At 55.4% G+C, this 57,671-nt stretch carries 51 protein-coding genes (2 of these 51 running past the window's edge); 26 read left to right on the top strand and 25 right to left on the bottom strand.

The annotated features are described in order from the left end of the window. From N6P30_RS04510 to N6P30_RS04520, 3 genes are all read left to right on the top strand, one after another. Positions 1 to 647, top strand: the final stretch of a protein-coding gene (locus N6P30_RS04510) for a valine--tRNA ligase (RefSeq protein ID WP_023294670.1). 2,209 nt of this gene lie to the left of the window's left edge; only the last 647 of its 2,856 coding nucleotides appear in the window; the start codon falls outside the window, past its left edge; it ends in the stop codon at positions 645 to 647. A gap of 123 nt (positions 648 to 770) precedes the next feature. Next, a complete protein-coding gene (locus tag N6P30_RS04515) occupies positions 771 to 1,274 on the top strand; it encodes a GNAT family N-acetyltransferase (RefSeq protein WP_008502817.1) in 504 nt (167 codons plus the stop codon). Positions 1,275 to 1,357: 83 nt separating this feature from the next. Continuing rightward, positions 1,358 to 2,377 (top strand): NAD(P)-dependent alcohol dehydrogenase, encoded by a 1,020-nt coding sequence (locus N6P30_RS04520; protein WP_008502818.1) that lies wholly within the window; start codon positions 1,358 to 1,360, stop codon positions 2,375 to 2,377. A 43-nt stretch (positions 2,378 to 2,420) separates the two neighbouring features. On the opposite strand, the gene N6P30_RS04525 is transcribed toward N6P30_RS04520, so the two are convergent. Next, positions 2,421 to 4,061 carry a dihydroxyacetone kinase subunit DhaK gene (locus N6P30_RS04525; RefSeq protein ID WP_023294671.1) on the bottom strand — a complete coding sequence of 547 codons (1,641 nt, stop codon included), beginning with the start codon at positions 4,059 to 4,061 and terminating at the stop codon, positions 2,421 to 2,423. Positions 4,062 to 4,198: 137 nt separating this feature from the next. Between N6P30_RS04525 and N6P30_RS04530 the strand changes: the two genes are divergently transcribed. After that, the gene (locus N6P30_RS04530) at positions 4,199 to 5,701 is read left to right on the top strand and encodes a helicase HerA-like C-terminal domain-containing protein (RefSeq protein WP_023294672.1); all 1,503 of its coding nucleotides are present in this window, start codon (positions 4,199 to 4,201) and stop codon (positions 5,699 to 5,701) included. Here the strand turns inward: N6P30_RS04530 and N6P30_RS04535 are convergent. After that, positions 5,681 to 6,622 carry a TIGR01212 family radical SAM protein gene (locus tag N6P30_RS04535; protein ID WP_100122167.1) on the bottom strand — a complete coding sequence of 314 codons (942 nt, stop codon included), beginning with the start codon at positions 6,620 to 6,622 and terminating at the stop codon, positions 5,681 to 5,683. The two genes, N6P30_RS04530 and N6P30_RS04535, sit on opposite strands and share 21 nt — an antisense overlap. 687 nt (positions 6,623 to 7,309) lie before the next feature. Between N6P30_RS04535 and gltB the strand changes: the two genes are divergently transcribed. Together gltB and gltD are read left to right on the top strand one after the other, a co-directional pair. Continuing rightward, complete coding sequence (gltB, locus tag N6P30_RS04540) at positions 7,310 to 11,770, top strand: glutamate synthase large subunit (protein WP_023326177.1); 4,461 nt, start codon at positions 7,310 to 7,312, stop codon at positions 11,768 to 11,770. 9 nt (positions 11,771 to 11,779) lie between these two features. After that, positions 11,780 to 13,198: a glutamate synthase subunit GltD gene (gene gltD / locus N6P30_RS04545; RefSeq protein WP_021242274.1), complete on the top strand. Its 1,419-nt coding sequence runs from the start codon at positions 11,780 to 11,782 to the stop codon at positions 13,196 to 13,198. A gap of 181 nt (positions 13,199 to 13,379) precedes the next feature. On the opposite strand, the gene N6P30_RS04550 is transcribed toward gltD, so the two are convergent. The 9 genes from N6P30_RS04550 to zapE form a co-directional block, all read right to left on the bottom strand. Next, positions 13,380 to 13,940, bottom strand: a complete 561-nt coding sequence (locus N6P30_RS04550) for an outer membrane protein (protein WP_023294675.1) — start codon at positions 13,938 to 13,940, stop codon at positions 13,380 to 13,382. Then, positions 13,937 to 16,351: a fimbrial biogenesis outer membrane usher protein gene (locus N6P30_RS04555; protein ID WP_023294676.1), complete on the bottom strand. Its 2,415-nt coding sequence runs from the start codon at positions 16,349 to 16,351 to the stop codon at positions 13,937 to 13,939. The genes N6P30_RS04550 and N6P30_RS04555 overlap by 4 nt, the downstream gene beginning before the upstream one ends. A 15-nt stretch (positions 16,352 to 16,366) precedes the next feature. Then, complete coding sequence (locus N6P30_RS04560) at positions 16,367 to 17,071, bottom strand: fimbria/pilus chaperone family protein (protein ID WP_023294677.1); 705 nt, start codon at positions 17,069 to 17,071, stop codon at positions 16,367 to 16,369. Between the two features lie 120 nt (positions 17,072 to 17,191). Beyond that, the gene (locus tag N6P30_RS04565; RefSeq protein WP_008502828.1) at positions 17,192 to 17,869 is read right to left on the bottom strand and encodes a DUF1120 domain-containing protein; all 678 of its coding nucleotides are present in this window, start codon (positions 17,867 to 17,869) and stop codon (positions 17,192 to 17,194) included. A 450-nt stretch (positions 17,870 to 18,319) separates the two neighbouring features. Continuing rightward, complete coding sequence (gene sspB / locus N6P30_RS04570) at positions 18,320 to 18,817, bottom strand: ClpXP protease specificity-enhancing factor (RefSeq protein WP_025912562.1); 498 nt, start codon at positions 18,815 to 18,817, stop codon at positions 18,320 to 18,322. A 5-nt stretch (positions 18,818 to 18,822) separates the two neighbouring features. Beyond that, a complete protein-coding gene (gene sspA, locus N6P30_RS04575) occupies positions 18,823 to 19,461 on the bottom strand; it encodes a stringent starvation protein SspA (protein ID WP_008502830.1) in 639 nt (212 codons plus the stop codon). A gap of 308 nt (positions 19,462 to 19,769) precedes the next feature. After that, positions 19,770 to 20,162 carry a 30S ribosomal protein S9 gene (gene rpsI, locus N6P30_RS04580; protein ID WP_003860436.1) on the bottom strand — a complete coding sequence of 131 codons (393 nt, stop codon included), beginning with the start codon at positions 20,160 to 20,162 and terminating at the stop codon, positions 19,770 to 19,772. Positions 20,163 to 20,177: 15 nt separating this feature from the next. Further along, positions 20,178 to 20,606: a 50S ribosomal protein L13 gene (rplM, locus tag N6P30_RS04585; protein ID WP_003860434.1), complete on the bottom strand. Its 429-nt coding sequence runs from the start codon at positions 20,604 to 20,606 to the stop codon at positions 20,178 to 20,180. A gap of 299 nt (positions 20,607 to 20,905) precedes the next feature. Beyond that, positions 20,906 to 22,030 (bottom strand): cell division protein ZapE, encoded by a 1,125-nt coding sequence (gene zapE, locus N6P30_RS04590; protein WP_023294678.1) that lies wholly within the window; start codon positions 22,028 to 22,030, stop codon positions 20,906 to 20,908. Positions 22,031 to 22,219: 189 nt separating this feature from the next. On the opposite strand from zapE, the gene zapG reads away from it, so the two are divergent. From zapG to degS, 3 genes are all read left to right on the top strand, one after another. Continuing rightward, a complete protein-coding gene (zapG, locus tag N6P30_RS04595) occupies positions 22,220 to 22,618 on the top strand; it encodes a Z-ring associated protein ZapG (protein WP_008502832.1) in 399 nt (132 codons plus the stop codon). A 171-nt stretch (positions 22,619 to 22,789) separates the two neighbouring features. Further along, entirely contained in the window at positions 22,790 to 24,157 is a 1,368-nt protein-coding gene (gene degQ / locus N6P30_RS04600; RefSeq protein WP_021242281.1) for a serine endoprotease DegQ, read from the top strand. 91 nt (positions 24,158 to 24,248) lie between these two features. Beyond that, on the top strand, positions 24,249 to 25,316 hold the full coding sequence (gene degS / locus N6P30_RS04605) for an outer membrane-stress sensor serine endopeptidase DegS (RefSeq protein ID WP_008502834.1): 1,068 nt from the start codon (positions 24,249 to 24,251) through the stop codon (positions 25,314 to 25,316). A gap of 56 nt (positions 25,317 to 25,372) precedes the next feature. On the opposite strand, the gene mdh is transcribed toward degS, so the two are convergent. Next, entirely contained in the window at positions 25,373 to 26,311 is a 939-nt protein-coding gene (gene mdh, locus N6P30_RS04610) for a malate dehydrogenase (protein ID WP_008502835.1), read from the bottom strand. A gap of 397 nt (positions 26,312 to 26,708) precedes the next feature. Between mdh and argR the strand changes: the two genes are divergently transcribed. From argR to yhcN (N6P30_RS04625), 3 genes are all read left to right on the top strand, one after another. Next, positions 26,709 to 27,179: a transcriptional regulator ArgR gene (gene argR / locus N6P30_RS04615; RefSeq protein ID WP_008502836.1), complete on the top strand. Its 471-nt coding sequence runs from the start codon at positions 26,709 to 26,711 to the stop codon at positions 27,177 to 27,179. A gap of 375 nt (positions 27,180 to 27,554) precedes the next feature. Next, positions 27,555 to 27,818 carry a peroxide/acid stress response protein YhcN gene (gene yhcN, locus N6P30_RS04620; protein ID WP_008502837.1) on the top strand — a complete coding sequence of 88 codons (264 nt, stop codon included), beginning with the start codon at positions 27,555 to 27,557 and terminating at the stop codon, positions 27,816 to 27,818. Between the two features lie 110 nt (positions 27,819 to 27,928). Continuing rightward, positions 27,929 to 28,195: a peroxide/acid stress response protein YhcN gene (yhcN, locus tag N6P30_RS04625; protein WP_008502838.1), complete on the top strand. Its 267-nt coding sequence runs from the start codon at positions 27,929 to 27,931 to the stop codon at positions 28,193 to 28,195. Positions 28,196 to 28,256: 61 nt separating this feature from the next. On the opposite strand, the gene N6P30_RS04630 is transcribed toward yhcN (N6P30_RS04625), so the two are convergent. From N6P30_RS04630 to aaeX, 5 genes are all read right to left on the bottom strand, one after another. Beyond that, positions 28,257 to 28,529: a barstar family protein gene (locus N6P30_RS04630; protein ID WP_008502839.1), complete on the bottom strand. Its 273-nt coding sequence runs from the start codon at positions 28,527 to 28,529 to the stop codon at positions 28,257 to 28,259. A gap of 45 nt (positions 28,530 to 28,574) precedes the next feature. Further along, positions 28,575 to 30,029, bottom strand: coding sequence for an NAD-dependent succinate-semialdehyde dehydrogenase (locus tag N6P30_RS04635; protein ID WP_023294680.1), 1,455 nt, complete (start codon positions 30,027 to 30,029; stop codon positions 28,575 to 28,577). Between the two features lie 90 nt (positions 30,030 to 30,119). Next, positions 30,120 to 32,087, bottom strand: coding sequence for a p-hydroxybenzoic acid efflux pump subunit AaeB (gene aaeB / locus N6P30_RS04640; protein WP_008502841.1), 1,968 nt, complete (start codon positions 32,085 to 32,087; stop codon positions 30,120 to 30,122). A gap of 5 nt (positions 32,088 to 32,092) precedes the next feature. Continuing rightward, entirely contained in the window at positions 32,093 to 33,025 is a 933-nt protein-coding gene (gene aaeA / locus N6P30_RS04645; RefSeq protein WP_023294681.1) for a p-hydroxybenzoic acid efflux pump subunit AaeA, read from the bottom strand. A gap of 7 nt (positions 33,026 to 33,032) precedes the next feature. Then, positions 33,033 to 33,236 carry a p-hydroxybenzoic acid efflux pump operon protein AaeX gene (gene aaeX, locus N6P30_RS04650; protein WP_003860416.1) on the bottom strand — a complete coding sequence of 68 codons (204 nt, stop codon included), beginning with the start codon at positions 33,234 to 33,236 and terminating at the stop codon, positions 33,033 to 33,035. Positions 33,237 to 33,415: 179 nt separating this feature from the next. On the opposite strand from aaeX, the gene aaeR reads away from it, so the two are divergent. After that, on the top strand, positions 33,416 to 34,342 hold the full coding sequence (gene aaeR / locus N6P30_RS04655) for an HTH-type transcriptional activator AaeR (protein ID WP_008502843.1): 927 nt from the start codon (positions 33,416 to 33,418) through the stop codon (positions 34,340 to 34,342). A 219-nt stretch (positions 34,343 to 34,561) separates the two neighbouring features. Beyond that, the gene (locus tag N6P30_RS04660; RefSeq protein WP_023294682.1) at positions 34,562 to 35,176 is read left to right on the top strand and encodes a YagU family protein; all 615 of its coding nucleotides are present in this window, start codon (positions 34,562 to 34,564) and stop codon (positions 35,174 to 35,176) included. Positions 35,177 to 35,222: 46 nt separating this feature from the next. Here the strand turns inward: N6P30_RS04660 and tldD are convergent, their stop codons facing one another. From tldD to mreB, 7 genes are all read right to left on the bottom strand, one after another. After that, entirely contained in the window at positions 35,223 to 36,668 is a 1,446-nt protein-coding gene (gene tldD / locus N6P30_RS04665) for a metalloprotease TldD (RefSeq protein ID WP_021242283.1), read from the bottom strand. A gap of 84 nt (positions 36,669 to 36,752) precedes the next feature. Next, positions 36,753 to 40,550: an AsmA2 domain-containing protein YhdP gene (gene yhdP, locus N6P30_RS04670; protein ID WP_023294683.1), complete on the bottom strand. Its 3,798-nt coding sequence runs from the start codon at positions 40,548 to 40,550 to the stop codon at positions 36,753 to 36,755. Positions 40,551 to 40,591: 41 nt separating this feature from the next. After that, positions 40,592 to 42,061, bottom strand: a complete 1,470-nt coding sequence (rng, locus tag N6P30_RS04675) for a ribonuclease G (protein ID WP_008502847.1) — start codon at positions 42,059 to 42,061, stop codon at positions 40,592 to 40,594. Then, positions 42,051 to 42,644: a Maf family protein gene (locus tag N6P30_RS04680; protein ID WP_008502848.1), complete on the bottom strand. Its 594-nt coding sequence runs from the start codon at positions 42,642 to 42,644 to the stop codon at positions 42,051 to 42,053. The genes rng and N6P30_RS04680 overlap by 11 nt, the downstream gene beginning before the upstream one ends. 9 nt (positions 42,645 to 42,653) lie before the next feature. Beyond that, on the bottom strand, positions 42,654 to 43,142 hold the full coding sequence (gene mreD / locus N6P30_RS04685) for a rod shape-determining protein MreD (RefSeq protein WP_008502849.1): 489 nt from the start codon (positions 43,140 to 43,142) through the stop codon (positions 42,654 to 42,656). After that, the gene (mreC, locus tag N6P30_RS04690) at positions 43,142 to 44,158 is read right to left on the bottom strand and encodes a rod shape-determining protein MreC (protein WP_008502850.1); all 1,017 of its coding nucleotides are present in this window, start codon (positions 44,156 to 44,158) and stop codon (positions 43,142 to 43,144) included. Before mreC ends, mreD begins: the two co-directional genes overlap by 1 nt. A gap of 62 nt (positions 44,159 to 44,220) precedes the next feature. Further along, positions 44,221 to 45,264, bottom strand: coding sequence for a rod shape-determining protein MreB (mreB, locus tag N6P30_RS04695; RefSeq protein WP_000913396.1), 1,044 nt, complete (start codon positions 45,262 to 45,264; stop codon positions 44,221 to 44,223). Between mreB and N6P30_RS04700 the strand changes: the two genes are divergently transcribed. After that, positions 45,233 to 45,466 carry a hypothetical protein gene (locus tag N6P30_RS04700; protein WP_162230876.1) on the top strand — a complete coding sequence of 78 codons (234 nt, stop codon included), beginning with the start codon at positions 45,233 to 45,235 and terminating at the stop codon, positions 45,464 to 45,466. The two genes, mreB and N6P30_RS04700, sit on opposite strands and share 32 nt — an antisense overlap. 80 nt (positions 45,467 to 45,546) lie before the next feature. On the opposite strand, the gene csrD is transcribed toward N6P30_RS04700, so the two are convergent. Beyond that, entirely contained in the window at positions 45,547 to 47,487 is a 1,941-nt protein-coding gene (gene csrD / locus N6P30_RS04705) for an RNase E specificity factor CsrD (RefSeq protein WP_008502851.1), read from the bottom strand. Between the two features lie 182 nt (positions 47,488 to 47,669). Between csrD and N6P30_RS04710 the strand changes: the two genes are divergently transcribed. From N6P30_RS04710 to dusB, 11 genes are all read left to right on the top strand, one after another. After that, positions 47,670 to 48,644, top strand: a complete 975-nt coding sequence (locus N6P30_RS04710) for an MDR family oxidoreductase (protein ID WP_023294684.1) — start codon at positions 47,670 to 47,672, stop codon at positions 48,642 to 48,644. A 77-nt stretch (positions 48,645 to 48,721) separates the two neighbouring features. Beyond that, the gene (msrP, locus tag N6P30_RS04715; RefSeq protein WP_008502853.1) at positions 48,722 to 49,723 is read left to right on the top strand and encodes a protein-methionine-sulfoxide reductase catalytic subunit MsrP; all 1,002 of its coding nucleotides are present in this window, start codon (positions 48,722 to 48,724) and stop codon (positions 49,721 to 49,723) included. Beyond that, the gene (gene msrQ / locus N6P30_RS04720) at positions 49,724 to 50,323 is read left to right on the top strand and encodes a protein-methionine-sulfoxide reductase heme-binding subunit MsrQ (protein ID WP_023294685.1); all 600 of its coding nucleotides are present in this window, start codon (positions 49,724 to 49,726) and stop codon (positions 50,321 to 50,323) included. A 234-nt stretch (positions 50,324 to 50,557) separates the two neighbouring features. Next, entirely contained in the window at positions 50,558 to 51,010 is a 453-nt protein-coding gene (gene aroQ, locus N6P30_RS04725) for a type II 3-dehydroquinate dehydratase (protein WP_023294686.1), read from the top strand. Positions 51,011 to 51,031: 21 nt separating this feature from the next. Beyond that, complete coding sequence (accB, locus tag N6P30_RS04730) at positions 51,032 to 51,496, top strand: acetyl-CoA carboxylase biotin carboxyl carrier protein (RefSeq protein ID WP_008502856.1); 465 nt, start codon at positions 51,032 to 51,034, stop codon at positions 51,494 to 51,496. A 10-nt stretch (positions 51,497 to 51,506) separates the two neighbouring features. Then, positions 51,507 to 52,856 (top strand): acetyl-CoA carboxylase biotin carboxylase subunit, encoded by a 1,350-nt coding sequence (accC, locus tag N6P30_RS04735; protein WP_003860388.1) that lies wholly within the window; start codon positions 51,507 to 51,509, stop codon positions 52,854 to 52,856. Between the two features lie 108 nt (positions 52,857 to 52,964). After that, positions 52,965 to 53,207 (top strand): YhdT family protein, encoded by a 243-nt coding sequence (locus N6P30_RS04740; RefSeq protein ID WP_021242290.1) that lies wholly within the window; start codon positions 52,965 to 52,967, stop codon positions 53,205 to 53,207. Further along, a complete protein-coding gene (gene panF / locus N6P30_RS04745; RefSeq protein ID WP_023294687.1) occupies positions 53,197 to 54,648 on the top strand; it encodes a sodium/pantothenate symporter in 1,452 nt (483 codons plus the stop codon). The genes N6P30_RS04740 and panF overlap by 11 nt, the downstream gene beginning before the upstream one ends. An 11-nt stretch (positions 54,649 to 54,659) precedes the next feature. Next, on the top strand, positions 54,660 to 55,541 hold the full coding sequence (prmA, locus tag N6P30_RS04750) for a 50S ribosomal protein L11 methyltransferase (RefSeq protein WP_023294688.1): 882 nt from the start codon (positions 54,660 to 54,662) through the stop codon (positions 55,539 to 55,541). 127 nt (positions 55,542 to 55,668) lie between these two features. Beyond that, positions 55,669 to 56,409 carry a carbonic anhydrase gene (locus N6P30_RS04755; RefSeq protein WP_021242291.1) on the top strand — a complete coding sequence of 247 codons (741 nt, stop codon included), beginning with the start codon at positions 55,669 to 55,671 and terminating at the stop codon, positions 56,407 to 56,409. Positions 56,410 to 56,739: 330 nt separating this feature from the next. Then, positions 56,740 to 57,671, top strand: partial view of a tRNA dihydrouridine synthase DusB gene (gene dusB / locus N6P30_RS04760; RefSeq protein ID WP_008502861.1) — the 5' portion only. It continues 34 nt past the right edge of the window; the window shows 932 of its 966 coding nt (coding positions 1-932); the start codon lies at positions 56,740 to 56,742; the stop codon falls past the right edge of the window.

Genomic DNA, 57,671 nt, shown 5'->3' on the forward strand with positions numbered 1-57,671 from the left:
ACACGCTGATTACCGTTCTGGAAGGCCTGCTGCGCCTGGCGCATCCGGTTATTCCATTCATCACCGAGACCATCTGGCAGCGCGTGAAGGTGATTGCAGGCATCAACGCCGACACCATCATGCTGCAGCCGTTCCCGGCATTCGATGCGGCTAAGGTTGATGAAGCGGCGTCTGCGGATACCGAGTGGCTGAAGCAGGCGATCGTGGCGGTACGTAACATTCGTGCTGAAATGAACATCGCGCCGGGCAAACCGCTGGAGCTGCTGCTGCGCGGCTGTAGCGAAGCGGCCGTTCGTCGCGTCACCGAGAACAACACCTTCCTGAAAACCATGGCGCGTCTGGAAAGCATCACCGTGCTGCCTGCTGATGACAAAGGTCCGGTTTCCGTGACCAAAATCATCGACGGTGCCGAGCTGCTGATCCCGATGGCGGGTCTGATCGACAAAGACGCTGAGCTGGCTCGTCTGGCGAAAGAAGTGGCGAAAGTCGACGTGGAAATTGGCAAAATCGAAAGCAAGCTGGCGAACGAAGGCTTTGTTGCCCGCGCGCCGGAAGCGGTCATCGCGAAAGAGCGTGAGCGTCTGGTTGCCTTCGCCGATGCGAAGACCAAGCTGATTGAGCAGCAGGCGGTTATCGCTGCCCTGTAATGCTTTTACCCCTTACGCTTCAGGGCGTAAGGGGTAACCTTCCTGAAAACTCCTCGCTTGCACTCCCCTTTCTGCGGTGCTATTAACAGCAGTTATGTGTCAATTTTTGTAATGAGTAATGCTATGAGCGTGATTACCCCCGTCGCGACGACGATGCGCCGGATCGCTGAGCAGGATAACCCGGCTATCGCCGCCGTTATTCGCACCGTTTCTGCCGAATATGGACTGACGGCTGACAAGGGCTACACGGTTGCCGACCCGAATCTGGACGCGCTTTTCCAGCTCTACAGCCAGCCTGGTCATGCCTACTGGGTCATCGAGCAGAACGGTCAGGTCGTGGGCGGCGGCGGCGTGGCACCCCTCAGCTGCAGCGAGCCGGATATCTGCGAACTGCAGAAAATGTATTTCCTGCCAACGGCACGCGGACAAGGACTGGCAAAAAAGCTGGCGCTGATGGCGCTGGACCACGCGCGCAAACAGGGTTTTACCCGCTGCTACCTTGAAACGACCGCCTTCCTCAAAGAGGCCATCGGCCTGTATGAACATCTGGGCTTTGAGCATATCGATGCGCCGCTGGGCTGTACCGGCCACGTTGATTGCGAAGTCAGAATGCTGAAAAGTCTGTAACTTTCGTTCCTGCCCTCTTCTGTTAAGCGGCTGTAAACTGAATGCTCTACACTCTCAGTTCACACCACAACGGGGGAAACACGATGTCGAAGATAAAAAGCTACGCCGCACCGCAGGCGGGTGCAGAACTTGAGCTGTACGAGTACGATGCGGGCGAACTAAAAGCAGAAGACGTCGAAGTACAGGTTGATTACTGCGGGATCTGCCACTCGGATCTCTCGATGATCGACAACGAATGGGGCTTCTCCAGCTATCCGCTGGTTGCCGGGCACGAAGTTATTGGCCGCGTCGTGGCGCTCGGTAGCGCCGCGCAGGACAAAGGGCTCAAAGTGGGCCAGCGCGTGGGCATTGGCTGGACGGCACGCAGCTGTGGTCACTGCGATGCCTGTATCAGCGGCAATCAAATCAACTGCCTCGAAGGCGCCGTTCCCACCATTCTCAACAAAGGTGGTTTTGCCGATAAACTGCGCGCCGACTGGCAATGGGTTATCCCGCTACCGGACAGCATTGATATCGAATCCGCCGGTCCGCTGCTGTGTGGCGGCATCACCGTCTTCAAGCCGCTGCTGATGCACCATATCACCGCTACCAGCCGCGTCGGCGTCATCGGTATCGGCGGACTGGGGCATATTGCCATTAAGCTGCTGCACGCGATGGGCTGTGAAGTCACGGCGTTCAGCTCGAACCCGGCGAAAGAGAAAGAAGTGCTGGCGATGGGGGCGGATAAAGTGGTGAACAGCCGCGATCCGGACGCGCTGAACGCGCTGGCGGGCCAGTTTGACCTGATCATCAACACCGTTAACGTGGATCTCGACTGGCAGCCGTACTTTGAAGCGCTGGCCTACGGCGGTAACTTCCACACCGTGGGTGCGGTAATGAAGCCGCTGCCGGTTCCGGCGTTTACCTTGATCGGCGGGGATCGCAGCATCTCCGGTTCTGCAACCGGTACGCCGTACGAGCTGCGTAAACTGATGAAATTCGCCGGACGCACCAAAGTGGCGCCGACCACCGAACTGTATCCGATGTCAAAAATCAACGAAGCGATCCAGCACGTGCGCGACGGCAAAGCCCGCTACCGCGTGGTGCTGAAAGCAGATTTCTGATGTGAGTTTGCCGGGTGGCGGCTTCGCCTTACCCGGCCTACTTTCACTGCTGCGCCAATACGTTAAATACTTCCGCTACCGCGACCGCTCCCGGATCCATCACCCCATCCAGGTTATCTTTATTGACATACGACGAGCGTCCCGCGCCGGCTTTCGCCATCTTCGACGTTGCTTCTGCGCCCTGCTGCGCGGCCTGCGCTGCCGCCTGAATATTGCCTTTCTGTAACGCCTCCAGCGCCGGTTGCAGCGCATCGATCAGCGTGCGATCGCCGAGATCTGCCCCGCCGTACTGCTTCATCTGCGTAAGTCCACTGAGCAAGGCCTCCGGGAGCGTCTGACCATCGTGAAGCTTTTGCCCGGCCGCGGTAAAGAAGATCGACATCAGCACGCCGCTCGACCCGCCCATTACCGTAGCCAGCCGCTCGCCAACCAGTAACAGCAGCTTAGGCACGTCATTAAGCGGGAGCGCGTTCTCCTCCAGGCGCTGCGCAATATCCCGCGCCCCTTGCGCAAAGGTAGAGCCGGTATCGCCATCCCCCACTTTAGCATCCAGCGCGTTCAGGCGGTTTTCGAGCTGGAGCAGCGTTGTCGACACGGAGGAGACAAACGCACGCACCTGTGGATTGTCAGACGGGGTATACTCCACACGGTCATGAATGGCGCTATGCGCCACGGTGCGCAGTGGCGCAAACGCGACGGGCTTCTGCCAGCCCAGCGTCTCGACGTCGGCGTGAATCGCCTTTTCAAAGAAATCGTTGAGCTTCAGCAGCGTCAGAGAAAAGCCTTTCATATCCAGCGCGCTGACCAGCGGCGCAGGGCCAATCAGGTACGCGATATTCTCTTTCAGCGCCGAGTGCGCCAGCTCTTTGGTCAGCAGCGCCATCTCCAGCGCCGATACGCCGCCAAGATTGTTAATCAGCACCGCAAAACGCCCCTCCCCCGCCTGCGCGCGTAACGGCGTCACCAGGGTGTCGATAATGGCTTTGCTGTTTTGCGTATCCACCACGGAAGCCCCGGGCTCGCCGTGAATGCCCAGGCCCAGCTCGACATGGCCTTGCTTAATGCGCCCCTCTTCATCGTCGCTGCCCGGCAGGTTGCACGTTTGCATCGCTACGCCCAGGCTCCAGAGGTTATCGCAGGCCTGTTGCGCAATATCCCGCACCTCGCTCAGGGATTTCCCCTGTTCCGCCGCATAGCCCGCAATCTTGTGCACCAGCGCCGTGCCGGCAATACCGCGCGGCTGCTTGTTATCCGGCAGCGCGATATCGTCCGCCACAATCACCATCTCCACCTTCAGGCCGTAGCGTTTGGCCTTTTCAGCGGCCAGGCCGAAGTTCAGGCGGTCGCCGGTGTAGTTTTTGACGATCAGCAGACAGCCGCGATCGCCCGTGACCGCGACGATGGCATTCAGTACCGCATCCACGCTCGGCGAGGCAAACAGATCGCCGCACACTGCCGCCGTCAGCATCCCTTTGCCAACAAACCCGGCGTGTGCGGGTTCATGGCCTGAGCCGCCGCCGGAAATTACCGCCACGCGGCTTTTATCCCAGTCGCCGCGCGCGACGATCCGGATGGCCGGATCGATATCAAGCTTGACGAGATTGGCATGTGGCGCAGAGAGCAGTATGCCTTCAATGGCATCGTTGACCAGCTGTTTGCGATCGTTAAAGAAGAATCTGGACATAGTTTCCCACTATTTTGTGAACCGTATGCAAAAGCATAGTCCGCGCTGGATAATGCGCCGCAAAGTCAGCAATTTACTCAGCCGTTTTACCGTCAGGTTGCCTATACTCCACCCAGGACTACGAGAGGAAGCGCATCATGAGTACACCATTGTTAATTGCCCGGACGCTGGAAAAAGAGCTCTATTTACTGCCCACGATGGCGAACCGCCACGGTCTGATCACCGGCGCGACCGGGACGGGGAAAACCGTCACCCTGCAAAAGCTGGCGGAGTCGCTTTCAGAGATTGGCGTACCGGTCTTTATGGCTGACGTAAAAGGCGATTTAACCGGTGTGGCTCAGGAAGGGACCGCCTCTGAAAAACTGCTCGAACGGTTGAAGAATATCGGCATCACGGACTGGACGCCGCACGGTAACCCGGTGGTGGTATGGGACATCTTCGGTGAAAAAGGCCACCCGGTGCGCGCCACCGTCTCCGATCTCGGTCCCTTGCTGCTGGCCCGTTTGCTTAACCTCAACGACGTGCAGTCCGGCGTATTGAATATCATCTTCCGTATTGCCGATGACCAGGGGTTGCTGCTGCTTGATTTCAAAGATCTGCGCGCCATTACGCAGTACATCGGCGATAACGCCAAATCCTTCCAGAACCAGTACGGCAACATCAGCAGCGCCTCGGTGGGCGCAATTCAGCGTGGCCTACTGACGCTGGAGCAACAGGGTGCCGAGCACTTCTTCGGCGAGCCGATGCTGGAGATCAAAGACTGGATGCGCACCGACAGCAGCGGCAAAGGGATTATTAACATCCTGAGCTCCGAGAAGCTCTACCAGATGCCGAAACTCTACGCCGCCAGCCTGCTGTGGATGCTCTCTGAACTTTACGAACAGCTGCCAGAGGCGGGCGACCTTGAGAAGCCGAAGCTGGTGTTCTTCTTTGATGAAGCGCACCTGCTGTTTAACGATGCACCGCAGGTGCTGCTGGACAAGATCGAGCAGGTTATCCGCCTGATCCGTTCCAAAGGCGTCGGCGTCTGGTTTGTCTCGCAAAACCCGTCGGATATCCCCGATAACGTACTGGGACAACTCGGTAACCGCGTACAGCACGCCCTGCGCGCCTTCACGCCGAAAGATCAAAAAGCGGTAAAAGCCGCCGCGCAAACCATGCGCGCCAATCCGGCCTTTGATACCGAAGCCGCCATTCAGGCGCTGGGCACCGGTGAAGCGCTGATCTCGTTCCTGGATGCGAAGGGCAGCCCGTCCGTAGTGGAACGCGCCATGGTCATTGCGCCTTGCTCGCGCATGGGGCCGGTGACCGACGATGAACGCAACGGCCTGATTAACCACTCACCGGTTTACGGGAAGTACGAAGACGAGGTGGATCGCGAATCTGCGTTCGAGATGCTGCAAAAAGGAGTCCAGGCGACAACGGAATCGCAGGATGCGCCTGCCGCTAAAGGGCAGTCTGTCGCCGTGGATGACGGCATTCTTGGCGGACTCAAAGACATCCTGTTCGGCAGCACCGGGCCGCGCGGCGGCAAACGCGACGGCGTAGTGCAGACGATGGCGAAAAGCGCCGCGCGACAGGTCACCAATCAGATCGTGCGCGGCATGCTGGGGAGTTTGTTAGGCGGCCGTCGCCGGTAGACGCGGAACCCACGGGCGGCCCAGCGCCGAACCCTGTACGCCGTTCTCCTGCAGGTAGCGGTCAATTTCCACCATCCCCGTCCAGCGGTTCTCACACCACAGCGGTGCCAGAAGCGTTGGACGGCGGGCGCTGGCCGAGATGCGGTGGTAGACAATCTCCGCTGGCGTGTGGCGAATCATCTCCCCCGCCGTCACCGTATAGTCCTCAAGCTCGATACCGCTTAACCGCCCGGCCTCCCAGGCTTTCGCCATAATGCTGCCCTTCACGATATGCAGCGGATGAAGCTTGATGCCGTCCACGCCGGTTTCAACGACTTTTTCCAGCGTTTCAAGGGCATGCTGTTGACCTTCTCCGGGCAGACCGACAATCAGATGTGAACAGACCTTCAGCCCGCGCTCGCGTGCCAGCCGCGTGGTGCGCTGGTAGCAGGCGAAATCATGGCCACGGTTGATACGGTGCAGCGTTTTATCATGTGCCGTTTGCAAGCCCAGCTCCAGCCAGATCTCGTAGCCTTGTTCTTTGTACTCGCTGAGCAGGTCCAGCACCGCGTCCGGTACGCAGTCCGGGCGGGTTCCCACGCACAGCCCAACGATGTTGGCCTGGCTGACGGCCTGCTGATACATCGATCGCAATACCTGCACCTCCGCCCACGTGCTGGTGTAAGCCTGAAAATAGGCCAGATACTGCTTCGCACGGTTCACCAGGCTGGCCTGATGAGCAAGCTGTTCAGCGATAGAGTTATGTTGCTGTGCTTCATCGGCAAACGACGCAACGTTACAGAAGGTGCAGCCTCCGCGCCCGATGGTGCCGTCGCGATTCGGGCAGCTAAACCCGCCGTGCAGCGTCAGCTTATGAACCTTTTGCCCGTACCGCTGCAAAAGATCCCCACCAAACATATTGACTAATTTCTGTAACTGCATAATCTGATAGACCGTCCCGGAGAAAGGGGACAAGCCTGCCATTTTTAGCCTCTGTCGGCGATGACCTGGATCAATCGCCCCGGACGGCCTTTATCTATATGAATAAATACTCAGGATTACTGCAATTTCATTCACGCCGCATGTGATTACTTTTCCTTATGTTCTGATTGTTTTTTTCATTTATAGCGCCATCACTGAAAAACAGTGTGTTTATGCGGGTTTGCGACCAATGCCAGATTATTGTTCTGCTATAAAACCGCTATTCAGCACGCAACATGGATAATACCGCTTTCATATAGTGAGTCAGATCACACTCCGCTGCGCTCTTTCAGGGCAATCAATCAATGTAAAATTAGTTAAATACCCTTTAAATACAGGTAGATAAACTCTCTTTAGCACATTTTTGTATAAATAAGATTGCCATTTGACCTGTGTACCAATTCCCGATAAGTTGGAAATCCGCTGGAAGCTTTCTGGATGAGCGGCCTGCTCATCATATTTATGCAGTAATTGAGATTCCCTCTGAAGCAAGTCCTCAAACTTGTTTACCTGCGCGAAAGGATGAAAAAGAGGGCGAATGCGAGGTCCGCGTATGAAACGCAAACCCCGTCGCCATGCTCTTTCTGTGCCTGTGCGCCACGGTAAAGTTCAGTGGGAAGCCCGACGAGCCTGGGGAGGTTCACTGATATGTTGTACGATAAATCCCTTGAGAAGGATAACTGTGGTTTCGGCCTGATCGCCCACATAGAAGGCGAACCTAGCCACAAGGTGGTGCGTACCGCTATTCACGCACTGGCCCGTATGCAGCACCGTGGCGCCATTCTTGCCGATGGTAAAACCGGCGACGGTTGCGGCCTGCTGCTGCAAAAACCGGATCGTTTCTTCCGCATCGTGGCGGAAGAGCGCGGCTGGCGTTTAGCCAAAAACTACGCTGTCGGCATGCTGTTCCTGAACCAGGATCCTGAAAAGGCTGCCGCCTCACGCCGCATCGTCGAAGAAGAACTTCAGCGTGAAACCCTGTCGATTGTCGGCTGGCGCGATGTGCCAACCAACGAAGGGGTGCTCGGTGAAATCGCCCTCTCCTCGCTGCCTCGTATTGAACAGATTTTCGTCAACGCGCCTGCGGGCTGGCGTCCGCGTGATATGGAACGCCGTCTGTTTATTGCCCGCCGCCGCATTGAAAAACGTCTCCAGGACGATAAAGAGTTCTACGTCTGTAGCCTCTCTAATCTGGTAAACATCTATAAAGGTCTGTGTATGCCGGCTGACCTGCCGCGCTTCTACCTGGACCTGGCGGACCTGCGTCTGGAATCGGCCATTTGCCTGTTCCACCAGCGATTCTCCACCAACACCGTTCCACGCTGGCCGCTGGCGCAGCCGTTCCGCTACCTGGCGCATAACGGCGAGATCAACACCATCACCGGTAACCGCCAGTGGGCCCGCGCCCGTACCTACAAGTTCCAGACGCCACTGATCCCTGACCTGCACGATGCCGCGCCGTTCGTGAACGAAACCGGCTCGGACTCCAGCTCGATGGATAACATGCTGGAACTGCTGCTGGCGGGCGGGATGGATATCGTGCGCGCCATGCGTCTGCTCGTGCCGCCGGCCTGGCAGAACAACCCGGATATGGACCCTGAGCTGCGCGCGTTCTTCGACTTTAACTCCATGCACATGGAACCGTGGGACGGCCCGGCGGGCATCGTCATGTCCGACGGTCGTTTCGCTGCCTGTAACCTGGACCGTAACGGTCTGCGTCCGGCGCGCTACGTCATCACCAAAGATAAGCTCATCACCTGCGCCTCTGAAGTCGGCATCTGGGATTACCAGCCTGACGAAGTGGTCGAGAAAGGCCGCGTCGGTCCGGGCGAGCTGATGGTGATCGACACCCGCAGTGGACGCATCCTGCACTCCGCCGAAACCGACAACGATCTGAAGAGCCGCCATCCGTACAAAGAGTGGATGGAGAAAAACGTGCGTCGTCTGGTGCCGTTTGAAGATCTATCGGATGAAGAAGTGGGCAGCCGCGAGCTGGACGATGACACCCTCGCCAGCTACCAGAAGCAGTTTAACTACAGCGCGGAAGAGCTGGACTCCGTCATCCGCGTGCTCGGTGAGAACGGCCAGGAAGCGGTCGGCTCGATGGGTGACGATACCCCGTTTGCCGTGCTCTCCAGCCAGCCGCGCATCATTTACGACTACTTCCGCCAGCAGTTTGCGCAGGTCACCAACCCGCCAATCGATCCGCTGCGTGAAGCCCACGTGATGTCGCTGGCCACCAGCATCGGTCGCGAGATGAACGTCTTCTGCGAGGCCGAAGGCCAGGCGCACCGTCTGACCTTTAAATCGCCGATCCTGCTGTACTCCGATTTCAAACAGCTCACCACCATGAAAGAGGAGCACTACCGCGCCGACACGCTCGATATTACCTTCGACGTGAACGACGCGAGCCTCGAAGAGACGGTGAATGCGCTGTGCGACAAAGCCGAACAGATGGTGCGTAACGGTACCGTGCTGCTGGTATTGTCCGACCGCAACATCGCGAAAAACCGTCTGCCGGTGCCTGCACCAATGGCGGTGGGCGCTATCCAGACGCGTCTGGTGGATAAGAGCCTGCGCTGCGATGCCAACATCATTGTTGAAACCGCCAGCGCGCGCGACCCGCACCACTTTGCCGTGCTGTTAGGCTTTGGCGCGACGGCGATCTACCCGTACCTGGCCTATGAAACGCTGGCCCGTCTGGTGGATACCCGCGCGATCGACAAAGATTACCGCGCGGTGATGCTGAACTACCGTAACGGCATCAACAAAGGTCTGTACAAGATCATGTCCAAAATGGGCATCTCGACCATTGCCTCCTACCGCTGCTCGAAGCTGTTTGAAGCGGTCGGCCTGCACGATGAGGTCGCCAACCTTTGCTTCCAGGGCGTGGTCAGCCGCATCGGCGGCGCCGGTTTTGCTGACTTCCAGCAGGATCTGGTGAACCTGTCCAAGCGCGCCTGGCTGGCACGTAAGCCGCTGGATCAGGGCGGTCTGCTGAAATACGTTCACGGCGGCGAGTATCATGCCTACAACCCTGACGTGGTGCGCACGCTGCAGCAGGCGGTTCAGAGCGGCGAATACCGTGATTATCAGCAGTACGCTGAGCTGGTGAACAACCGTCCGGCGGCGACGCTGCGCGACCTCATTGCCCTGAATCCGGGTGATGAAGCGGTCAGCATTGACGAAGTCGAACCGGCATCCGAACTGTTCAAACGCTTCGATACCGCGGCGATGTCCATCGGCGCGCTGAGCCCGGAAGCCCACGAGGCGCTGGCAGAAGCCATGAACAGCATCGGTGGCAACTCTAACTCCGGCGAAGGCGGTGAAGATCCTGCCCGTTACGGCACCAACAAGGTGTCCCGTATCAAGCAGGTGGCATCCGGCCGCTTTGGCGTGACGCCAGCGTACCTGGTCAACGCCGACGTGATTCAGATTAAAGTCGCTCAGGGTGCGAAACCGGGCGAAGGCGGTCAGCTGCCGGGTGATAAAGTTACCCCGTACATCGCCAAACTGCGCTACTCGGTACCGGGCGTGACGCTGATCTCCCCGCCGCCGCACCACGATATCTACTCTATTGAGGATCTGGCGCAGCTGATTTTCGACCTGAAGCAGGTCAACCCGAAAGCAATGATCTCCGTGAAGCTGGTTTCCGAACCGGGCGTCGGCACCATTGCCACCGGCGTGGCGAAGGCCTATGCGGACCTTATCACCATCGCCGGTTATGACGGCGGTACCGGCGCAAGCCCGCTCTCCTCCGTGAAATATGCGGGCTGCCCGTGGGAACTTGGCCTGGTGGAAACCCAGCAGGCGCTGGTCGCTAACGGTCTGCGTCACAAGATCCGTCTGCAGGTGGACGGTGGCCTGAAAACCGGCCTCGACATCATCAAGGCGGCGATTCTGGGTGCGGAAAGCTTTGGCTTCGGTACCGGCCCAATGGTTGCGCTCGGCTGTAAATACCTGCGTATTTGCCACCTGAACAACTGCGCAACCGGCGTTGCAACCCAGGACGAGAAGCTGCGTAAGAACCACTACCACGGCCTGCCGTTCAAAGTGACCAACTACTTTGAGTTCATCGCCCGTGAAACCCGCGAGCTGATGGCGCAGCTGGGCGTGAAGCGTCTGGTGGACCTGATTGGCCGTACCGACCTGCTGAAAGAGCTGGAAGGCTTCACCGCCAAGCAGCAGAAGCTGGAGCTGTCTAAGCTGCTGGAAACCGCGCAGCCGCATCCTGGCAAAGCGGTCTACTGCACCGAGAACAACCCGCCGTTCGACAACGGCGTGCTGAACGCGCAGCTGCTGCAGCAGGCGAAACCGTATGTGGACGACAAGCAGAGCAAAACGTTCTGGTTTGATATCCGCAACACCGACCGTTCCGTGGGTGCCTCCCTCTCCGGCTACATTGCACAGACGCACGGTGACCAGGGGCTGGCAGCCGATCCGATTACCGCACACTTCAGCGGTACTGCGGGTCAGAGCTTCGGCGTGTGGAACGCAGGCGGCGTTGAGCTGTACCTGACCGGCGATGCCAACGACTACGTCGGTAAAGGCATGGCGGGCGGTCTGCTGGCGGTACGTCCTCCGGTCGGCTCAGCCTTCCGCAGCCATGAAGCCAGCATTATCGGTAACACCTGCCTGTACGGCGCAACCGGCGGTCGTCTGTTTGCCGCGGGCCGTGCGGGCGAGCGTTTTGCGGTGCGTAACTCCGGTGCTATCACCGTGGTGGAAGGCATTGGCGATAACGGTTGTGAATACATGACGGGCGGGATTGTTTGCGTTCTGGGTAAAACCGGCGTGAACTTCGGCGCAGGCATGACGGGCGGTTTTGCCTACGTCCTGGATGAAGACGGTGAGTTCCGTAAACGCGTGAACCCTGAACTGGTAGAAGTGCTGGACGTTGACACGCTGGCCATTCACGAAGAACACCTGCGCGGTTTGATTACCGAACACGTGCAGCATACCGGTTCTTCGCGCGGCGAAGAGATCCTGGCGAACTGGCCGGCGTTCTCTGCGAAATTCGCGCTGGTTAAGCCGAAGTCCAGCGATGTTAAAGCCCTGTTGGGTCACCGTAGTCGTAGCGCAGCAGAGCTGCGCGTGCAGGCGCAGTAAGGAATTCAGATGAGCCAGAACGTATACCAGTTTATCGACCTGCAGCGTGTTGATCCGCCAAAGAAACCGCTGAAGATCCGCAAAATTGAATTTGTTGAAATCTACGAGCCGTTTTCAGAAGGCCAGGCCAAAGCACAGGCAGACCGCTGCCTGTCCTGCGGTAACCCTTACTGCGAATGGAAATGTCCGGTACACAACTACATCCCTAACTGGCTGAAGCTGGCCAACGAAGGACGTATTTTTGAAGCCGCCGAGCTGTCTCACCAGACCAACACCCTGCCGGAAGTGTGCGGCCGAGTGTGCCCTCAGGATCGTCTGTGCGAAGGTTCCTGTACGCTGAACGACGAGTTTGGCGCGGTGACCATCGGCAACATCGAGCGCTATATCAACGATAAAGCGTTTGAGATGGGCTGGCGTCCGGATATGACCGGCGTGAAGCAAACCGACAAGCGCGTGGCGATCATCGGCGCGGGCCCGGCGGGCCTGGCCTGTGCGGACGTGCTGACCCGCAACGGCGTGAAGGCGGTGGTCTTTGACCGCCATCCGGAGATTGGTGGCCTGCTGACCTTTGGTATCCCGGCCTTTAAGCTGGAAAAAGAGGTCATGACCCGTCGCCGTGAAATCTTCACCGGCATGGGCATTGAGTTCAAACTGAACACAGAAGTGGGCCGCGACGTACAGCTCGACGATCTGCTGAAGGATTACGACGCCGTGTTCCTGGGCGTGGGTACCTATCAGTCCATGCGCGGTGGTCTGGAAAACGAAGACGCGCCGGGTGTTTATGACGCGCTGCCGTTCCTGATTGCCAACACCAAGCAGATTATGGGTTACGGCGAAACCGCTGATGAGCCGTTCGTCAGCATGGAAGGAAAACGCGTGGTGGTGCTGGGCGGCGGTGATACCGCGATGGACTGCGTGCGAACCTCCATTCGTCAGAATGCGGCGCACGTTATCTGTGCTTACCGTCGTGACGAAGAGAACATGCCGGGCTCCAAGCGTGAAGTGAAAAACGCACGTGAAGAGGGCGTAGAATTCCAGTTCAACATCCAGCCTCTGGGTATTGAAGTGAATGCCAACGGTAAAGTGAGCGGCGTGAAGATGGCGCGCACTGAGATGGGCGCACCGGATGCAAAAGGCCGTCGTCGCGCCGAGATCGTGGCCGGTTCTGAACACGTGATCCCCGCCGACGCCGTGGTGATGGCGTTCGGTTTCCGCCCTCACAGCATGGAATGGCTGGCGAAGCACAGCGTTGAGCTGGACTCGCAGGGCCGTATTATTGCGCCAGAAGGCAGCGATAATGCCTTCCAGACCAGCAACCCGAAAATCTTCGCCGGTGGCGATATCGTTCGCGGTTCCGACCTGGTGGTGACGGCGATTGCCGAAGGGCGCAAAGCGGCTGACGGGATACTGAACTACCTGGAAGTGTAAAAAAAAAGGGAATAAACCTTCCGGTTTATTCCCTTTGTTACCTACAGTGTAATCAAAAAAATTTCAGATATTTCAGCATGAAGGTTGCCAGCCTATCAATGCTTGAGTCAGCTGCAAGAAAAAAACAGGCATTTCATTGGCGATAGAAATAATGAAGAGCTATTTTTTACTCTCCGAAATGCTACCTCGTCAGCAGAGTCCAGGTTAAGTCACTTTCCAGTACGGTTTGATCGGTGATGCGGCTAAACGCATTGTCATCCAGCACAGGTGATAGCGTGACCCGGAAATTCATCTGCTGGCCTGAAGGCACCTGATTATTATCAACCGCAATAACCGCTTCATTATTACGCACATAAAACGGCGAAGGCGTGCCGCTTTGCGGAGTAAAACCGAGCTGATCGACCGTTTTGCCGACGGTGTAATTTTTACCGTCGATGGTCATATCATCGATTTTAACCGCCATCCCGCCAGACTGGCCGAATGTGAAGCGCCCTTTATCGCCTGCCGTCCCCTGTAACAACACCGCCATTTGCTGCGGCTGCGGACAGTAAACATTAACGTTGAGGGTACGGTCCGCCATTTTGTGCCAGTTCTGCTGGGTTTTATCGATATTATCTCGACGCATTTCATGGTAATCCACCACCGGCTGCGAAAGCGATATTTGGCAATCTTCCGCATTTGCAGTCGCCACGAAGAAAAGTATCCCCAGCGCTGTTAATCCTACTGTTTGTTGATAATTCATCGGCATACTCCGTTTACTTCTTCATAGAAGGCGTCTTCATTGCGTTTCTCAGGAAGAGCGAAATCGAGTTTGCACAAACGATTGTTGTTGGCGTCCATGGCGTACAGCGCCGGTAACTGATCCGCATCGTTGATAAAGACATGACCATCATCAACGACCGTCACAATGTAGTTGTCCTTCTCATCCACGATTGCCAGCCCTTTTCTCAGCGGCTGACCATCGGTTTGCTTCATACGCAGCATCACACGTCGGCTGTTCAGCACCTTGAAATCAAGCTCGCTGACTGAAGCGTGACCTGCGGCGATATATCGGGTGCCGTTTGCCAGCGTCATATTCTGCGGCAGCTTGTTGGCATCCACTTCTATACGCGAATTGCGCCACTCGTTTAGCGAAGGTACAACCGCCTGTCCCCAGGCATCGGTCCAGACCGTACCCTGTGGCGTAGCGATTTCTACCCCGCTTTTCTTCTCGCTCAGTCTGGCAATCGCAAAGGTATCGCGAATCGCATACGGCGAGAACGTCACGCCATTTTTGTGCATAGCGATGCCGCCCGCCAGGGTGGCGTTATAGTTACGCTGGTGATCACCGTTGCTGCCACCCCCCACGCTCAGCTGGGTGTAATGCAGATTGGTGTTAAGGTTACCGTTGAAGCTATTATCGCTGGACGACTGGTCACGATCGGCGGCGATATAGTAGTGTGTGTTTTCGCCCAGCGAACCGCTGTTGGCTACACCGTAAGTGGTATTGTCGCCCTGTTTGCGCATGTAAGTGCTGACAGACTGCCCCGGACTCAGCGGAATGCTGACGTTGATGTACAGCATTTCATCATCCTGGTCGTCATCGACGTTGCCCACAGCGCTTTGCCAGTTGGCGGTAACGCTGGCATATTTAAATGTCTTACCCCACGACAGAAGCAGATAGCGGGAATCCTCAGAGTTCCCGCTGCTCTGGTTATAGTTGAAGCCTGCTGAGAAAACGCCTGCCAGACCGGATGAGAAACGTATGCTGCCGGAGTAGGCGTTATCGTACCCCTGATAGTCATCGTCCATCGCTTCTGCCATCTCACGGTAGCCGCCGCTGTAGTGCGTCGCGCTGGTGGAAAGCGATACATGGGAGGAAAGCGTAAGATCGCTTCCTAGCTCGGTTTTAAGTCCACTGTTGCTGTCACCAAACGACTCTTTGCTTGCCGCAACCGTCGTGGAAACAGACCAAAGATCGCTGATAAGAAAATCGGTACGACCGCCAGCTGCCTGGTAATCTTGAGCGGCAGTACCGGAGGCCAGAAGGTTCATCCACGGGAAAATGCGCCAGCCGTCGGAAACGTTCATCACCAGCGGATCGCTGTAGTCGCTATCGATACTGCGCACCTGACCGGCAGACACGGTAAGCCCCTGCGGGCGAGAAAGATTTCGCTGCTTCACAGCGGCAGCAGGAACAATAAAGTGATTCGTGGAGCCGTCCGACTCTACGACGGAAACGTCTAAATCGACGTTGTTACGCGCAACCGGCACGTCATCCAGCGTAAATGGTCCCGCGGGCACGAGCGTACTGAAGATCAGCTGATTGTTCTGGCGAATCTCCACGCGAGCCTGGGAGGAACGGGCAATGCCTGACACGCTGACGCCGCTGCCGTCTTTTGTCAGCCCGCTAGTCGGCATAAGCTGGATACCGGTAATGGGTATGCCGCTCAGCACATTAGACATGGCATTAATTTCACCGACCTGCATGGTTAACTTCTGCGGGACAAAAACATGCTCTGCGTAGGTGTAAATGCTTTCGGCATTTTTCTTGCCATTGTCATCCGTCAGGATGTAATTACTGCGAAGCGACCAGTCAAATGCGTTAAAACCCGCTTCCAGATTGGCCTGCGAATAGCGGGTTTTGTCGCTACCGCCATATTCGTTACGGGTGCTGAAAAGCGAATAGTTGAGCATCCCGGCGGCACCGCCGTGCTGGAAGTTTCGGATATCCGACGACAGGCTGTTTACCGCTTCAGGCGGCAGATACAACTCAACGGCTTCCTGGTTTGGCAACGCGTTGATTACCGCTTTCGGGTAGTCGTCGCGGATGTTGTGGCACGCCTCGCCTGCCTTCAGGGGGACTGGCATGAGGCCTGCGAAATCAAGCAGATCGTTATCAAAACACAGCACGCCGTCCTTATTGAAACGGACGGCGGCCATTCCGCGATCTTCACCATTCACTTTAACGTTCACGGAATGGGTTCCGGGCAGAAAACGCGGTGCTTCAGCGAAATAATGGTTCAAGTCGCTCGATAACCCCAGCGTTTTAATTACCCCCGTATCAAACGTCACTTCCCTTGCGAGTACGGAGGCGGAGTCAAACATCATCAGAGGCAAGGTGCCGCAGAGAACTGCGCGGACACAAAGTGCAATACGGCTTTTTTTATTCACCGTTTGATCCCTATATTATTTATTTAATTCTGAGGTAAAACTCGGCACTTCAATGCCATAACGGCTGGCCGGGAAAAACTTAACGTGGCTATCACCGCTGCTCGTTTTGTTCAACGCAGCCGTCATCGTCTCACCTGGCAGAAGGTAAGTTTTGGAAAGCGTGGCGTTTGCGCCTGAAGGTTGTAATACGACTTTTTGTGCCAGACGAACAACGTACTTACTTGGGTTGGTTACTTTTACAGAAGATCCGATCGTAGACCATTTGAGGTATTTCCACGCATCCGTCACGACCCCCAGCGTAGCCGGGCGTATTAGCACTGGAATATCCTGGCGAATATTAATGCCAATTTTAATTTTTTTATCGTCATTTTTTGGTGGAATACCGTCAAATGTGACGCGTTTTAAATGCTCAACATCCAGCGGCTGCTTGCTTTGCAAAATAAAACGAAGCTGCTGCGTTTGGCCCGGCTCAAGGCGAACCACAGGCTGCGTGACGATCAACTTAAGCCCCTGGTCGTCCGGCAGGTCTACAACGTTCGTATATAATAAGGATGGGTGTGAATCCGTATTTTTTACGTTAATGGTACCGCTGTGTGTGGCTTCATCAATAATTAGCAGGCTGGTTTCTGGCACCATACCTTCTGCATGCACCGCAAAATTGGCGGAAAATAAAGCGACAGTAAAAAGTGTTTTAAATATATTCGACCTTATGCATTGCATAATATTATCTCCTTGATAGCCCAACAGAACATTCCATGTTTATCGTGCTGTTAAAAAGAGAGTAAATGCAGAACATTCACTCTCTGGATTATTTTAAAATTACTTTTACTCAATAAAGTCTTACAGATAACGCAGGCTGATGGTCAACTGACCGTCAAGCTGAGTATCGTCCGTAATCGCCAGAGTTGTGGTGTCCTGAAGAGCCAGTGAAGTTGCCAGCGGGAAGGTCGCGGTCTGGAAGGCCAGCGGATCCAGAGAACCTGCAGACGCAACGGTGAAGTCACGAATATGGCTGCCCTGAGAAGAACCGTTGGTGGATTTGGTCCAGGTACCCGTCGCGTTCTGCTGATAGATTGGATCTACCGCAGCACCATCAGCCGTTACGCTGTCTACTTTAACTAGCAGAGCGTAAGAGCCAATGTTAACGCCACCCGCGGTTTTGCCCACACCGTAAGTTTGGCTAGCGCCTTTAATAATACCACCACCAAACATACCGTTTTCTACGGTCAGACCCGCGTTAGTATCAGCGCGATCGTCAACCATATTCCAGGACACTTTTGTTGCTGCGGTGCAGTTAATGGTCAGATCGATATTCTTCTGTCCCAACTGGTTGACAGCAGAAGCGTTCAGACTGCCCAAATTAATTGTACCGTAGTCAACAGTACCGCCGTTGCTTAATACTGGCGTACATGCTGCATTCGTCAGCGTACCTTTAACCTTCAGTACAGCTGAAGGGTCTGCAGCAAATGCTGAAGTCACACACAGAGAAAGCGCAGTAGCGAGTAAAACTTTTTTCACTTGTTAATCCTTAACATATGAGTAATTGCAATATTTAACCCAGTAATGATAAATACCTTTACCAGTTACTGATTGTCGTCATGCTTGTCAGCATGTGCACATAGTATTGTTTTTATAAATACATGCAATTTAGCAAAATTAACTATTCTATTAAGGATAACCACAAAATGATTTTTTCCTTATTTTATTAAGATATTACCCAATCAAAAAAGAGATCAACATCAAAAAAATAATATTACTCAGAATCCCTCTTTACTTTTCTCATCGTTTTGATATTAGTTCACACCTCATTTATTCATGGGATTTATAAATCTATTTAATTATTAATCAAGCAATGAAGAAACAAGAGATATAAACAATGCTTATTTAAAAATATTACAACGGTAGATTGATACAGAAATAAAAAAAGCCAGTGATATCACTGGCTTTTTACAAACGGCGCAAGCGGATTTATTTCACAACGCGTAGCGCTGGGCGACCACCGCGCGGAGGCGGATCGTCATCAGGGTCATTGTCATCTTGATGATCGGGTTTGTCGCCATCGATAATTGACATCACCGTGTCGCTTTCACGCTCATCAGATGCATTGTCATCATTCAGGCTGGCAACGTCTTCATCATATGCCGCTTCCGGCTCGAACATGGTACCCGCACCGTTTTCACGCGCGTAGATAGCCAGCACAGCAGCCAGCGGTACGGAAACCTGGCGCGGTACGCCGCCGAAACGCGCGTTGAAGCGCACCTCATCGTTTGCCAGCTCCAGGTTACCCACCGCGCGCGGGGCGATGTTCAGTACAATCTGTCCGTCACGTGCGTATTCCATTGGAACCAGCACGCCCGGCAACGTCACATCCACAACCAGGTGCGGCGTGAGCTGGTTATCCAGCAGCCATTCATAGAAGGCGCGCAGCAGATACGGACGGCGTGGGGTAAGTTGTGACATTTCCACAGTCATTAGCCTCGGCCGAGACGCATTTCACGTTCCGGTTCAGTTAAAGATGCCAGGAAAGAGTCGCGCTCAAAGACGCGAGTCATGTAGCCCTTCAGCTCTTTCGCGCCAGGACCGCTGAACTCTACGCCCAGGATTGGCAGACGCCACAGCAGCGGTGCCAGGTAGCAATCCACCAGGCTGAATTCATCGCTCAGGAAGAACGGTTTCTGACCAAACACCGGGGCGATTGCCAGCAGCTCTTCACGCAGTTGCTTACGCGCAGCGTCGGCTTCCGCAGCGGATCCGCTGGTAATCACGTTCATCAGCGAATACCAGTCTTTCTCGATACGCTGCATGTACAGGCGGCTTTCACCACGCGCAACAGGGTAAACAGGCATCAGCGGCGGATGCGGGAAACGCTCATCCAGGTATTCCATAATGATACGGGATTCCCACAGGGTCAGCTCGCGATCCACCAGCGTCGGTACGCTTTGGCTCGGGTTGAGATCGATCAGATCCTGAGGCGGGTTATCCTTTTCCACATGCTCGATCTCAAAACTGACACCCTTCTCGGCCAGCACGATACGAACCTGATGGCTATAAATGTCAGTAGGACCAGAAAACAGCGTCATTACCGAACGTTTGTTGGCAGCGACAGCCATGAAAACCTCCAGGTATATTCAGAATTTTTACTGCTACCAGCCCAACAGGGGCCAGCCAGATGTTGTATCGCCCATCCCAGAGAAGACACATTGTTCAAGAATCGAACAAAAATCGAGTATTCACCGATATTTGGGCAGAAAATTGGATGATAGTTTACCAGATTTTGATGGCTTTGTGGTGAGGGGATTCTGGAAATGTGGAAAAAGAGAAGATATATGCATGGATATTGTGGATAACCTGCGCATTATCCATAAAAAAACCCGCCGAAGCGGGTTTTTCGCCAATCGTTCTGCGTAAGCAGAATGGATTAACGTTTGGAGAACTGTGGACGACGACGTGCTTTACGCAGACCCACTTTCTTACGTTCAACCTGACGCGCGTCACGAGTAACGAAGCCAGCTTTACGCAGTTCAGAACGCAGGGATTCGTCGTACTCCATCAGAGCGCGGGTGATACCGTGACGGATCGCACCTGCCTGACCGGAGATACCACCACCTTTAACGGTGATGTACAGATCCAGTTTTTCTACCATATCAACCAGTTCCAGCGGCTGGCGAACTACCATGCGGGCAGTTTCGCGACCGAAGTACTGTTCCAGAGAACGCTGGTTGATTACGATTTTACCACTGCCCGGTTTGATGAAAACGCGAGCTGCGGAACTTTTGCGGCGACCAGTGCCGTAGTATTGATTTTCAGCCATTGCCTATAATCCCGATTAGATGTCAAGAACTTGCGGTTGCTGTGCCGCGTGGTTGTGCTCGTTGCCTGCGTAAACTTTCAGTTTACGGAACATAGCACGACCCAGCGGGCCTTTTGGCAGCATGCCTTTAACCGCGATTTCAATCACACGCTCAGGACGGCGGGCAATCATCTCTTCAAAGGTCGCTTCTTTGATACCACCGATGTGGCCGGTGTGGTGGTAGTACATTTTGTCAGTACGCTTGTTGCCGGTAACAGCAACTTTGTCAGCGTTCAGAACGATGATGTAATCACCGGTATCAACGTGCGGAGTGTATTCCGCTTTGTGCTTACCGCGCAGGCGACGAGCCAGTTCAGTAGCCAGACGGCCCAGAGTTTTACCGGTCGCGTCAACAACATACCAGTCGCGCTGTACGGTTTCTGGTTTAGCTGTAAAAGTTTTCATTAAAAGCTTACCCAAATAATAAGTTACACGTTGGTGAACACCCAAACGTTTAGTCAGTTGAGGTTCACACGACAAAGTCCGGCAAACCTACCCCTTCGAATAGCACATGCCGACACATAGAAAGTTTCGGGAAAAAAACCTTCTCGTAACGTGGGGTCGCAAGATTATAGAGAAGTTGAGGTCAAAGATCGACCCTTAAATGTGATTCAAATTGGGTTTTTCGAGGCGGTGGAAAATGCCGGGTGGCGGCTGCGCCTTACCCGGCCTACAAGTCCCCCTTCACAGGGAGAGGGTGGCATTTATGGCATATGCTCCAGCTTCAGGTATTCCTCGCTCTGCATCTCCTGCAGGCGAGACAGGCAGCGCTGGAACTCAAACTTTAGCCGCTCCCCCTGGTAGATCTCATATAAAGGAACCTCGGCGCTAATCACCAGCTTAACGTGGCGCTCGTAAAACTCGTCCACCATCGCGATGAAGCGCCGCGCCTCGCTCTCCATCAGCCGCGTCATCACCGGCACATCCAGCACCATCACGGTGTGGAACAGACGTGAAAGCGCAATGTAGTCGTGCTGGCTGCGGGCATCAACGCACAGCGTCGTAAAGGAGACCGCCAGCGTTTGGTTTTCAACGCCGAGCGTTGGCAGCGGGCGATGGTTAATCTCGAGTTCCGGGGCGTGGTCGCGTTTTGCCCCCGCCAGCGCCAGCCAGAGTTTATCCATCTCGCGGGTGGTCTCTGCATTTAACGGCGAGAGCCACAGGTGCGCCTGGGTTAAGGTGCGCAGGCGATAATCGACACCGGCATCAACGTTCATAATGTCACAATGCTGCTTAATGGCGTCGATGGCAGGCAGGAAGCGTGCCCGCTGCAGGCCGTTGCGGTAAAGCTCATCCGGCGGAATATTCGACGTGGCCACCAGCGTGATCCCGCGGGCAAAAAGCGCTTTCATCAGGCCGCCTAACAGCATGGCATCGGTGATGTCAGACACAAAAAATTCATCGAAGCAGAGCACGTCCGTTTCCGCCTTGAACCTGTCGGCCACAATCTCCAGCGGATCGCTTTTACCCTGCAGCGCAGTCAGCTCTTCATGCACACGCAGCATAAAGCGGTGGAAGTGCAGACGCTGTTTACGCGCCCCCGGCAGGCTCTGGTAGAACATGTCCATCAGCCAGGTTTTTCCGCGACCGACCCCGCCCCACATATAAAGACCGCGCACCGGCGCGTGGGCCTGTGGCGCTTTTTTTCCGAGCAACCGTCCAAATGCCGCCTTTAGCCCACCATTCTGTTCGGTTTCAGCGGGTTTGGCCGTGAGTTCCTGATAAATCATCTCCAGACGACTTACCGCCTCACGCTGTACGTCATCCGGCTGATGAGTGCCCTCGTTTAGGGCCAGTTGATATCGCGATGCAGGGGACAGGTTTTGCATAATCTTATTGTTATTCCTTCAATTAACGCTCACCAGCAGACGTGACTGATGAAAAAAAGGCCGTTCTACACTACGCGATGATACGTCAGGATTCCACTTCTACGGAAATAGCGGTTATAGTGGCATTATCAGGCACAGGCAGGAGCCGAGCCAACACCCTACGGAACAACAAGACAACGGGAGAAGTTCATGACCTGGGAATATGCGCTAATCGGTTTAGTCGTCGGCATCGTCATCGGTGCTGTGGCCATGCGTTTCGGTAATCGCAAATTGCGTCAGCAGCAGTCACTGCAGTACGAACTGGAAAAGAACAAAGCCGAGCTGGAAGAGTATCGTGAAGAGCTGGTCAGCCATTTTGCCCGTAGCGCCGAGCTGCTGGACAACATGGCGACCGACTATCGTCAGCTGTATCAGCATATGGCAAAAAGCTCCAGCAGCCTGCTGCCAGAAATGACGGCGGAAACCAATCCGTTCCGCAACCGTCTGGCAGACTCTGAAGCCGGTAACGACCAGGCGCCTGTTCAGATGCCTCGCGACTATTCAGACGGCGCGTCCGGCCTGCTGCGCGGCGGTGTAAAACGCGATTAATCGCACAACCTGAATTTATTTTACGGGCGCAGCGATTGCGCCCGTCCTTTCTTCCTGACCCCAGCTATCATTTAGTTAAACACCTCATTGTTCAGCGGTTTAAAATTCAATAACATCAACGTGTTTTTGGGGCCGTTTTTCCTTTATTCCAGGTTACGAGAGTCAACATCGATGAAGAAAAAAAACCAGCTGTTGAGCGCTATCGCGTTAAGTGTCGGGTTATCTCTCTCGGCGTCCGTCCCTGTATTTGCCGCCCTTCCCTCCCAGGTGCCTGGCCAGGCGGCCATTCCAAGCCTTGCCCCCATGCTGGAAAAAGTGTTGCCTGCGGTGGTCAGCGTTCAGGTTGAGGGCACGGCGGTACAAAGCCAACGCGTCCCTGAAGAACTGAAAAAATATTTTGGCGATGAGTCTCCCGACCAGCAGGCCCAGCCTTTTGAAGGCCTGGGTTCCGGCGTCATTATTGATGCGGCAAAAGGCTACATTCTGACTAACAATCACGTCATCAGCCAGGCCGATAAAATCAGCGTCCAGCTAAACGATGGCCGCGAATTTGATGCCAAACTGATTGGCGGTGATGACCAGAGCGACATTGCGCTGTTGCAGGTACAAAACCCGAGTAACCTGACCCAGATTGCCATCGCAGACTCCGACAAACTGCGCGTCGGTGATTTTGCCGTCGCCGTGGGTAACCCCTTTGGCTTAGGGCAAACCGCCACTTCCGGGATCGTCTCCGCGCTGGGACGCAGCGGCCTCAATCTGGAAGGGCTGGAAAACTTTATCCAGACCGATGCCTCAATCAACCGCGGGAACTCCGGCGGGGCGTTACTTAACCTTAACGGTGAGCTGATTGGGATCAACACAGCCATTCTGGCCCCGGGTGGCGGCAGCATCGGGATCGGTTTTGCGATTCCCAGCAATATGGCCAAAACCCTGGCGCAGCAGCTCATTCAGTTCGGCGAAATCAAACGCGGGCTGCTGGGTATTAAAGGTATGGAGATGAGCGCCGATATCGCCAAAGCGTTCAACATCAACGTACAGCGCGGGGCGTTTGTCAGTGAAGTGCTGCCTAACTCCGGCTCGGCAAAAGCAGGTATCAAATCGGGCGATGTGATCGTCAGCCTCAACGACAAGCCGCTGAGCAGCTTTGCCGAGCTGCGCTCGCGGATAGCGACCACCGAACCCGGCGCCAAAGTGAAGCTGGGTCTGATCCGTGACGGTAAGCCGCTGGACGTTGAAGTGACGCTGGATAAGAGCACCTCCTCCTCTGCCAGTGCGGAGCTGATCGCCCCGGCGCTGCAGGGTGCGACGCTGAGCGATGGACAGCTGAAAGACGGTACGAAAGGCATTCGCATCGACACCGTTGAGAAGAGCAGCCCTGCCGCACAGGCCGGATTGCATCAGGAAGATGTGATCATTGGGGTAAACCGCAATCGCGTGCAGTCCATTGCCGAACTGCGCAAGGTGATGGAGAGTAAACCGGCGGTTATTGCCCTGCAGGTCATGCGCGGCAATGAGTCTATCTATATTCTGTTGCGCTAAGCATTTGCGACCCGGACATCACCGCTGCGTGTGATGTCCGGATAACTCATGTTATGCTGCAAATCGTTCCTTTTTTAACGACACGCGCATCATGCTTTTAAAGCTCTTACGTTCTATTGTCATCGGTTTGATTGTCGCTGGCCTGCTGCTGCTGGCGCTGCCGTCTTTACGTCAGTTCAATAAACTGTCGGCCCCTCAGTTCGATAGCACGGATGAAACGCCGGCCACCTATAACCAGGCCGTTCGCCGTGCCGCACCTGCCGTAGTTAACGTCTATAACCGTGGCCTGAATACCTCAGCCCATAACCAGCTGGAGATCCGCACTCTCGGCTCCGGGGTAATCATGGACGAGCGCGGCTACATTATTACCAACAAGCACGTGATAAACGATGCCGACCAGATCATCGTCGCCCTGCAGGATGGCCGCGTGTTTGAGGCATTACTCGTTGGCTCTGACAGCCTGACTGACCTCGCCGTCCTGAAGATTAACGCCACGGGCGGTTTGCCGGTCATCCCGATCAACCGTAAACGTACCCCGCATATTGGTGACGTCGTCCTGGCGATTGGTAACCCTTACAACCTGGGCCAGACCATCACCCAGGGGATTATCAGCGCGACCGGGCGTATTGGCCTCAACCCATCCGGACGGCAGAACTTCCTGCAAACCGATGCCTCCATCAACCACGGTAACTCCGGCGGTGCGCTGGTCAACTCGCTGGGCGAACTGATGGGCATCAACACCCTCTCGTTCGATAAGAGTAACGACGGCGAGACGCCGGAAGGGATCGGCTTTGCCATTCCGTTCCAGCTGGCGACCAAAATTATGGATAAGCTGATCCGCGACGGACGCGTGATCCGCGGCTATATCGGTATCGGTGGCCGTGAAATTGCGCCGATGCATACCCAGGGTGGCGGGATCGATCAGATCCAGGGCATCGTGGTGAACGAGGTGGCGCCAGGGGGTCCGGCGGCCAACGCGGGGATTCAGGTCAATGACGTCATTGTGTCGGTCAACGGCACGCCGGCGGTTTCTGCGCTGGAGACGATGGACCAGGTGGCAGAAATTCGCCCGGGCTCTATCATCCCTGTTGAAGTCATGCGCAACGATAAGAAACTGACGCTGCAGGTCACCATTCAGGAATACCCGGCAACGAACTGACAGGCATAAAAAAACGGAGCGATAAGCTCCGTTTTTTTGCCGGGAGACGGTTCGTATTACTTGTTAACGAACTCTTCACCCAGGGTGATATCTTTCTTCAGCGTATCCAGCATGCCTTCCATCGCGTGTTGTTCAAACGCGCTCAGCGTACCAATGGATTTACGCTCTTCGATACCATTTTTGCCCAGCAGCAGCGGCTGAGAGAAGAAGCGAGCGTGTTCGCCATCGCCTTCAACGTAAGCGCATTCAACAACGCCTTTCTCGCCCTGCAGGGCGCGAACCAGTGACAGACCGAAACGTGCAGCCGCCTGGCCCATAGACAGGGTTGCAGAACCGCCACCCGCCTTCGCTTCCACCACTTCGGTGCCCGCGTTCTGGATGCGTTTAGTCAGGTCAGCCACTTCCTGCTCGGTGAAGCTCACGCCTGGGATCTGCGACAGCAGAGGCAGGATGGTAACGCCAGAGTGACCGCCGATGACCGGCACTTCCACTTCTGTTGGCTGTTTGCCCTTCAGCTCAGCAACAAAGGTGTTGGAGCGAATGATATCCAGCGTGGTTACGCCGAACAGTTTGTTTTTGTCGTAAACACCTGCTTTCTTCAGCACTTCTGCCGCGATAGCAACGGTGGTGTTCACCGGGTTAGTGATGATACCGATGCACGCTTTCGGGCACACTTCAGCAATCTGCTGCACCAGGTTTTTCACGATGCCCGCGTTGACGTTGAACAGGTCTGAACGATCCATGCCTGGCTTACGCGCCACGCCTGCAGAAATCAGCACCACGTCGGCACCCTGCAGAGCAGGACGCGCATCTTCACCGGAGAAGCCTTTGATTTTTACAGCGGTAGGGATGTGGCTCAGGTCAACCGCCACACCAGGGGTTACCGGAGCAATATCGTACAGGGAGAGTTCTGAGCCTGAAGGCAGTTGGGTTTTCAGTAGTAGGGCAAGCGCCTGGCCGATACCACCAGCAGCGCCGAGGACTGCGACTTTCATCCTAAACTCCTTATTATGGTTAACTTAAGTATCTGTAAATCCGTTGCGGCGACCATAATTCAGCAAGTGTTTAATTACAATTTTCGTAGCTAAAGAATTTGAGGTCGCGCGACTTTATCTCTCTTCAGAAGGCTATCTGACGACAGACGGCAACGAATTAAGAGGTGGTTACAATACACCCTGCCCCGCCACCAAAACAACATCATTTTGATAACATTTAATTTACTTTTAAGCTTATTTGCGCGGCGTGACCCAGGCATGTTTTCTGATAACGAATTCTGATAAAATCACTCCCTTTCATAACATTATTTCAGCCTGGCGCTGAGTAGATAATTTGCATAAAAATTCATCCACATGCATAATAATGTTGTTTCTATCGTCATATTCCGGGTGACTTATGCGAAGCTCGTCTAAGCAAGAAGAATTAGTAAAGGCGTTTAAAGCGCTACTTAAAGAAGAGAAATTCAGTTCTCAGGGAGAAATTGTTCAGGCGCTGCAGGAACAGGGCTTCGACAACATCAATCAGTCGAAGGTCTCCCGCATGTTAACGAAATTTGGCGCGGTACGTACCCGTAACGCCAAGATGGAGATGGTCTATTGCCTGCCGGCTGAACTTGGCGTGCCGACCACCTCCAGCCCGCTCAAGAATCTGGTTCTGGATATCGACTACAACGATGCCGTTGTGGTGATCCACACAAGCCCAGGTGCCGCACAGCTGATTGCCCGCATGCTGGACTCATTGGGTAAAACGGAAGGTATCCTCGGGACTATCGCCGGTGATGACACCATCTTTACCACGCCAGCCAGCGGTTTCTCCGTTAAAGATCTCCACGAAGCGATTCTGGTTCTGTTCGAACAGGAACTCTAATCCCCTTTCCCCGTAGCGCCGCTGCGGGGATCGTTCTGCCTCCACACCGTTTCGCCCTCTTTTTCACTGCCTCTGCCTTTGACAAATAGTGCTTTTTACCACCCATTAACATTCACCTAGTGAATGCTAAATCAAAAAATCGCACAAAAAATCAAAAGCTGATATCCATATGATTTCATTAGACATAACCAACTAAAATGTGCAAAAAATACCCAATATTATGCAATTTGGTTATAAAAAAAAGACTGTTTAACACGTAATAACAATAGAAACCATTAGTCTGGTATTAATTTTTTCCGTTATTAGTGTATACTTGATTTTGTGATGAGGGTCACGAAACAAGACCCCACTAAAAAATTCGACGAGGTAAAAATCATGAAAATCAAATCAACTGTAGCGGCGCTGAGCGTCCTGTCTGTCCTGTCATTCGGTGCCTTCGCGGCTGACGCTATCAATGCTGACCAGGCGCAATCCCGCCAGGCCATCGGTACGGTTTCTGTCGGCGCGGTCGGCACATCGCCAATGGACATGCATGAGATGCTGAACAAAAAAGCGGAAGAAAAGGGTGCGTCATCCTATCGCATCATCGAAGCGCGCTCTGGTGCACACTGGCACGCCACCGCTGAGCTGTACAAATAAGTTTGAGCAATAACTGAACACGTAAATCTCCACTCAACGGCACCAGGCATAAAAATAGCGGTTCAACCCTTCTCGCCGTTGAGCAAAAACCCTATTCAGGAGTAAAGACTATGAAAACCAAATTGATCATCGCAACCCTCGGTCTGGCATCTGTTCTCTCTTTCGGCGCAAGCGCAGCCGTACAGCAGGTGAATGCCGACCAGGCACAAAATCTGCAGCCTATGGGCAGCATCTCCGTGACGTCTGTTACCGGCTCTCCGATGGATATCCGTCACGAACTGGCTGCCAAAGCTGAAAAAGCAGGTGCCAGCAGCTATCGCGTCACCGAACTGAATCAGGGTGACCACTGGCATGCAACTGCAGAACTGTATAAATAAACCCTCGTCGTATCTCATCATACGACTTGCCCCTGGCCTGATGGTCAGGGGCTTTTTTCATTCAGTGCCGCGCGTTAAAACGCAGCTGCCCTTCCAGCTCTTCTTCCGCTTCATCGAACAGTAATATCAGTGCGCCAAAGCGTCTGCGCAGCTTATCGGGCAAATGGATGAACTCAATTTCCAGCGGTAGCGGCAGCAGGCTACCGGTCACCACGTCCCACAGCGTATCCAGATTCGTCACGCTTTCCCGTTCAAGATCAAACACCCGGATAAATTCACGGTAGAAGTCTTCCTGACTGTCGATCTCGTCAAAATCAAAGGTATAGGTTTTCATTGCCAGCCACCCAGTCCAGGCGAGCGGCAGATGCCGCCCTGTCTATTATAATCCCCCAATGTGAAGGGTTTTCACTTCCAGATACTCTTCCAGGCCCAGCACGGAACCCTCACGACCCAGGCCTGACTCTTTTACGCCGCCAAAGGGCCCCAGCTCCGTGGAGACGGCACACTCGTTAATGCCGATCATCCCGCTCTCGATCGCCTGCGAAACGCGGAAAACACGTGAGAGATTCTGGGTATAGAAGTAAGCCGCCAGCCCGTAGGGCGTATTGTTGGCACGCTGGATAACTTCATCTTCCGAGGTGAAACGGAAACACGCCGCAACCGGGCCAAACGTCTCCTCCTCTGCCAGCTTCATGCCTTCATGGCAGTCGCCCAGCACGGTTGGCATCCAGAAATTCCCGCCAAGCGGATGGGGCTTACCCCCTGCCAGTACGGTTGCCCCCCGTGAGACGGCATCGTCGACATGCTCACGCACCTTGTCGACCGCAGCAGATTCAATCAGCGGCCCGACAACAACGCCCTCGTCAAGGCCATTCCCCACCTTGAGCGCCTTCACGGCATCGGCAAGTTTATTCACAAACTTGTCGTAGACGGTTTCCTGAATATAAAAACGGTTCACGCTGACGCAGACCTGCCCGGCATTGCGGAACTTGTTGGCAATCGCCCCCTTCACCGCCGCGTCGATATCTGCATCCTCAAAAACGATATACGGGGCATTTCCCCCCAGCTCCATCGAGACTTTTTTCATGGTTTCGGCAGCATTACGCACCAGCGTTTTGCCGACGGAGGTCGAGCCGGTAAAGGAGATTTTACGCACGTCTCGGCTTGCCATAATCGCATCGCTGATTTCATGGGTATTCCCGGCCACGGCGTTGAGCACGCCGTCGGGTACGCCGGCCTGTTTTGCCAGGGAAAGGAGCGCAAAGGCACTGAGCGGCGTGTTATTGGCCGGTTTGATCACTCCGGTGCACCCCGCAGCCAGGGCCGGGCCTAATTTGCGGGTGAGCATGGCCATTGGGAAGTTCCACGGCGTTATCGCCGCCACCACGCCTATGGGTTCGCGGGTCGCCAGAATGCGCGAGCCGGGTTTGATCGGCGGAATAATTTCACCGTTGGCGCGCTTGGCCTCTTCGGCAAACCACTGGATAAAGCTGGCAGCGTACTCCACCTCACCTTCCGCTTCTTTCAGCGGCTTGCCCTGCTCGGTGGTCATTAACTGCCCGAGCCAGCTTTTATTCTCAATAATCAGTTCGTACCAGCGATAAAGAATCGCCGAGCGCTCTTTCGCGGTTTTGGCACGCCAGGCCGGGAAGGCTTTGGTGGCCGCTGCGATAGCCTCTTCGGTTTGTGCTTTACCCGCTTTCGCGACTTTCGCGATGACTTCCCCGGTAGCGGGGTTAAGCACATCGAAGGTCGTGTCCAGCGTTTTCCAGATCCCGTTGACCAGATAACCGGTCTGAAAAAGGATGTGATCCTGAAGCGCCTGGGTCGTCATGTGTCCTCCCTTCCTGAAATGTAAGAACGTGCTGGAATAAGTATAGCCACAAAAAAACCGACGCTTTTGGCGTCGGTTTTTTTACTTCAGTCAGCTATCCGTGAGGGCATTCTGGTAGCGATGCAGCATCAACACCAGCCGTCCTACCGGCTCGGTCACCTGAGGCGGCGCTTCCCAGGTTTTAAGCTTCTCCTGGTAGATATCAAGCTCTGCAAGCAGCTGCGTAAAGTAGCGACGTCGTTTGTCATCACTGCTGGCGGAAAGCACGTGGTCCGCGGTACGACGCAGCTGGCGGTGCCAGGCCGACAGATCGTCGTTGATCGGCACCGGCGCATTGCGCAGACGCTGGTGTGCAATGATCATGGTCAGCGCCAGGCGGAACTTCGCAATGTCGCCCGGGAACTTGTTCAGCAGTAAAAACAGCTGCTGGTAGAGCGCGGGCAGGTGGTTCTCTTTACGGCGCGCGGTGTTGGTTGTCATCGACGACACGGCGGCCGACACAAACTGGTTCAACAGCACGCGGCCCGTTCTTGCCTGCGAATTATCGCGGACCAGCAGAATCACCATCATCGCCAGGAAACAGCCCACCAGCTGACCTAACGCGCTGTCGAGGAACTGGCTGAAATGGAAGGTCATCGGGTTATCCAGCACGATGATGTTAATCGTACTCGCCAGCGCCCCCAGCGATCCGAGGCGGCGCTTTTGCACCTCAATGCCAATAAAGAACGCCATCACTGCCAGGCTAATACAGAGCAGCAGCATGCTCTGCTGCGTCGACGGGATGATGACCAGAAAATAGAGCGCACCGATCGGCAGGGCGGCAAGGGTGCCGTACAGGAAATCGATGGCGACCATACGCGGGTTAGGCAGACGCATCGCCAGTGCGGTCACGACGGCAATCATCACCATCGCGCCGCTGCCGGACGTCCAGCCCGTCCACAGCCAGAACAGCGTGCCGAGCATACAGGCAAGCGTCGTACGCCAGAAGTTGACCATCGCGTGATGGCGCTCGGCGGATTCCGGCTTGATCACCACTTCGCCCTGCAGTACCTCTTCTTCCGCCGCGCTGATTTTGGTATTCCCGATCACGCCGCGTTTCAGCAGCAGGTAGCGCGTCGCGGCGCCGACCCAGGTGTAGATCGTTACCGGCGTGTCACGTTCCCCTGTCCAGGCAATAACCCTGCGCATACGCTTAAGCTGCTTGTGCACGTCCTGCACCGTTTCCACTGGCTCAGCGAACAGTTCGCGGAACGTATCGGTGACCACTTCCGGGCGCGTGTTCTGAATCAGGTAGGTTTCACATGCCTGGGTAATCAGCGTTAACGAGACCGTATTAAGGGCTTTCAGACGACGGTTAGCGCGAGCCCAGCGTGACGACTCCATATTGAGATTGCTGCGCATCCCTTCCAGCGCCTGCGTGCGGCGAACCAGCCCGCTCCAGGCTTTATCCACCTCTTCGCTGTCGCCGTGCTTAATGCAGAGCTGCATCAGCTGGTACTGGGCGACAATCAGCGCATCAAGCTCACGGTCGACTTCCTGCTTGATGGAGCGCGGGGAGAACAGCAGGTCCGCGACAATTGCACTCACGATACCAATGACAATCTCACTGCATCGCTCCACCGCAAACTGCGGAGCCAGCAGCGGCTCGGACTGGATGGTGATGATAATAATCAGCGCGGTATAGCCCGCCAGACCCCAGGCATAGGAGTTCTCCACTTTCACCAGAGACGAGATCCAGGTGCAGAAGCCCGCCCAGATACAGCACACCATCAGCATCAGCAGCGGCGTGCGGATCATCAGGATAATAATGGTGAGCGCCGCGATACAGCCGATGAACGTCCCGATGATACGCAGCATTCCGCGATAGCGGATCGCGCCTGAATAGGGTTCCCCACCCGCGGCAAAGGCGGGACCCGCCGCGACAATCGCGGCCGTCAGCACTGCCCAGCGCGGGGTTTCAAGCTGGAAGTGGAAGCCAACAAACAGCGCCAGCACAATGGCACACGCCAGCTTCACGGCGAAACGAATGTGCTGGCTGGCGATGGAAAAGATGCCCATAGCGATTAACCAAACTCGCGCAGACGGTGGGCGATTTTACGGAAGAACGAGTCCTGGCTGGCATCCCGATCTTTCTCACCGGTAATCACCACCGTCGCCGTGGTACCCGCAGGCCACAGATTGCCCTGCTGTTCATCCAGGTGGATACGGACCGGCACGCGCTGGGCCAGACGCACCCACTCGAGGTTGGAATCCACCGTTGCCATCCCTTTTGCATCACGCGAACTGCTGGAGTTGGTGACCCCTGCGGCGACGCTGTCGACGGTACCTTTAAAGACGCGGTTGCTGCCCAGCGGCGTGATTTCTGCCCGATAGCCGGGACGTACGCCTTCCAGCTTGGTCTCTTCCATATAGGCGAGTACATAGAAAGAGTTCTGTTTCACCAGCGCCACGGCGGTTGAGCCACGGGTAATGAATTCCCCGGCATATACGTTAAGGTTGGTCACCCAGCCATCAGACGGCGCGCGGATCACGGTACGCTCCAGATCGAGCTTCGCCAGATCGCGCGTTGCTTCTGCTTTCGCCAGCTGGTGCAGCACGGTTTGCAGCACGTTGTTGGACTGGTCAATCTCTTCACGGGACATTGCCTGAACGCCAAGCTGATTACGGCGGCCTGCCTCACGGCGTTTCTCCGCAGCCAGCGCCTGGTAATAGGCCACGTCCGCTTCCGCCTCTTCCAGCGCTTTCTGGTATCGAGGCTGGTCGATGGTGAACAGAACCTGATCTTTTTTCACCAGCTGGTTATCGTGAACGTTAACCGCCATGATAAGACCGGCCACGTCAGGGGCGATGGCCACCACATCGGCGCTGAAGCGTGCATCACGCGTCCACGGTGATTCGGTGTAATAGACCCAGGCGCGGAAAATGGCAATGAAGGCGAGGATAACCAGCGCCATGGTGATGGCAGTGCGGGAGATTTTTCTTGTTAGCGTTTTCACATCAACCTCAGACAAACATGCGCGATATCAGGTAAAACAGGCAGCAATACAGCGCGGTATTGAACAATGCAGGGTGCCAGACGAAATCGTAGATCCCGGTAGGGACCAGCACCTTGCGCACCAGCCAGAAGATCGCCAGTGATAAAAGAAGCTCGAAAAATATCGGTGGGAACGACAGACCGAACACCACGATAACGGGAAACAGACTCATGTTGACCTTGATAAGAGAGAGTGCAGGCTTCAGAATTTTTTAGCGCACGCCACCGCAGGAGAGCAAGAAACGCCGGGCGAGAATGGCGCAGCCGTTATGTAATTAATAATATATTAACGTAACTGTTATGCTGTTATCTATAATATGTGATCTAAATCACTTTTAAGCCAGAGTGAACAATGGAACGTTTAAAACGCATGTCAGTCTTCGCCAAAGTGGTTGAACTGGGCTCCTTTACCGCCGCTGCACGCCAGCTTCAGATGAGCGTCTCCTCCATCAGCCAGACGGTGTCCAAACTGGAAGATGAGCTTCAGGTCAAGCTGCTCAACCGCAGTACTCGCAGCATTGGCCTGACGGAAGCGGGTAAAATTTACTATCAGGGCTGTCGTCGCATGCTTCTGGAAGTGCGGGATGTTCACGAACAGCTCTACGCCTTCAACAACACCCCCATCGGCACGCTGCGCATCGGGTGTTCTTCAACTATGGCACAAAATGTTCTCGCTGCCATGACGGCGGATATGCTGAAAGAGTACCCCGGGCTTACCGTCAATCTGGTGACGGGTATCCCGGCGCCGGATCTGATTGCCGACGGCCTGGACGTGGTGATCCGCGTCGGCGCGCTGCAGGATTCCAGCCTGTTCTCGCGTCGGCTGGGCAGCATGCCGATGGTCGTCTGCGCTTCGAAGAGCTATCTGGCCCAGTACGGTGTGCCGGAGAAACCCGCCGATCTCACCAACCACTCGTGGCTGGAGTACAGCGTGCGGCCCGACAATGAATTTGAGCTGATTGCCCCGGAAGGGATCTCCACCAAACTGCTGCCGGAGGGGCGGTTTGTCACTAACGACCCCATGACCATTTCGCGCTGGCTGGTGGCTGGCGCCGGGATCGCCTACGTACCGCTGATGTGGGTGATCAACGAAATTAACAGCGGCGTGCTGGAGATCCTCTTCCCGCGCTACCAATCCGATCCGCGTCCGGTGTACGCCCTGTATACCGAAAAAGACAAGCTCCCGCTGAAAGTCCAGGTGTGCATTAACTATCTGACCGAGTATTTTGTGGACGTGGCGGAGCTGTTTCAGGGGATGCGGGGAAGACGAAAGGAATAATTCATTTATTCCAGAACGTATAGGACCGATGAATATTCCCAGGATGAATCCCGTATTCATTCAGGAATATTCCTTCGCCACTATCAGGAATAGCTAATTGACACTACCGCGATCAGCCCATTACTTTATATGCAGTCTGCTCGTCAGGCTGTTATTAATTTGTTGCTGATATGAATAATAAAATGTATTTCGCAGGATGACGTTAAACAAGGAAAAGAAATGAATCTATTTGAACAAACACCGCCTTCACGCAGGCGCTATGGACTCGCCGCGTTCATCGGTTTAATTGCAGGGATCGTCTCCGCTTTTGTCAAATGGGGAGCCGAAGTGCCGCTTCCGCCACGCAGCCCCGCCGACTTATTCAACGGCGCATGCGGACCTGAGCACTTAATAAGAGCCGCAGGGCAGATTGACTGCTCCCGCAATTTTTTAAACCCTCCCTATGTATTTTTACGTGACTGGCTTGGCGTTGTCGATCCTAACGCAGCAGTTTATACATTTGCCGGACATATATTTAACTGGGTCGGCGTAACGCATATTATTTTCTCCATCGTCTTCGCTGTTGGCTATTGTGTCGTTGCTGAAGTCTTCCCGAAAATTAAACTCTGGCAGGGTTTGCTGGCAGGTGCGTTAGCTCAGCTCTTTGTGCATATGATCTCCTTCCCGCTGATGGGGTTGACGCCACCGCTGTTTGAGCTGCCGTGGTATGAACACGTGTCAGAGATCGTGGGCCATCTGGTCTGGTTCTGGTCGATCGAAATTATTCGTCGTGACTTGCGTAACCGCATCACTCACGAGCCGGATCCGGAGATACCGCTGGGTAACTTACGTTAAAAAAAAGGCGCTACATCTGTAGCGCCTTTTTTTATGTTTGCTCAGGTCAGGCTGTGCCGCCCACCGTCAGGTTGTCTACTTTCAGCGTTGGCTGGCCCACGCCCACCGGCAGGCTCTGGCCCTCTTTACCGCAGACGCCCACGCCATTATCCAGCTTCAGATCGTTACCGACCATGGAGATCTGCTGCATGGCTTCAATACCGGAGCCGATCAGCGTTGCACCTTTCACCGCTTTGGTCACTTTGCCCTTCTCGATCAGGTACGCTTCTGAGGTTGAGAAGACAAACTTACCGGAGGTGATATCCACCTGGCCGCCGCCAAAGTTAGGCGCAAAGATACCGTAATCAACGGATTCGATAATCTCCTGCGGCGTGGATTTGCCCGGCAGCATGTAGGTATTGGTCATGCGCGGCATCGGCAGGTGCGCGTAGGATTCACGACGGCCGTTACCCGTTGGCGCAACGCCCATCAGGCGCGCGTTGAGTTTGTCCTGCATGTAGCCTTTCAGCACGCCGTTTTCGATCAGCACGTTGTACTGGCCGGGCGTACCTTCATCGTCGATAGCGACCGAGCCGCGACGATCGCGCATGGTGCCATCATCCACCACGGTGCACAGTTCAGAGGAGACAAGTTGACCAATCTGACCGCTGAATACCGACGTTCCGCGACGGTTAAAGTCGCCTTCCAGACCATGGCCCACCGCCTCATGCAGCAGCACGCCCGGCCAGCCAGCACCCAGCACCACCGGGAATGAACCCGCCGGCGCCGCGACGGCATTCAGATTCACCAGCGCCATGCGCACGGCTTCTTTTGCCCACGCGTCAGCGCGCGCTTCACCGTCAACGTCGCCCAGGAACCAGTCATAGCCAAAACGACCGCCGCCGCCGCTTGAACCGCGCTCGCGTTTGCCGTCCTCATCGACCTGCACGCTGATAGAGAGACGCACCAGCGGACGGACATCTGCCGCCAGGGTACCGTCCGTTGCCGCCACCAGAATCAGTTCATACACACCGCTCAGGCTGGCTGAAACTTCCTGCACGCGTTTATCTGCCGCGCGCGCCACTTTGTCCACGCGGCGCAGGATATCCAGCTTCTCTTCACGGCTCATGCTCTGCAACGGATCGATGCTGGTATAGAGCGCAGAGTGCTGCACTTCTCCCAGGGTTTTCACGCGACCATCGCCGGTATCACGCACAATGGTGCGCGCGGCCTGCGCGCTCTGCTCAAGTGCGGCGAGGCTAATCTGATCGGCATACGCAAAACCGGTTTTCTCCCCGCTGACGGCGCGGACGCCGACGCCCTGGTCGATATTGTAAGAGCCATCTTTAATGATGCTGTCTTCTAAAACCCAGGATTCGTGATAGCTCGACTGGAAATAAAGGTCGCCGTAGTCGAGACGGCGTTCGGTCAGTTGACCAAGAATGGAGAACAGGTCCTGATGGTTCAGGCCGTTCGCTGCGAGCAAATGTTCACTTACCAGGTTCAGACTCATCGTATTGCTACTCGTTCGTTGCCGCCCGTGGCGGTATAAAGATCGTATTTATTGAGAGTGAGGCAATTACCTGCCCACGTCAAATCATTGCTGTGCATCTTTGCGCGGCTGGCGCAGCACCTCATTAATCTGCGGTTTATCGACCGGACCGGTAATGCGGTAGCGCAGAATGGAGACCTTGCTCCACAGCGGCCCCAGCACTTTGCTGGCGGCAAACACCGCCGCACCGACAATCGGGTTCACCACGAAGGCCGCCGCAACGCCCACGCTCGCGGAAATTTCCGGCGCCACCACGGCTTCCATATCCAGCTCGCGGCGCACGAGGTTGACCGAGCCTTTCATGGCGATATCCGCTTCCAGGCCATCCACCAGCGTATCGTCCGTATGCAGAACGCCGTCCTTGATCCACGCCGTACTGCGGATGGAATCGTAGTAGAACCCTTCGCTGAAGGTATCGCTGAAATCGAAGCGCAGCTTGCGCAGCAGCGCATCAAAACTCAGCAGGCGCAGGATCTGCCCGGCGCGCCCCGTGCTCACGTCGGCGATTTCACCTTTGCCGAAGCGGGTTTTCAGAATGCCGTTCAGCGAGGCCTCATCCGGCTTCCACGGGGCGTCGCGCCAGTGAAGATCGTAATCGACGTCAAATGACGAACCGCGCAGCGGCGTGCTGATGCCAAAGAAATTGGCTGCCGCATCCAGTTTGTTGCCTTTAATGTCGCCCTTGAGGGACGTTCGCTGCTCGCCCGGATTATTCACCCATTCCCCGCCTGCCGTCATGCGGCCAAAGCCGGTGTCGATCAATCCTCCGGTGAGCGTAAGCGTATTTCCCTGAATGGCAAAATCACCGTCGATACGGCCATATTTCTGTCCCCACAGCCAGCACTCCGCGCAGCGCAGCTGGAGATCGGGCCAGCCGCTAAAATCGACGCGGGAGGTTTGACTCAGCGGCGAGGTATCCGCCGGTTTATCTTTACTCGCGGCGGCCGGGTTGTAGTAGAGATAGCGGATCGCCGCCTGCCACGGCGCGTGATTGCGCATGGTCAGCGTGCCGTTGATCTCCCGGCCCTGGGCCTCCACTTTCGTAGCGTTAGCAGCAGGCTGCGAGACAATACTCAGGTTGTTCCACTGCTGCCCGCCCAGCATCAGCGACGGCGTGCGTACGGTAATGGTTTGCGGGAACTGGGCGGTTTCATCAACGTTTTGCCCAACGCCTTTCTGGAACAACGCCAGCCACTCTGCACCGTCCATCGGCGGCAGATTCAGCTCAACGCCCGTCTGCTCTGGCAGCGGCGGCGTGGAGCGGCTATCCGTCGTCCAGATGGCCCTGTCGAGAGTGAGCTTGCGGTTAAGCAGCCAGCGGCTGTTGAAGCGGTTCGTCCCGCCCGCGTTTCCAGTCAGCGCGAAGCTGTTCAGGTTGCCCTCGACGTTCAGCTTCACCGGCAGCGGCTGTCCGGCCTGTTTATCCAGCGGCGCAGGCAGCTGGCTTCGAAGATTCTTCAGATCCCCCGTGATGTCGACCTTGTACTGGGCACCCGCGTGATAAGGCAGGTCGATTGCCACTTTACCCTGCCAGGCGACCGCCCCCTCCACCGACGCCTCAATCGGCTTCGGCAGGACATCCATTCGCGCTGGCTGCCAGTTACCGTCCAGATTGACGGCCACCTGATACGCCTTTTCACCCTCTGTGGTCGTGAAGTCGATATTCACGGGCTGATTAAACCAGCTGGCGGTCAGCGGCTCGCTCTTCAGGTTACCGTTCTCAAAGCTGAACTGCCCGCTGAGATTTTTCAGGGTGCTCTCAAGGGGTTTAATGTACAGACTGTTGTTCTTCAGACGGACGTCGCCTTTGGCGGTGGTCATCTCACCGTCCAGCGGGATATCAAGATGTAAGCGAGCATTCACATCGCCATCAAGCTGCAGCTGCTGAAGCGTCGCCGCCAGCGACTCTTTCAGGGGGGTCTCCTTAAAGTACGGTCCCACCGCCTTGCCGGGACCGTTGATGTCGGCATCAATCAGCAGCTTCTCTTTTGAGTAGTCCGGAATGTTGGCCGTCAGATTGCTGGCCGTCACGCCGCCCAGCGCCACGCTGTCGGACTTCATCCACAGGCCGTCATTGAGGAAGTTAAGTTCGATATCCAGGTTTTTCAGCGCGGGCCAGCCCGGCTGGAACGCGAAGGTGGCGTCGTGCAGCGGCACCAGAACCTGGAACTGACCTTCATTATGTTTGTACGGGAACAGATGGGGGTTACCGCCGTAGACCAGCGTGGCGTTTTCCGCCTGACCACCCTGAATCGCCCCGCTCAGATAGTCGACCAGCGCTTTACCCATCAGGTTTTCCGGGAAATAGCGCCAGGCCTGCGAGCCATCATCGGTACTGATTCCGGCCAGAATACCCAGCCACGGCTCGTCCCCCTGCGGTTGCAGATAGCGGAAGTCACCCCGCGCGTGTACCGCTTTGGCTTTGACGTCGATATGGCGACCATCGAGCTGGAAGCCCTTATCGTTACGGAGCCAGTTAAGCACTGCGTTGCCCTGTTCGATTTCCAGCGGCGCGCGGAAGACCGTCTCGTACGGCATTCTGGCGTCGTGCATATCAACCGTCAGCCTGCCGTTCTCCACGCTGCCTTCCAGCTTGCCGCTAAAGTGCTCCGCACCCGGCAGCAGCTTCCACTGCTTCCAGGCAAGATCTTTCCATGTTGCCTGGAAACGGGTTTTTTCCGTCGCCTGAAGCGGGATATCCAGCGCCAGAGAATCGATCTTTCCGCTCGGCTGCGTAGCCAGCCAGATCTCGCCCAGGTCTGGAGAGAGCTTTGCCGCCATTGAGCGCAGCCCTTCAATCGCGGCCAAATCCAGGTTGCTGGCGCGGATGCGCAGCTCGTCGCTGCGTTTACTGGCCGTGCCGCCAACGTCCTGCTCCGGCATCCAGGCCAGCGTCAGCGCACCGCGCGGCCACGGCTTGCCGTCCATCGCGATCCGCGTATCGGGAATGGCAAACTGCCAGCCCTCTTTCTCCTGCGTCACGTGGGCGGTGAGGTTATCGACGGAAAGCTGATGCTGCTGGTTTTCACCTTTCCAGCTCGCGCCCCCCTGCTTGAGCCAGATATCACCGCTGGCAAATTCGCCTTTCGTCAGGGTCAGCCAGCCTTCAAGGCTGAATCGGGCCGTTTCCAGCTGCATATTCTGCTGGAGCCAGTCGCCCAGCCACGGTTTGACGTCCACATCGTCGGCCTGCAGCCAGACTTTGCCGTTATTTAGCAGACCGTCATCGTCACGCAGATCCATGCGCACCTGCATCACGCCGTGCTGACCGTTCAGGCTGGAGAGACTCACCTGCCCCTCAGCGCGGTGCCGGTTCCTGCCGTTGAGCCAGGTCAGCTGGGGGATCGCCAGTTCCGCACGCTGGCCGGAAAGGGTAATAAAGCTCACTTCGCTGTCGCGCAGATCGAAATGATCGAACTGACGCAGGAAAAGATCGCTAAAACGGTTGGCCTCAAGCCCCTGGCTGCTGTCGCCGCCCGAGATGGGCGTATTGGTCAGAAACTGGAGCTGATAAAAGGTAAGATCGCGAAACTGCCAGCGCAGATGCAGCAGGCTTTGCCAGACGTCCAGCGCCAGGGTCACGCGTTTGATTTTGAGGTGGCCGCCATCTTTCAGGCTGGCGTTGATATCCCGCACATCGAGCGTCGGGCCAAAATTCTGCCAGCTGGCGCTTACCTGGCTGACGTTCACCGGCACGCCGGTGGTGGATTCGATTTTTGCCAGCAGCTGCGGACGCCAGCTGTCCAGATGCGGTAAAACGAGGCGTAGCCCGCTCACGAGCAACGCGACAATCACGACCAGCGTTGCCCCTGTAAGCAATAAAATCCCCGGCAATCGCCTCACGCATCTCTCCTTGTCAGCTTTGGTCACGCAGCGTACTGCGCTTACATCATCACGACGTCAAACTGCTCCTGGTTATAGAGCGGTTCAATTTGTACTTTTACCTGTTTGCCGACAAAGATTTCCACTTCCGCCAGCGCGTGTGACTCTTCGCCTTTCAGCGCTTCAGCCACCGCAGGGGAAGCATAGACCAGAAAACGATCGGAGTCGTAGGCATGATGAACACGGACGATTTCACGCATGATCTCGTAGCAGACGGTCTCAACCGTCTTTACCGTTCCGCGTCCATGGCAGGTCGGGCATTCATTACACAGCACATGCTCCACGCTCTCGCGGGTACGCTTACGCGTCATTTCCACCAGCCCCAGCTGTGAGAAGCCGTTGATGCTGGTTTTCACGCGATCTTTACTCAGGGCCTGCTCAAGCGAGTGCAGCACGCGGCGGCGATGGTCTTCATTACTCATATCGATGAAGTCGATGATGATAATGCCGCCCAGATTGCGCAGACGAAGCTGGCGCGCAATGGCCTGCGTGGCTTCGATGTTGGTGTTGAAGATGGTGTCGTCCAGATTGCGATGACCGACAAACGCGCCGGTGTTGATATCGACGGTGGTCATCGCTTCGGTCTGATCGATGATCAGATAGCCGCCGGACTTCAGTTCAACCTTACGCTCCAGGGCACGCTGGATCTCGTTTTCGACATCATAGAGATCGAAGATCGGCTGACGCCCGGTGTAGTGCTCCAGCAGGCCAGGCATCTCCGGGATATATTCAGCGGTAAACTCCAGCAGCGCTTCATACGTCAGGCGGGAATCCACGCGAATGCGGTCGAGCTGCGCGTCGGCAAAGTCACGCAGCACGCGCTGCGCCAGCGCCAGCTCACCATAGAGCTGATAGCGGGTCTGGTTGCGTTTTTTACGCTCCATCACTTTTGTCCAGACGCGCTTCAGGTAAGCCGCATCTGACGCCAGGTCTTCCTCGCTGATCCCTTCCGCGGCGGTGCGGATGATAAATCCGCCCTGTTCATCGCAGTAGGCGCTGACGACTTTCTTCAGGCGCTCGCGCTCGCTTTCACTCTCAATACGCTGCGAAACGCCCACGTGCGACGCGCCGGGCATAAACACCAGATAGCGGGAAGGTAAGGTGATATCGGTGGTCAGACGGGCGCCTTTGGTACCAAGAGGATCTTTCACCACCTGCACCATTAAGTCCTGGCCCTGACGCACCAGTTCAGAAATGTCACGCACGGCAAACTGCTTTTGCTCTTCGCCCGCGACGCACTCGGTGTGCGGCATGATGTCGGAGGCATGTAAAAATGCCGCCTTATCCAGTCCAATATCTACAAAAGCCGCCTGCATACCCGGCAGTACACGACTGACACGACCTTTGTAGATATTGCCTACTATTCCGCGCCGCGCTTCACGCTCAATATGAATTTCCTGAAGAATGCCACCGTCAATATAGGCCACACGGGTTTCCGATGGCGTTACGTTTACCAACAATTCAGCCGTCATAATTATCCCTTCCCTCACGCAGTGAGTTAAAATTGCTCAGCAACTCATACGTTTCCACCAGCGGTAAGCCGACTACGGCGTGATAGCTGCCATGAATCTTCCTGACAAAACAGCCACCCAGCCCCTGAATACCGTATGCACCTGCTTTATCCATCGGTTCACCGCTGGCAATATAAGCGGCGATCTCGTCGTCGGTAAGTACTCTGAACGTGACATCCGTCACCACCAGGCAATCCAGCACGTGCTGGCGGTCCGCCAGCGCGACGGCCGTCATCACCTGATGCGTTTGCCCGGACATTTTGCGCAGCATGCGCGCCGCGTGTTCGGCGTCATGCGGTTTCTCCAGCACTTCACCGTTAAGGATAACGATGGTATCAGCTCCCAGCACGGGCAGATCGCGCGGCACGCAGGCCACGCCCGCCTGCGCTTTCTCGCGCGCCAGACGTGACACGTACTGTTGAGCACTTTCGCCCTCAGCACGTATTTCTTCAATGCCGGTCACGATGCGTTCAAAAGAGACCCCAAGCTGCGTCAGGAGTTCCTGACGGCGCGGGGAGCCGGAAGCGAGATACAAAGACGTCATAGAAACCTTTTATTGCACAGCAAACTGCTGGCGAACCTTACGCATCAGCAGGAATAGCCACGGCCAGAGCACACCGTTTACTACACTACTCCAGAACACTTCCGGTCGGAAAGAGACGTTGATCACTAAAAACTCTGCCCAGAAAACTACGATATCCGCAGCAAGCGACAACAGCATCACGACCAGGGCCTGTTGCCAGAGCGCGAGGTTACGGAAGAGCTGGAATTTCAGTGCGACGAGGTACGCAATAATGCTCATGGACAAGGCGCGTACGCCCAGCGTAGAGCCACTAATGAGATCCAGTATGGCACCCATCACAAAACCCGTGCCGACATTTACGCGATGCGGCAGGGCAAGGATCCAGTAGAGCAAAATGAGCAAGACCCAGTTTGGCCGGAAAACGAGAATGTTATCCGGCCAGGGCATAATCTGCAGCAACAGTGCAATGAGGAACGAGAGCCAGATGACCCAGCGTCCCTGGCTACGATAGCTTGCCACTACTGCCCTCCCGAAGAGAGTTTAGGCGGTGGCGGCGCATCCGGCAGCGGCTGCGTTAACCCCGTTGCCGGTGCCGGGACTGGCGCAGGCGGCCCCATAGAGTCCGCAGGCGGGAGAACCTGCGGCATCATCTGCATCAGGCGTTCATTTGCCACACGATGGACCTCTTCAGGCGTCATCGGGTTAGTACCGTTACGATCGGCGCCCCACAGCAGCAGCAGGTAGCGCAGACGCTGTAAACCGGCGGTTGGACGCGCCTGAATTACGGTATAGGCACGCTGCGTATCCAGCTTCACCGAAGAGACCACCGCAACCGGATAGCCTTCAGGGAAGCGGCCACCCAGACCGGAGGTCACCAGCACGTCGCCCACGCGGATATCCGTGTTGGCCGGCAGGTGTTCCAGCTGCAGATCGTCCGTACAGCCGTTCCCGGCCGCAATCACGCGGATGTCGTTGCGCAGCACCTGGATCGGCAGCGCATGCGTGGCGTCGCAAATCAGCAGCACGCGGCTGGTCAGTTTGGCGACGGCAACAACCTGGCCTACTACGCCTTTATCACTGATGACGGGCTGGCCTTCATACACCCCGTTGACGCTCCCTTTGTCGATCACAACCTGATCGCTGTAAGGGTCGTTCACGGTGGAGATCACCTGGGTAACCATCTTCTGCTCATCCTGACGCAGCGGCGAGCCGAGCAGCTCACGCAGACGCGCGTTTTCCTGCTTGTATTGCCCCAGCATCAGAAGTTCGCTGTTTTTCAGCAGCAGTTCCTGGCGTAATGCCCGGTTTTCAAGTTCGAGCTGGTCTCGTGAAGACAGCGTTTGAGAAACGGAGTCGAGCAGTTCACGGGGACCATTTGATATAAAGTAGAAAGGACTGACGGCGGTATCCATGTACGTTCGGATCTGGCTGAACGTACCGAGGCGGCTATCGGCAATAATGACCCCAAGCGCAACCAGAACCGCCAGAATGAGGCGAAACTGTAGCGATGGGCCACGGCTAAAAATTGGCTTCATAGGCTATGCGTATTCTCGCGTCAGAGAGAAAGGGTAGCAAATTGCTACCCTCTCAAACTCGACTACTCTTCGCTGAACAAATCGCCGCCGTGCATGTCGATCATTTCCAGCGCCTTGCCACCACCACGGGCGACGCAAGTCAGTGGATCTTCTGCAACTACGACAGGAATACCTGTCTCTTCCATTAACAGGCGGTCGAGGTTACGCAGCAGCGCACCACCACCGGTCAGAACCATACCGCGCTCGGAGATATCGGACGCCAGCTCTGGTGGGCACTGTTCCAGCGCGACCATTACCGCACTCACGATACCCGTCAGTGGCTCCTGCAGTGCTTCCAGAATTTCGTTGGAGTTCAGGGTGAAACCGCGTGGAACACCTTCAGCCAGGTTGCGGCCACGTACTTCGATCTCGCGCACTTCATCGCCCGGATATGCAGAGCCGATTTCGTGTTTGATACGCTCTGCGGTGGCTTCACCGATCAGAGAGCCGTAGTTACGGCGCACATAATTAATGATGGCTTCGTCGAAGCGGTCACCACCGATACGTACGGAAGAGGAGTACACCACGCCGTTCAGAGAGATAACGGCCACTTCAGTGGTACCACCACCGATATCCACCACCATGGAACCGGTCGCTTCAGACACAGGCAGACCTGCACCGATTGCCGCCGCCATTGGCTCTTCAATCAGGAACACTTCACGCGCACCTGCGCCCTGAGCAGATTCACGGATTGCGCGACGCTCGACCTGGGTTGCGCCAACCGGCACACACACCAGAACACGCGGGCTTGGACGCATGAAGCTGTTGCTGTGAACCTGCTTGATGAAGTGCTGAAGCATTTTTTCAGTCACGAAGAAGTCAGCGATAACGCCGTCTTTCATTGGGCGAATAGCGGCGATGTTGCCAGGGGTACGACCCAGCATCTGCTTCGCGTCATGACCCACAGCGGCTACGCTTTTCGGCGAGCCTGCACGGTCCTGACGAATGGCCACAACGGAAGGCTCATTCAATACGATGCCTTGTCCTTTTACATAAATAAGGGTATTCGCAGTACCCAGGTCAATGGACAGGTCATTGGAAAACATGCCACGAAATTTTTTCAACATACTAAGGGATAATCCTGAAAGCTGGGGCGGAAAACAAAATCCGCTTACTTTACCAACCACACGCAGCAGCGACAAGGCGCAAAAATCATCTGCAACGGTGAAAATTTGTGCAGTACGTTTCCTGATGTTACAAAATCATCCCCTGACTCCCTCAGGGCTGAGTAAACAGCAGCATTCCTTACTGACCTTTGTAACCCGTTAAAGGTCGTTCACTGGCTTTTTGCTCGACATACTCAAAGCTACAGGCGCGATATTCTACGTGAAAACAGCGTAAACGGCAGGTCAAACCGAGTATCTTTGCAAATATTTTTTCACATTGGTGTCAAGCGGCTGAGAGGCAGCAAAAAAATCCCCCTGACCACCCATTACACCGCGCTCTGTTAACATTTGCCATTCGCCTCTGGCGCGCACGCCCGCGGCAAATACCTGTGTTCGCGTTCCTTTGCACGCCTCAACCAGGCTCTGTACCAGCAGCTGGTTTTCCGTGCGCTTTTCAATATTCCTTACCAGCCCCGGATGTAGCTTTAATAGCTCCACATCCAGCTCCTTGATCCAGTTGGTGCTGACCAGCGTCAAACCTGCCTGCGTCACCGCGACGCGCGCGCCGAGCGCGTTGATCAAACGAACCACCGGACGTAACCGGCTGATGTGTTGACCTACATCCGCCTCAGCAAGTTCAAAAATAATGCGTTTGCGTTGCGATTTTTCGCATTGCATTAATGTATCACGCAGCCAGCGCTGAAAACGCGGGCGTATTAATGACTCCACGGTGACCTGTAACGCCAGGCTCTCTTCAGGCCAGAATGATAAAAACGGAATCAAGCGGCTAATTTGCTGACGGTCATACTCTTCGGACAGCCCAAATTGCAGCACCATTGGCAGATATTCCGCAGAAATAACCTCTTCCGTACCGTCAAAAATACGACACATCAGTTCACGGTGATGAACGTTGCCGTTTTTCATGACCGCGGGTTTTTGATAAATACGCGGTCCGCCGCGACTTAGCATTTGCTCAATCAACGTACGCCAGCGCACGTTACCGCGCCCTTTTTCCGGCAGCGAATCATCATAGACCGCCCATCCGTTCGCGCCCTGCAGCACGGCGTTGCGGGTGGCCGCTTCCGCATGCTCCATCACCTGTTCTGTCGATTGTCCGCCACGCCAGGCGCAGATCCCCATGTGGACCATATCGTCCCTGTCGAGCATTTTGCTCTGCGGCAGCGCATCAACCGCCTTCAGCAGCTGGCTGGCGATGCTTTCCGACTCCTTCAGCGTCCGATGCGGCAGCAACACGGCAAAGTCGCTGCGGTGGTAGCGGGCCAGCAGCGCGCCCGGGTAGCGCATAATAAAGGTGGAGAGCAGGTTGATCAGCGTAAAGAGATTTTCTTCCGCGGCCCGCTGTCCCCAGGTGTCGCGCAGGAGATCGAAATCAGGCAGGCGAACCATCATCACCACCCCGTGCGTCCCCACTTTTTCCGAATCGTCGAGCAGCGTGGCGAGCTGATTATCAAAGAAAAGGCGGTTGTTGAGGCCGGTTTTATTATCCTGCGCGGCATAGGAGCGGATCAGCGTATCCATACGGCTGCGCTGGTCGCTGGCAAACTGGATTTCCGAAAGCAGCGTATCCAGCGCGCTGCTGGCGCGTGACGGCCATTCGTGGACTGAACCACGGACCTGCGGGCCGCGTTCACCGTTAAGGATCCGCACGGAGCGCATCTCCAGCAGCTCCTGGCCGGAGAGCTGGCGGCGCAGCCAGCGGACCGCGAGAAAGATCAGCAGGACGATAAACGCCACCGCGACGGTGAGCGGCGCGGTGGTCATCATGGAACGGAAATAGCTGGCCATCGGATCGAGATAGACCATGTGTATGGTCATCCCCGGATTTTTAAGGGAATGTACGGTCACTTCCCGATACTGGCTCACCACGCCCGCAGGCCGATAGCTTCCCGGGCGTTCGTGGCTTAACACACGATGCTTTCCCTGCTGAATGTCGATCTGAACAATATCAACAGGTACCATCAACTCATCGAGCTCCCTGGAGAGTGCCGGTAGCGGCGTCGTCAGCAGACGCGTATCAATTACCGACGCGACAGACTGTACCCGGTTAACCAGTTTATCCTGAATGGCGTTGTAAAAGCTCAGAGAGCAGCCCAGAAGGGTGACAAAAATGGTAAGCCCCGTCAGCAAGGTGATAAAAGCTGAGAACTTCGTCGTTAATCGCATCCTTGAGATTACTCCGTGGGTTGATGGGGTAGCGAGTAAGCGCTAACTTGCATGTCAAATGCGGCATACTACCAAATCGGGTGTATCTGGCAATTTATTGCGTTAAATCGGCACTGCGTTTCCCTGAGCGAGTATAGTCTTCAGAAATTATTTTCCAATCATATGAGTCGAGAGGACCCCGTATGCAGGCTTTGATCTTAGAACAGCAGGACGGCAAAACGCTTGCCTCAGTGCAGGCGGTAGAAGAGAGTCGCCTGCCGGAAGGCGAAGTAACCGTCGACATCGACTGGTCCAGTTTAAATTATAAAGATGCGCTGGCGATTACCGGGAAGGGTAAAATCATCCGAAATTTCCCTATGGTGCCGGGTATTGATTTCGCTGGCCGGGTACATACCAGCGAGGATCCGCGCTTCCATCCGGGCCAGCAGGTCCTGCTCACCGGCTGGGGCGTAGGTGAAAATCACTGGGGCGGGCTGGCCACGCAGGCGCGCGTGAAGGGCGACTGGCTGGTGCCGATGCCGAAAGGTATGGATGGCCGCAAGGCGATGATCGTCGGCACGGCAGGCTTTACCGCGATGCTGTGCGTGATGGCGCTGGAAGACGCAGGCATCCGCCCTGAATCGGGGGAAGTTGTCGTCACCGGTGCCAGCGGGGGCGTGGGCAGCACGGCTGTGACGCTACTGCACAAGCTGGGCTATCAGGTTGCGGCGGTTTCCGGTCGGGAAAGTACCCACGATTACCTGCGCCAGCTCGGTGCAAACCGCATTCTCAGCCGTGACGAATTCGCCGAAACCCGTCCACTGGAAAAACAGGTCTGGGCGGGCGCGGTGGATACCGTCGGTGATAAAGTGCTGGCAAAAGTCCTGGCGCAGATGAACTACGGCGGCTGCGTGGCCGCCTGCGGGCTGGCGGGCGGATTTGCCCTGCCAACCACCGTGATGCCATTCATTCTGCGTAACGTCCGCCTGCAGGGCGTGGATTCCGTGATGACACCTGCGGCTCGTCGTACTGAGGCATGGGAACGTCTGGTGCGCGATTTACCGGAATCTTTCTACACCCAAAGCGCCACGGAGATTACGCTCAGCCAGGCACCGGACTATGCCAGTAAGATCATGGATAACCAGTTCCACGGTCGCGCGCTGGTGAAAATCGCCTAATCTTCAAATTTTCGTGACATATTCGCGCGAATCACTCTCCTCCGTCATGCTTAGGAAAACGCATGACGGAGGATGCCATGAAAAACCGAAAACTGACGGAAGCCGACGTAACGTCCGAGTCTGTCTTTATGTTACAGCGCCGCCAGATCCTGAAAATGCTTGGCATCAGCGCCACCGCGCTCTCGCTCTCGCCTTCGGCTCACGCTGACCTGCTCGACTGGTTTAAAGGCAACGATCGGCCGAAGGCCCCTTCCGGCGCCCCGCTCACCTTTACGAAACCCGCCCAATGGCAGAACAAACTGACGCTTACGCCAGAAGATAAAGTGACGGGCTATAACAACTTCTACGAATTTGGTCTCGACAAGGCCGATCCTGCGGCCAACGCCGGTAGTCTCAAAACCGATCCGTGGACGCTGAAAATCGACGGCGAAGTGGCAAAACCCCTGACGCTGGACCACCACGATCTGACCACCCGTTTCCCGCTCGAAGAGCGTATCTACCGCATGCGCTGCGTGGAAGCCTGGTCGATGGTGGTGCCCTGGATCGGCTTCCCGCTGCATAAATTGCTGGCGATGGTGGAGCCCACCAGCAACGCAAAATATGTCGCGTTCCAGACGCGGTATGCGCCGGACGAGATGCCGGGCCAGAAAGACCGGTTCATTGGCGGCGGGCTGGAGTATCCCTACGTTGAAGGGTTACGCCTTGACGAAGCCATGCACCCTCTTACGCTGCTGACCGTCGGCGTTTACGGCAAGGCGCTTCCGCCGCAGAACGGCGCGCCCATCCGTTTGACCGTGCCGTGGAAATACGGTTTCAAAGGAATTAAGTCTATCGTCAGCATTAAGCTCACCCGCGAGCGTCCGCCAACCACCTGGAATCTGGCGGCTCCGGACGAATACGGTTTCTTCGCCAACGTGAATCCGCACGTGGATCATCCGCGCTGGTCGCAGGCGACCGAGCGTTTTATCGGTTCCGGCGGCGCGCTGGACGTGAAGCGCCAGCCAACGCTGCTGTTTAACGGTTATGCGGATGAAGTGGCCTCGCTGTACCGTGGCCTCAATTTACGGGAGAACTTCTGAGTGCGTTTAACGGCAAAACAGATTACCTGGCTGAAAGTGCTGCTGCATTTAGCCGGATTACTCCCTTTTATCTGGCTGTTCTGGGCCGCCAGCCAGGGGCTTTTTAGCGCCGATCCGGCCAAGGATATCCAGCATTTTACCGGTCGGATGGCTCTGAAATTTTTACTGGCCACCTTGCTCGTCTCGCCGCTGGCGCGCTACGCTAAACAGCCACTATTGATACGCACCCGTCGGCTTTTGGGGCTATGGTGTTTTGCCTGGGCCACGCTGCATCTGACCAGCTATGCCCTGCTGGAACTGGGAATTAACAATCTGACACTGCTTGGCCGCGAACTGGTGACGCGCCCTTATCTGACGCTGGGTATTGTGAGCTGGGTGATTTTACTGGCGTTAGCGCTGACATCCACGCAATATGCGCAGCGAAAGCTGGGCCGTCGCTGGCAGTTGCTGCATAACTTCGTCTATCTTGTCGCGATCCTCGCACCCATTCATTATCTGTGGTCGGTGAAGATCCTCTCTCCGCAGCCGGTCCTTTACGCGCTGGCGGCCGTGGCGCTTTTAGCATGGCGTTACAAGAAGTTCCGCCAGTGGTTGCGATAGTTCGCGAAACTGTGCGTTTTCCCGCAGATTGCCTCTCAACCGCAAATCTTTTTTGGATTGCGGTTGATAATCTTCCCTGATAAGACCAGTATTTAGCTGCCAAATGCTACGAAATCGTTATAATGTGCGACCTTGGTTCGCCTGACAGTGGTTTTTGGCCTCTGAAAAGGTGACATTTGCGCTTCGACGGTATATTTTGTTTTTTACCCGAAAATCGCAGGAGATAGCGGCATAATGGCTGATAAGTTTCAGATCTTAGTTTTGAACGGACCGAACCTGAACATGCTCGGCACCCGTGAGCCGGAGAAGTACGGCACGCTGACATTAAGCGAAATTGTTAACCGTTTGAGCACGGAAGCAGCGTCGCTGAATGTGGATTTGGATCATTTTCAGTCAAACGCGGAGTACGCAATCATCGACCGTATTCATCAGGCTAAAGACAATGTGGACTATATCCTGATCAATCCGGCCGCGTTTACGCACACCAGTGTTGCTATCCGCGACGCACTGCTTGCGGTGAGTATCCCGTTTATCGAGATCCACCTGAGTAACGTGCACGCCCGAGAGCCGTTCCGTCACCACTCGTATCTGTCGGATATCGCTGCTGGCGTTATCTGTGGACTGGGCGCAGACGGCTATTCATACGCTTTACAGACAGCGGTAAAACGCTTGTCACAATCACACTAAACAAGAGTACGGAACCCACTCATGGATATTCGTAAGATTAAAAAACTGATCGAGCTGGTTGAAGAATCAGGCATCTCCGAACTGGAAATTTCTGAAGGCGAAGAGTCTGTACGCATCAGCCGTGCAGCCCCAGCCGCTAGCTTCCCGGTAATGCAGCAAGCTTACGCTGCGCCAGTGCAGCAGCCTGCGCTCTCCGCAGCCGTTGCACCAGCAGCAGCTGAAGCCGCACCTGCCGCTGCAGCAGAAATCAGTGGTCACATCGTACGTTCCCCAATGGTTGGTACTTTCTACCGCACCCCGAGCCCGGACGCGAAGGCGTTCATCGAAGTGGGTCAGAAAGTCAACGTAGGCGATACCCTGTGCATCGTTGAAGCGATGAAAATGATGAACCAGATCGAAGCAGACAAATCAGGTACTGTGAAAGCGATTCTGGTCGAAAGTGGTCAGCCGGTTGAATTTGACGAGCCGCTGGTCGTCATCGAGTAACGAGGCGTACATGCTGGATAAAATTGTTATCGCCAACCGCGGCGAGATCGCACTGCGTATTCTTCGTGCCTGTAAAGAACTGGGCATCAAGACTGTCGCTGTGCACTCAAGCGCGGATCGCGATTTAAAACACGTATTGCTGGCGGATGAGACGGTCTGTATTGGCCCGGCTCCGTCCGTAAAAAGCTATCTGAACATCCCGGCTATCATCAGCGCCGCTGAAATCACCGGCGCGGTGGCAATTCATCCGGGTTACGGCTTCCTCTCTGAGAACGCCAACTTTGCTGAGCAGGTTGAACGCTCTGGCTTTATCTTCATCGGCCCGAAAGCCGACACCATCCGCCTGATGGGCGACAAAGTGTCTGCGATCACCGCGATGAAAAAAGCCGGTGTACCAACCGTACCAGGCTCTGACGGCCCTCTGACCGACGACATGGATGCTAACCGTGCTCATGCTAAACGCATTGGCTACCCGGTTATCATCAAGGCGTCCGGCGGCGGCGGCGGTCGCGGTATGCGCGTTGTGCGCAGCGATGCTGAACTGGCGCAGTCCATCTCCATGACCAAAGCAGAAGCGAAAGCCGCTTTCAGCAATGACATGGTGTACATGGAAAAATACCTGGAAAACCCACGCCACATCGAAATTCAGGTGCTGGCTGACGGTCAGGGTAACGCGATCTATCTGGCTGAACGTGACTGCTCCATGCAGCGTCGTCACCAGAAGGTGGTCGAAGAAGCGCCAGCGCCGGGCATTACTCCGGAACTGCGTCGCTACATCGGCGAGCGTTGCGCTAAAGCGTGTGTCGATATCGGCTATCGTGGAGCGGGTACCTTTGAGTTCCTGTTCGAAAACGGCGAGTTCTACTTCATTGAGATGAACACCCGTATTCAGGTTGAACACCCGGTTACCGAAATGATCACCGGGGTTGACCTGATTAAAGAGCAGCTGCGTATCGCAGCCGGTCAGCCGCTGTCCATCAAGCAGGAAGAAGTTGTGGTGAAAGGCCATGCGGTAGAATGCCGTATCAACGCCGAAGACCCGAACACCTTCCTGCCAAGCCCGGGTAAAATCACGCGTTTCCACGCGCCGGGTGGCTTTGGCGTGCGCTGGGAGTCTCATATCTACGCCGGTTACACCGTACCGCCGTACTATGACTCAATGATCGGCAAGCTCATCTGCTACGGCGAAAACCGTGACGTGGCGATTGCCCGCATGAAGAACGCCCTGCAGGAACTGATCATCGACGGAATCAAAACCAACGTTGATCTGCAGATGCGCATCATGAGCGACGAGCACTTCCAGAATGGTGGAACCAACATCCACTATCTGGAGAAAAAACTCGGTCTGAACGAGAAGTAAGAGACCTGTGTTGTGAAAAGGCCGGATTATCCGGCCTTTTTTATTTCTGGGGCCTGGAAAGCCTCATCATGTACAATCCCCGCTTTCTTCATCCACAAGGGACAAAAAATGGACAAACGTTTTGTTCAGGCCCATAAAGAAGCGCGCTGGGCGCTGTGGCTGACCCTTCTCTATCTTGCCGCATGGTTAGTAACCGCTTACTTACCAGACTCTGCTATTGGCATCACCGGCCTGCCGCACTGGTTCGAATTGGCCTGCCTGCTGGTTCCGCTGGTGTTTATCCTGCTGTGCTGGGCAATGGTGAAATTTATCTACCGGGATATTCCGCTGGAGGACGATGATGCAGCTTGAAGTCATTCTGCCGCTTGTCGCTTACCTGCTGGTCGTATTTGGATTGTCCATTTACGCCATGCGCAAAAGAACGACCGGTGCCTTTCTGAACGAGTATTTCCTCGGCAGCCGTTCGATGGGCGGCGTTGTGCTGGCAATGACGCTGACCGCGACCTATATCAGCGCCAGCTCGTTTATTGGCGGCCCCGGTGCGGCCTACAAATACGGGTTAGGCTGGGTTTTGCTGGCGATGATCCAGCTGCCTGCCGTCTGGCTCTCGCTGGGCATACTGGGTAAAAAATTTGCCATTCTGGCGCGCCGTTACAATGCCGTGACGCTCAACGATATGCTCTTTGTCCGTTACCAGAGCCGCTTGCTGGTGTGGCTGGCGAGCTTGAGCCTGCTGGTGGCGTTTATCGGTGCGATGACCGTACAGTTTATCGGCGGTGCGCGTCTGCTGGAAACGGCGGCCGGCATCCCTTACGAGACAGGCCTCATCATCTTCGGGGTAAGCATCGCGCTCTATACTGCGTTTGGCGGATTCCGCGCCAGCGTGCTGAACGATACGCTGCAGGGAATGGTGATGCTCATCGGTACGATCGTTCTGCTGGTGGGGATTGTCCATGCGGCGGGTGGACTCACTCACGCGGTGGAAACCCTGGAAGCGATTGACCCGAAACTGGTCTCGCCGCAGGGCGCAGATGATATCCTCTCTCCGACCTTTATGACCTCATTCTGGGTGTTAGTCTGCTTCGGAGTAATTGGTCTGCCGCATACCGCCGTGCGCTGTATCTCTTATAAAGACAGCAAAGCCGTTCACAAGGGCATCATCATCGGGACGATTGTGGTCGCTGTCCTGATGTTTGGTATGCATCTGGCGGGGGCATTAGGGCGCGCGGTAATCCCCGATCTTACCGTGCCGGATCTGGTTATCCCGACGCTGATGGTCAAAGTACTGCCCCCCTTTGCCGCCGGGATTTTCCTCGCCGCGCCAATGGCCGCCATTATGTCGACCATCAACGCTCAGTTACTGCAAAGTTCCGCTACGATCATTAAAGATCTCTATCTGAACCTGCGCCCTGAGCAGGTTGAAAATGAACGTCGCCTGAAGCATATGTCGGCGGTGATTACGCTGGTGCTAGGCGCGTTGCTGCTGTTAGCCGCATGGCGCCCGCCGGAGATGATCATCTGGCTGAACCTGCTGGCATTTGGTGGGCTTGAGGCGGTATTCCTGTGGCCGCTGGTGTTAGGGCTCTACTGGGAACGCGCAAATGCTGCCGGTGCGCTGAGCGCGATGATTGTTGGCGGCGTGCTGTACGCCGTCCTCGCAACGTTTAAGATCCAGTACCTGGGCTTCCATCCGATTGTGCCTTCGTTACTGCTAAGTTTACTGGCGTTTGTGGTGGGGAACCGTTTCGGTCAGCCCGTCCCACAGCCCGCTATGATTTCTACTGATAAATAAAGAGTTTTGCCATGCCGTGGATCCAACTAAAACTGAATACAACCGGCGCGAACGCCGAAGAGCTGAGCGATGCGCTGATGGAGGCCGGCTCGGTCTCTATCACCTTCCAGGACACGCATGACACGCCGGTCTTTGAACCGCTGCCGGGCGAAACCCGCCTGTGGGGCGATACCGACGTGATTGGCCTGTTCGATGCTGAAACCGACATGAAAGAGGTCGTCGCGATTCTGGAAAACCACCCTCTGCTGGGCGCGGGCTTTGCGCACAAAATCGAACAGCTGGAAGACAAAGACTGGGAACGCGAATGGATGGATAACTTCCACCCGATGCAGTTCGGCAAGCGTCTGTGGATCTGCCCAAGCTGGCGCGAGGTTCCTGATGAAAACGCGGTTAACGTCATGCTCGATCCGGGTCTGGCGTTTGGTACCGGCACCCATCCAACGACCTCCCTGTGCCTGCAGTGGCTGGATGGTCTCGATCTGGATGGTAAGACGGTGATCGACTTCGGCTGTGGATCCGGGATCCTTGCGATTGCCGCCCTGAAACTGGGCGCGGCAAAAGCTATCGGGATCGATATCGATCCGCAGGCCATTCAGGCCAGTCGCGACAACGCCGAGCGCAACGGCATTTCCGATCGACTGGAGCTGTATCTGCCGGATGCGCAGCCAGAAGCCATGAAAGCCGATGTGGTGGTTGCAAACATTCTGGCGGGCCCATTGCGCGAGCTGGCTCCGTTAATCAGCGTGCTGCCCGTTGAGGGCGGTCTGCTGGGACTTTCGGGTATCCTGGCAAGCCAGGCAGACAGCGTGTGTGAAGCCTACGCCGATCTTTTCGCTCTCGACCCGGTGGTGGAGAAAGAAGAGTGGTGCCGTATTACCGGTCGTAAAAAATAAGCATTTGGCGTGGTCCTCTGACCACGCCCCTCTTCCTCTGATAATCCTCTCTCCCTCTGCCATTCTTCGGTAAAATAACCCCACAAATCATGTTGATTTGTATTAAAAAATTCACCGGAAGAATATGATGAAACACATTACAGGCAAGGCAGCGCTGTTTGCGCTGAGCATGGTTTCGGCTTCAGCATTCGCATCACACTGGGGCTATGAAGGGGAAGGTTCACCGGAACACTGGGGTGAACTGGACGAGGCCTACAAGACCTGCCAGAGCGGGATGAACCAGTCTCCGATAAATATTGATTCGACCGCTAACGCCCATCTCTCCCCGCTGCAAACACACTACATTGATGGTCCTGTAACGCTGACCAATAATGGCCATACCATTCAGGCTAGCGAACAGGCTGACACCCGTGACACCATCACTCTGGACAAGCAAACCTGGACGCTCCAGCAGTTCCACTTCCATGCACCAAGCGAAAACACCGTGCACGGCAAGAAGTACGCGATGGAGATGCATCTGGTACATAAAAACAGCGCGGGTGAGCTGACCGTGGTAGCCGTCATGTTTGATAAAGGGGCTGCGAATCCGGAGCTGGATAAGCTGTGGAGCGTGATGCCGCAGCAGGCTGAACAGAATGTCTCCATTGAGAAGGATCTCAACCTGAACAAGCTGCTGCCGAAGGTGAAAACCTACTGGCGCTTTAGCGGATCTCTGACCACGCCACCGTGTTCTGAAGGGGTCACCTGGATCGTGCTCAAACAGCCGTTAACCGTCTCAGCAGAACAGCTTGAGAAATTTACCCATACCATGCATCACGATAATAACCGCCCGGTACAGTCTCTGCATGGGCGCGTTGTGGTCGAATAACGCCCATTCTGAGGCTTAAGATCATGTTCTAAAATGCGACGCAGATCGCAAAGAAGAGGGAAAATCTGCTGCTAAAAACAGCAGATTATCCCGCTCAGGTAAGCCATTTATTCAGAAATGATGAGAAGTTACGGGAAATTGTAAGCGCTCATAAAATAGCCATTCCTGCCTAACACAATGATTTAAATAGTGAATAATTCTTAACGGAAAGATTGAGCGGCGATTCCTTGATCTACAACAGTGGATTGTTCAAAGTTTGGCCTTTCATCTCGTGCAAAAAATGCGTAATATACGCCGCCTTGCAGTCACAGTATGGTCATTTCTTAACTCATGCGCATCGGACACCACCAGCTTAGAAATCGCCTGATCGCAGCCCCTATGGCAGGTATTACCGACCGGCCGTTCAGGACGCTGTGCTATGAGATGGGAGCCGGTTTAACCGTATCCGAGATGATGTCGTCTAACCCGCAGGTTTGGGAAAGCGATAAATCCCGCCTTCGGATGGTGCACATTGATGAACCCGGTATTCGCACCGTGCAAATTGCCGGAAGCGTGCCTGAAGAGATGGCAGATGCCGCGCGTATCAACGTGGAAAGTGGTGCCCAGATTATTGATATCAATATGGGGTGCCCGGCCAAAAAAGTGAATCGCAAGCTTGCAGGTTCAGCCCTTCTGCAATACCCCGACCAGGTGAAAGCTATCCTGACGGCGGTTGTCAGCGCAGTGGACGTTCCTGTTACGTTAAAGATTCGCACGGGTTGGTCGCCGGAACACCGTAACTGTGTAGAGATTGCCCAACTGGCCGAAGACTGTGGCATTCAGGCCCTGACCATTCATGGACGCACGCGCGCCTGTTTGTTCAACGGTGAAGCTGAATACGACAGCATTCGGGCAGTTAAGCAGAAAGTTTCCATTCCGATTATCGCGAATGGCGACATAACTGACCCGCTTAAAGCCAGAGCGGTGCTCGACTATACGGGAGCTGATGCTCTGATGATAGGACGTGCCGCTCAGGGAAGACCCTGGATCTTTCGGGAAATCCAGCATTATCTGGACACTGGAGAGCTGCTTGCTCCCCTGCCTCTGGCAGAGGTTAAGCGCTTGCTTTGTTCGCATGTTCGGGAACTGCATGACCACTACGGTCAGGCGAAAGGGTACCGAATTGCGCGTAAACACGTTTCCTGGTATCTCCAGGAGCACGCTCCAGATGACCAGTTTCGGCGCACATTCAACGCCATTGAGGATGCCAGCGAACAGCTGGA

It is taken from the genome of Enterobacter sp. PL1, from assembly GCF_945957325.1.
Lineage (GTDB): Bacteria > Pseudomonadota > Gammaproteobacteria > Enterobacterales > Enterobacteriaceae > Enterobacter > Enterobacter roggenkampii.

Bases quoted from the DNA above. Each gene is read 5' to 3' on its own strand.
- tldD (WP_021242283.1), bottom strand. From the start codon at position 36,668: ATGAGTCTGAACCTGGTAAGTGAACATTTGCTCGCAGCGAACGGCCTG.
- accC (WP_003860388.1), top strand. From the start codon at position 51,507: ATGCTGGATAAAATTGTTATCGCCAACCGCGGCGAGATCGCACTGCGT.
- aroQ (WP_023294686.1), top strand. From the start codon at position 50,558: ATGGCTGATAAGTTTCAGATCTTAGTTTTGAACGGACCGAACCTGAAC.
- rng (WP_008502847.1), bottom strand. From the start codon at position 42,061: ATGACGGCTGAATTGTTGGTAAACGTAACGCCATCGGAAACCCGTGTG.
- N6P30_RS04630 (WP_008502839.1), bottom strand. From the start codon at position 28,529: ATGAAAACCTATACCTTTGATTTTGACGAGATCGACAGTCAGGAAGAC.
- N6P30_RS04755 (WP_021242291.1), top strand. From the start codon at position 55,669: ATGAAACACATTACAGGCAAGGCAGCGCTGTTTGCGCTGAGCATGGTT.
- N6P30_RS04535 (WP_100122167.1), bottom strand. From the start codon at position 6,622: ATGCAGTTACAGAAATTAGTCAATATGTTTGGTGGGGATCTTTTGCAG.
- N6P30_RS04520 (WP_008502818.1), top strand. From the start codon at position 1,358: ATGTCGAAGATAAAAAGCTACGCCGCACCGCAGGCGGGTGCAGAACTT.
- gltD (WP_021242274.1), top strand. From the start codon at position 11,780: ATGAGCCAGAACGTATACCAGTTTATCGACCTGCAGCGTGTTGATCCG.
- zapG (WP_008502832.1), top strand. From the start codon at position 22,220: ATGACCTGGGAATATGCGCTAATCGGTTTAGTCGTCGGCATCGTCATC.
- N6P30_RS04660 (WP_023294682.1), top strand. From the start codon at position 34,562: ATGAATCTATTTGAACAAACACCGCCTTCACGCAGGCGCTATGGACTC.
- mreC (WP_008502850.1), bottom strand. From the start codon at position 44,158: ATGAAGCCAATTTTTAGCCGTGGCCCATCGCTACAGTTTCGCCTCATT.
- gltB (WP_023326177.1), top strand. From the start codon at position 7,310: ATGTTGTACGATAAATCCCTTGAGAAGGATAACTGTGGTTTCGGCCTG.
- aaeX (WP_003860416.1), bottom strand. From the start codon at position 33,236: ATGAGTCTGTTTCCCGTTATCGTGGTGTTCGGTCTGTCGTTCCCACCG.
- yhcN (WP_008502838.1), top strand. From the start codon at position 27,929: ATGAAAACCAAATTGATCATCGCAACCCTCGGTCTGGCATCTGTTCTC.
- panF (WP_023294687.1), top strand. From the start codon at position 53,197: ATGCAGCTTGAAGTCATTCTGCCGCTTGTCGCTTACCTGCTGGTCGTA.
- N6P30_RS04635 (WP_023294680.1), bottom strand. From the start codon at position 30,029: ATGACGACCCAGGCGCTTCAGGATCACATCCTTTTTCAGACCGGTTAT.
- N6P30_RS04560 (WP_023294677.1), bottom strand. From the start codon at position 17,071: ATGCAATGCATAAGGTCGAATATATTTAAAACACTTTTTACTGTCGCT.
- N6P30_RS04515 (WP_008502817.1), top strand. From the start codon at position 771: ATGAGCGTGATTACCCCCGTCGCGACGACGATGCGCCGGATCGCTGAG.
- argR (WP_008502836.1), top strand. From the start codon at position 26,709: ATGCGAAGCTCGTCTAAGCAAGAAGAATTAGTAAAGGCGTTTAAAGCG.
- sspA (WP_008502830.1), bottom strand. From the start codon at position 19,461: ATGGCTGTCGCTGCCAACAAACGTTCGGTAATGACGCTGTTTTCTGGT.
- N6P30_RS04710 (WP_023294684.1), top strand. From the start codon at position 47,670: ATGCAGGCTTTGATCTTAGAACAGCAGGACGGCAAAACGCTTGCCTCA.
- mreB (WP_000913396.1), bottom strand. From the start codon at position 45,264: ATGTTGAAAAAATTTCGTGGCATGTTTTCCAATGACCTGTCCATTGAC.
- degS (WP_008502834.1), top strand. From the start codon at position 24,249: ATGCTTTTAAAGCTCTTACGTTCTATTGTCATCGGTTTGATTGTCGCT.
- msrP (WP_008502853.1), top strand. From the start codon at position 48,722: ATGAAAAACCGAAAACTGACGGAAGCCGACGTAACGTCCGAGTCTGTC.
- accB (WP_008502856.1), top strand. From the start codon at position 51,032: ATGGATATTCGTAAGATTAAAAAACTGATCGAGCTGGTTGAAGAATCA.
- prmA (WP_023294688.1), top strand. From the start codon at position 54,660: ATGCCGTGGATCCAACTAAAACTGAATACAACCGGCGCGAACGCCGAA.
- zapE (WP_023294678.1), bottom strand. From the start codon at position 22,030: ATGCAAAACCTGTCCCCTGCATCGCGATATCAACTGGCCCTAAACGAG.
- aaeB (WP_008502841.1), bottom strand. From the start codon at position 32,087: ATGGGCATCTTTTCCATCGCCAGCCAGCACATTCGTTTCGCCGTGAAG.
- rpsI (WP_003860436.1), bottom strand. From the start codon at position 20,162: ATGGCTGAAAATCAATACTACGGCACTGGTCGCCGCAAAAGTTCCGCA.
- aaeR (WP_008502843.1), top strand. From the start codon at position 33,416: ATGGAACGTTTAAAACGCATGTCAGTCTTCGCCAAAGTGGTTGAACTG.
- csrD (WP_008502851.1), bottom strand. From the start codon at position 47,487: ATGCGATTAACGACGAAGTTCTCAGCTTTTATCACCTTGCTGACGGGG.
- N6P30_RS04550 (WP_023294675.1), bottom strand. From the start codon at position 13,940: ATGAATTATCAACAAACAGTAGGATTAACAGCGCTGGGGATACTTTTC.
- N6P30_RS04680 (WP_008502848.1), bottom strand. From the start codon at position 42,644: ATGACGTCTTTGTATCTCGCTTCCGGCTCCCCGCGCCGTCAGGAACTC.
- degQ (WP_021242281.1), top strand. From the start codon at position 22,790: ATGAAGAAAAAAAACCAGCTGTTGAGCGCTATCGCGTTAAGTGTCGGG.
- N6P30_RS04740 (WP_021242290.1), top strand. From the start codon at position 52,965: ATGGACAAACGTTTTGTTCAGGCCCATAAAGAAGCGCGCTGGGCGCTG.
- rplM (WP_003860434.1), bottom strand. From the start codon at position 20,606: ATGAAAACTTTTACAGCTAAACCAGAAACCGTACAGCGCGACTGGTAT.
- yhcN (WP_008502837.1), top strand. From the start codon at position 27,555: ATGAAAATCAAATCAACTGTAGCGGCGCTGAGCGTCCTGTCTGTCCTG.
- N6P30_RS04525 (WP_023294671.1), bottom strand. From the start codon at position 4,061: ATGTCCAGATTCTTCTTTAACGATCGCAAACAGCTGGTCAACGATGCC.
- N6P30_RS04530 (WP_023294672.1), top strand. From the start codon at position 4,199: ATGAGTACACCATTGTTAATTGCCCGGACGCTGGAAAAAGAGCTCTAT.
- mdh (WP_008502835.1), bottom strand. From the start codon at position 26,311: ATGAAAGTCGCAGTCCTCGGCGCTGCTGGTGGTATCGGCCAGGCGCTT.